The 56,449-nt window shown below is 72.3% G+C and carries 51 protein-coding genes (1 of these 51 cut by a window edge); 28 read left to right on the top strand and 23 right to left on the bottom strand.

Annotated elements, in window-relative coordinates:
• The 7 genes in view from trpA to ACWCXX_RS21175 are tightly spaced (at most 11 nt apart) and all read right to left on the bottom strand, a layout consistent with a single transcriptional unit that may run on beyond the window.
• Positions 1 to 645, bottom strand: partial view of a tryptophan synthase subunit alpha gene (gene trpA, locus ACWCXX_RS21205; RefSeq protein ID WP_451129407.1) — the 5' portion only. Its footprint begins 192 nt before the window's first position; 645 of the gene's 837 nt are visible here — the first part of the coding sequence; it begins with the start codon at positions 643 to 645; the stop codon falls past the left edge of the window.
• On the bottom strand, positions 638 to 1,711 hold the full coding sequence (locus ACWCXX_RS21200; protein ID WP_451129405.1) for an anthranilate phosphoribosyltransferase: 1,074 nt from the start codon (positions 1,709 to 1,711) through the stop codon (positions 638 to 640). Before ACWCXX_RS21200 ends, trpA begins: the two co-directional genes overlap by 8 nt.
• A gap of 2 nt (positions 1,712 to 1,713) precedes the next feature.
• Complete coding sequence (locus ACWCXX_RS21195) at positions 1,714 to 1,971, bottom strand: phosphopantetheine-binding protein (RefSeq protein ID WP_451129404.1); 258 nt, start codon at positions 1,969 to 1,971, stop codon at positions 1,714 to 1,716.
• Entirely contained in the window at positions 1,968 to 3,485 is a 1,518-nt protein-coding gene (locus ACWCXX_RS21190; protein ID WP_451129402.1) for an AMP-binding protein, read from the bottom strand. The genes ACWCXX_RS21195 and ACWCXX_RS21190 overlap by 4 nt, the downstream gene beginning before the upstream one ends.
• Entirely contained in the window at positions 3,478 to 4,377 is a 900-nt protein-coding gene (locus tag ACWCXX_RS21185) for a MaoC family dehydratase (RefSeq protein ID WP_451129400.1), read from the bottom strand. The genes ACWCXX_RS21190 and ACWCXX_RS21185 overlap by 8 nt, the downstream gene beginning before the upstream one ends.
• Positions 4,374 to 5,609: a beta-ketoacyl-[acyl-carrier-protein] synthase family protein gene (locus ACWCXX_RS21180; RefSeq protein WP_451129398.1), complete on the bottom strand. Its 1,236-nt coding sequence runs from the start codon at positions 5,607 to 5,609 to the stop codon at positions 4,374 to 4,376. The genes ACWCXX_RS21185 and ACWCXX_RS21180 overlap by 4 nt, the downstream gene beginning before the upstream one ends.
• An 11-nt stretch (positions 5,610 to 5,620) precedes the next feature.
• Positions 5,621 to 6,841 carry an aminotransferase class I/II-fold pyridoxal phosphate-dependent enzyme gene (locus ACWCXX_RS21175; RefSeq protein WP_451129396.1) on the bottom strand — a complete coding sequence of 407 codons (1,221 nt, stop codon included), beginning with the start codon at positions 6,839 to 6,841 and terminating at the stop codon, positions 5,621 to 5,623.
• Positions 6,842 to 7,202: 361 nt separating this feature from the next.
• On the opposite strand from ACWCXX_RS21175, the gene ACWCXX_RS21170 reads away from it, so the two are divergent.
• Positions 7,203 to 8,054: an AfsR/SARP family transcriptional regulator gene (locus tag ACWCXX_RS21170; protein ID WP_451129394.1), complete on the top strand. Its 852-nt coding sequence runs from the start codon at positions 7,203 to 7,205 to the stop codon at positions 8,052 to 8,054.
• Between the two features lie 359 nt (positions 8,055 to 8,413).
• Positions 8,414 to 8,698 carry a hypothetical protein gene (locus ACWCXX_RS21165; RefSeq protein ID WP_451129392.1) on the top strand — a complete coding sequence of 95 codons (285 nt, stop codon included), beginning with the start codon at positions 8,414 to 8,416 and terminating at the stop codon, positions 8,696 to 8,698.
• Between the two features lie 7 nt (positions 8,699 to 8,705).
• On the opposite strand, the gene ACWCXX_RS21160 is transcribed toward ACWCXX_RS21165, so the two are convergent.
• Positions 8,706 to 8,846, bottom strand: coding sequence for a hypothetical protein (locus ACWCXX_RS21160; protein ID WP_451129390.1), 141 nt, complete (start codon positions 8,844 to 8,846; stop codon positions 8,706 to 8,708).
• Positions 8,847 to 8,867: 21 nt separating this feature from the next.
• Positions 8,868 to 12,224, bottom strand: a complete 3,357-nt coding sequence (locus ACWCXX_RS21155) for a molybdopterin-dependent oxidoreductase (RefSeq protein WP_451129388.1) — start codon at positions 12,222 to 12,224, stop codon at positions 8,868 to 8,870.
• A 496-nt stretch (positions 12,225 to 12,720) separates the two neighbouring features.
• Here ACWCXX_RS21155 and ACWCXX_RS21150 point away from each other — a divergent pair, with 496 nt between their 5' ends.
• A complete protein-coding gene (locus ACWCXX_RS21150; RefSeq protein ID WP_451129386.1) occupies positions 12,721 to 13,146 on the top strand; it encodes a CBS domain-containing protein in 426 nt (141 codons plus the stop codon).
• 158 nt (positions 13,147 to 13,304) lie between these two features.
• On the opposite strand, the gene ACWCXX_RS21145 is transcribed toward ACWCXX_RS21150, so the two are convergent.
• From ACWCXX_RS21145 to ACWCXX_RS21135, 3 genes are read right to left on the bottom strand one after another with little or no spacing between them, the layout of a single operon-like run.
• Positions 13,305 to 14,057 carry an SDR family NAD(P)-dependent oxidoreductase gene (locus tag ACWCXX_RS21145; RefSeq protein ID WP_451129384.1) on the bottom strand — a complete coding sequence of 251 codons (753 nt, stop codon included), beginning with the start codon at positions 14,055 to 14,057 and terminating at the stop codon, positions 13,305 to 13,307.
• Complete coding sequence (locus ACWCXX_RS21140) at positions 14,054 to 15,040, bottom strand: 3-oxoacyl-ACP synthase III family protein (RefSeq protein ID WP_451129382.1); 987 nt, start codon at positions 15,038 to 15,040, stop codon at positions 14,054 to 14,056. Before ACWCXX_RS21140 ends, ACWCXX_RS21145 begins: the two co-directional genes overlap by 4 nt.
• A 12-nt stretch (positions 15,041 to 15,052) precedes the next feature.
• A complete protein-coding gene (locus tag ACWCXX_RS21135; protein WP_389003765.1) occupies positions 15,053 to 15,301 on the bottom strand; it encodes a hypothetical protein in 249 nt (82 codons plus the stop codon).
• A gap of 173 nt (positions 15,302 to 15,474) precedes the next feature.
• Between ACWCXX_RS21135 and ACWCXX_RS21130 the strand changes: the two genes are divergently transcribed.
• The 6 genes from ACWCXX_RS21130 to ACWCXX_RS21105 all read left to right on the top strand — a co-directional run bounded on the left by ACWCXX_RS21130 (position 15,475) and on the right by ACWCXX_RS21105 (position 21,517).
• A complete protein-coding gene (locus ACWCXX_RS21130) occupies positions 15,475 to 16,353 on the top strand; it encodes a class I SAM-dependent methyltransferase (protein WP_451129380.1) in 879 nt (292 codons plus the stop codon).
• Between the two features lie 10 nt (positions 16,354 to 16,363).
• The gene (locus ACWCXX_RS21125) at positions 16,364 to 17,932 is read left to right on the top strand and encodes a flavin-containing monooxygenase (protein WP_451129378.1); all 1,569 of its coding nucleotides are present in this window, start codon (positions 16,364 to 16,366) and stop codon (positions 17,930 to 17,932) included.
• Between the two features lie 19 nt (positions 17,933 to 17,951).
• Positions 17,952 to 19,451, top strand: coding sequence for an FAD-binding protein (locus ACWCXX_RS21120; protein WP_451129376.1), 1,500 nt, complete (start codon positions 17,952 to 17,954; stop codon positions 19,449 to 19,451).
• Complete coding sequence (locus ACWCXX_RS21115) at positions 19,451 to 19,927, top strand: SRPBCC family protein (protein WP_451129374.1); 477 nt, start codon at positions 19,451 to 19,453, stop codon at positions 19,925 to 19,927. The genes ACWCXX_RS21120 and ACWCXX_RS21115 overlap by 1 nt, the downstream gene beginning before the upstream one ends.
• Positions 19,924 to 20,748: an alpha/beta fold hydrolase gene (locus tag ACWCXX_RS21110; RefSeq protein WP_451129372.1), complete on the top strand. Its 825-nt coding sequence runs from the start codon at positions 19,924 to 19,926 to the stop codon at positions 20,746 to 20,748. The genes ACWCXX_RS21115 and ACWCXX_RS21110 overlap by 4 nt, the downstream gene beginning before the upstream one ends.
• Before the next feature lie 142 nt (positions 20,749 to 20,890).
• Positions 20,891 to 21,517: a DUF6518 family protein gene (locus ACWCXX_RS21105; RefSeq protein ID WP_451129370.1), complete on the top strand. Its 627-nt coding sequence runs from the start codon at positions 20,891 to 20,893 to the stop codon at positions 21,515 to 21,517.
• Here the strand turns inward: ACWCXX_RS21105 and ACWCXX_RS21100 are convergent.
• Entirely contained in the window at positions 21,508 to 21,876 is a 369-nt protein-coding gene (locus ACWCXX_RS21100; protein ID WP_451129368.1) for a TetR/AcrR family transcriptional regulator, read from the bottom strand. The genes ACWCXX_RS21105 and ACWCXX_RS21100 overlap by 10 nt on opposite strands.
• A 180-nt stretch (positions 21,877 to 22,056) precedes the next feature.
• Between ACWCXX_RS21100 and ACWCXX_RS21095 the strand changes: the two genes are divergently transcribed.
• Positions 22,057 to 22,269 carry a DUF4287 domain-containing protein gene (locus tag ACWCXX_RS21095; protein ID WP_451129366.1) on the top strand — a complete coding sequence of 71 codons (213 nt, stop codon included), beginning with the start codon at positions 22,057 to 22,059 and terminating at the stop codon, positions 22,267 to 22,269.
• Between the two features lie 51 nt (positions 22,270 to 22,320).
• On the opposite strand, the gene ACWCXX_RS21090 is transcribed toward ACWCXX_RS21095, so the two are convergent.
• The 4 genes from ACWCXX_RS21090 to ACWCXX_RS21075 all read right to left on the bottom strand — a co-directional run bounded on the left by ACWCXX_RS21090 (position 22,321) and on the right by ACWCXX_RS21075 (position 25,539).
• The gene (locus ACWCXX_RS21090) at positions 22,321 to 23,313 is read right to left on the bottom strand and encodes an AraC family transcriptional regulator (protein WP_451129364.1); all 993 of its coding nucleotides are present in this window, start codon (positions 23,311 to 23,313) and stop codon (positions 22,321 to 22,323) included.
• Between the two features lie 100 nt (positions 23,314 to 23,413).
• Positions 23,414 to 23,899, bottom strand: coding sequence for an anthrone oxygenase family protein (locus ACWCXX_RS21085; RefSeq protein ID WP_451129362.1), 486 nt, complete (start codon positions 23,897 to 23,899; stop codon positions 23,414 to 23,416).
• Positions 23,900 to 23,915: 16 nt separating this feature from the next.
• Positions 23,916 to 24,578 carry a hemerythrin domain-containing protein gene (locus ACWCXX_RS21080; RefSeq protein WP_451129360.1) on the bottom strand — a complete coding sequence of 221 codons (663 nt, stop codon included), beginning with the start codon at positions 24,576 to 24,578 and terminating at the stop codon, positions 23,916 to 23,918.
• Between the two features lie 121 nt (positions 24,579 to 24,699).
• Positions 24,700 to 25,539 carry an NmrA family NAD(P)-binding protein gene (locus ACWCXX_RS21075; protein WP_451129358.1) on the bottom strand — a complete coding sequence of 280 codons (840 nt, stop codon included), beginning with the start codon at positions 25,537 to 25,539 and terminating at the stop codon, positions 24,700 to 24,702.
• Between the two features lie 320 nt (positions 25,540 to 25,859).
• Between ACWCXX_RS21075 and ACWCXX_RS21070 the strand changes: the two genes are divergently transcribed.
• The 17 genes from ACWCXX_RS21070 (at position 25,860) to ACWCXX_RS20990 (ending at position 48,062) form a co-directional block, all read left to right on the top strand.
• Positions 25,860 to 27,128: a tryptophan 2,3-dioxygenase gene (locus tag ACWCXX_RS21070; protein WP_451129356.1), complete on the top strand. Its 1,269-nt coding sequence runs from the start codon at positions 25,860 to 25,862 to the stop codon at positions 27,126 to 27,128.
• Between the two features lie 33 nt (positions 27,129 to 27,161).
• Positions 27,162 to 28,022 carry a hypothetical protein gene (locus ACWCXX_RS21065; RefSeq protein ID WP_451129354.1) on the top strand — a complete coding sequence of 287 codons (861 nt, stop codon included), beginning with the start codon at positions 27,162 to 27,164 and terminating at the stop codon, positions 28,020 to 28,022.
• Positions 28,023 to 28,040: 18 nt separating this feature from the next.
• Positions 28,041 to 28,337: an acyl carrier protein gene (locus tag ACWCXX_RS21060; protein WP_451129352.1), complete on the top strand. Its 297-nt coding sequence runs from the start codon at positions 28,041 to 28,043 to the stop codon at positions 28,335 to 28,337.
• Complete coding sequence (locus ACWCXX_RS21055) at positions 28,334 to 32,734, top strand: amino acid adenylation domain-containing protein (RefSeq protein WP_451129350.1); 4,401 nt, start codon at positions 28,334 to 28,336, stop codon at positions 32,732 to 32,734. The genes ACWCXX_RS21060 and ACWCXX_RS21055 overlap by 4 nt, the downstream gene beginning before the upstream one ends.
• A complete protein-coding gene (locus ACWCXX_RS21050) occupies positions 32,731 to 34,047 on the top strand; it encodes a CurL C-terminal domain-containing protein (RefSeq protein ID WP_451129348.1) in 1,317 nt (438 codons plus the stop codon). Before ACWCXX_RS21055 ends, ACWCXX_RS21050 begins: the two co-directional genes overlap by 4 nt.
• Positions 34,048 to 34,100: 53 nt before the next feature.
• Entirely contained in the window at positions 34,101 to 35,171 is a 1,071-nt protein-coding gene (locus ACWCXX_RS21045; protein WP_451129346.1) for an SAM-dependent methyltransferase, read from the top strand.
• A complete protein-coding gene (locus tag ACWCXX_RS21040; protein ID WP_451129344.1) occupies positions 35,171 to 36,529 on the top strand; it encodes an MFS transporter in 1,359 nt (452 codons plus the stop codon). The genes ACWCXX_RS21045 and ACWCXX_RS21040 overlap by 1 nt, the downstream gene beginning before the upstream one ends.
• A gap of 98 nt (positions 36,530 to 36,627) precedes the next feature.
• Positions 36,628 to 37,368: a GNAT family N-acetyltransferase gene (locus ACWCXX_RS21035; protein ID WP_451129342.1), complete on the top strand. Its 741-nt coding sequence runs from the start codon at positions 36,628 to 36,630 to the stop codon at positions 37,366 to 37,368.
• Positions 37,369 to 37,472: 104 nt separating this feature from the next.
• A complete protein-coding gene (locus ACWCXX_RS21030) occupies positions 37,473 to 38,885 on the top strand; it encodes an ATP-grasp domain-containing protein (protein ID WP_451129340.1) in 1,413 nt (470 codons plus the stop codon).
• Positions 38,886 to 39,119: 234 nt separating this feature from the next.
• Entirely contained in the window at positions 39,120 to 39,491 is a 372-nt protein-coding gene (locus ACWCXX_RS21025) for a cupin domain-containing protein (protein WP_451129338.1), read from the top strand.
• Complete coding sequence (locus ACWCXX_RS21020) at positions 39,488 to 40,516, top strand: pyridoxal phosphate-dependent aminotransferase (protein WP_451129336.1); 1,029 nt, start codon at positions 39,488 to 39,490, stop codon at positions 40,514 to 40,516. Before ACWCXX_RS21025 ends, ACWCXX_RS21020 begins: the two co-directional genes overlap by 4 nt.
• A gap of 30 nt (positions 40,517 to 40,546) precedes the next feature.
• The gene (locus ACWCXX_RS21015) at positions 40,547 to 41,236 is read left to right on the top strand and encodes a GNAT family N-acetyltransferase (protein ID WP_451129334.1); all 690 of its coding nucleotides are present in this window, start codon (positions 40,547 to 40,549) and stop codon (positions 41,234 to 41,236) included.
• Between the two features lie 42 nt (positions 41,237 to 41,278).
• Complete coding sequence (locus ACWCXX_RS21010; protein WP_451129332.1) at positions 41,279 to 42,688, top strand: KamA family radical SAM protein; 1,410 nt, start codon at positions 41,279 to 41,281, stop codon at positions 42,686 to 42,688.
• The gene (kdd, locus tag ACWCXX_RS21005; RefSeq protein WP_451129330.1) at positions 42,685 to 43,869 is read left to right on the top strand and encodes an L-erythro-3,5-diaminohexanoate dehydrogenase; all 1,185 of its coding nucleotides are present in this window, start codon (positions 42,685 to 42,687) and stop codon (positions 43,867 to 43,869) included. Before ACWCXX_RS21010 ends, kdd begins: the two co-directional genes overlap by 4 nt.
• Positions 43,866 to 45,449, top strand: a complete 1,584-nt coding sequence (kamD, locus tag ACWCXX_RS21000; RefSeq protein ID WP_451129328.1) for a lysine 5,6-aminomutase subunit alpha — start codon at positions 43,866 to 43,868, stop codon at positions 45,447 to 45,449. Before kdd ends, kamD begins: the two co-directional genes overlap by 4 nt.
• On the top strand, positions 45,446 to 46,399 hold the full coding sequence (kamE, locus tag ACWCXX_RS20995) for a lysine 5,6-aminomutase subunit beta (RefSeq protein ID WP_451129326.1): 954 nt from the start codon (positions 45,446 to 45,448) through the stop codon (positions 46,397 to 46,399). Before kamD ends, kamE begins: the two co-directional genes overlap by 4 nt.
• 43 nt (positions 46,400 to 46,442) lie before the next feature.
• Positions 46,443 to 48,062: an amino acid adenylation domain-containing protein gene (locus tag ACWCXX_RS20990; protein ID WP_451129324.1), complete on the top strand. Its 1,620-nt coding sequence runs from the start codon at positions 46,443 to 46,445 to the stop codon at positions 48,060 to 48,062.
• 137 nt (positions 48,063 to 48,199) lie between these two features.
• On the opposite strand, the gene ACWCXX_RS20985 is transcribed toward ACWCXX_RS20990, so the two are convergent.
• From ACWCXX_RS20985 to ACWCXX_RS20975, 3 genes are all read right to left on the bottom strand, one after another.
• Positions 48,200 to 48,973, bottom strand: coding sequence for a hypothetical protein (locus tag ACWCXX_RS20985; RefSeq protein WP_451129322.1), 774 nt, complete (start codon positions 48,971 to 48,973; stop codon positions 48,200 to 48,202).
• A complete protein-coding gene (locus tag ACWCXX_RS20980) occupies positions 48,970 to 49,407 on the bottom strand; it encodes a hypothetical protein (RefSeq protein WP_451129320.1) in 438 nt (145 codons plus the stop codon). Before ACWCXX_RS20980 ends, ACWCXX_RS20985 begins: the two co-directional genes overlap by 4 nt.
• 185 nt (positions 49,408 to 49,592) lie before the next feature.
• Complete coding sequence (locus ACWCXX_RS20975) at positions 49,593 to 50,543, bottom strand: hypothetical protein (RefSeq protein WP_451129319.1); 951 nt, start codon at positions 50,541 to 50,543, stop codon at positions 49,593 to 49,595.
• A 533-nt stretch (positions 50,544 to 51,076) separates the two neighbouring features.
• Between ACWCXX_RS20975 and ACWCXX_RS20970 the strand changes: the two genes are divergently transcribed.
• The gene (locus tag ACWCXX_RS20970) at positions 51,077 to 52,360 is read left to right on the top strand and encodes a peptidoglycan DD-metalloendopeptidase family protein (RefSeq protein ID WP_451129317.1); all 1,284 of its coding nucleotides are present in this window, start codon (positions 51,077 to 51,079) and stop codon (positions 52,358 to 52,360) included.
• A 76-nt stretch (positions 52,361 to 52,436) separates the two neighbouring features.
• Here ACWCXX_RS20970 and ACWCXX_RS20965 read toward each other — a convergent pair whose 3' ends face one another.
• The 3 genes from ACWCXX_RS20965 to ACWCXX_RS20955 all read right to left on the bottom strand — a co-directional run.
• Positions 52,437 to 54,584 (bottom strand): hypothetical protein, encoded by a 2,148-nt coding sequence (locus tag ACWCXX_RS20965; protein ID WP_451129315.1) that lies wholly within the window; start codon positions 54,582 to 54,584, stop codon positions 52,437 to 52,439.
• Positions 54,585 to 54,715: 131 nt separating this feature from the next.
• Positions 54,716 to 55,882: a hypothetical protein gene (locus ACWCXX_RS20960; RefSeq protein WP_451129313.1), complete on the bottom strand. Its 1,167-nt coding sequence runs from the start codon at positions 55,880 to 55,882 to the stop codon at positions 54,716 to 54,718.
• Between the two features lie 491 nt (positions 55,883 to 56,373).
• A partial coding sequence (locus ACWCXX_RS20955; protein WP_351584125.1) for an adenosylhomocysteinase occupies positions 56,374 to 56,449 on the bottom strand: 76 nt, incomplete at its 5' end.

Below are 56,449 nucleotides of genomic sequence, written 5' to 3'. Positions count from 1 at the left end.
GGTCCTGACCCCGAAGCCGACGGCTATCGGGGACGTCGTACGGGCCCGGAGCGCTGCGACGGTGCCGGCCAGCGCGGTGTGTCCCGCAGCGGGGGCGGTGCCGCTGCGTCCGTAGTGGGCCACGAGATAGAGGTAGGCGGAGGCCTGGGCCGCGGCCCGGTCCATGGTCGCCGCGGAGCTGTTCTGATAGCAGGTGGTCACGACGGGCAGTCCGGCGTCGCGGGCCGCCGCGTGGTACGTGGTGCTCAGCCGGGGCGGCAGTGCGTGGACGAGGAGTCCGTCCGCGCCGCTCGCGGCGATGTCGCGGGTGGCGTCCGCCAGGTCCCGGTGTCGGAGGGAGTGGCTCCAGTCGGTGAGCAGGGCGATGCGCAGCCGGTGCAGCCGGGGGCGTGCGCGGGCGATGAACGCCAGTACGTCCTCCAGGTCCGTGCCCCGGTCCAGGGCGCGGCGTGCGGAGCGCCGGACGACCGGCCCGTCGGTGACGGAGTCGGGGAAGGGGACGGCCAGTTCGAGGCAGTCGACGCCCTCCTCGTCGAGCATGAGGACGAGGTCCTCCAGGACGTCGAGGGGCGGGTCGCCCGCGTTGAGGAACAGGGCGAGGCCGGGGCCGGTGCGGTGGGCGTCGCGTACGAAGAAGTCAGCCACGGCTCGCTCCTGCCCCTGCCCCTGTTTTTGCTCCTGTTTTTGCTCCTGCCGGGGTGGTCCGGGCCCGCATCCGTTCCGCCAGTTCGCGGGCCGCACCGCCGGTGACGGCGCGTTCGGCGGCCGCGAGTGCGGGGCGCCAGCCGGTGCTGTGGCCGCTCGCCACCGCGAGCGCGGCGGCGTTGAGGCAGAGGGTCCGGGTGGTGGTGGCGGTGGTGTCACCGGAGAGCACGTCCAGGAAGTGGCCGGCCGCGGCGGTGGGGGCGACGGGGCGCAGGTCGTCGAGGGAGCCGTCCGGGGCGGTCAGTTCGCCCGCCTTCAGCAGGATCTCCCGGTCGGCGGGGTCGTTGGTGTGGATGGTGTTGTCGGTGAAGGGCAGGAGTTCGTCGGCTCCCTCGGGGTTCGCGGTCAGCCAGATCCGCCGGTCCGTCACTCGGTCCGCCAGGGCCCGCAGCGCGGTGTGGGGCATCGTGTGCGAGACGCCGGTGACCTGGGCCGTGGTGGGCAGGTCCGCGAGGAAGGGGCCGAGCGCGTTGAGGAAACGGCCGAAGGGTTTCATGCCGATCGGTGCGAGGGTGCGGGCCAGCCGGGTCAGTTCGGCCGGGTAGACGAAGGGTCCGGCGAAGGCGATCCCGTACTGTTCCAGGGCCCGTTCGGTCTGTCCGTACGAGGCGGTCGGCCGCACCCCGAGGCGTTCGAGCAGGTCGACCGAGCCGAGGCCGGAAGTGTAGGCGCGCGAGCCGGACTTGACGACCCGTACGCCCATGGCCGCCGCGACGAACGCGGACGCCGTGGAGATGTTGAAGGTCGCGGGGCCGCCGCCGGTGCCGACGACGTTGACGGTGCCGTGCCAGTGGCCGGGGGGTGCGGCGGGCCGGCGTTCGAGGAGGGATTCCCGCAGGGCGTGCAGGGTTTCGGGGCCGGGGAGCCGGGTGGTCAGTGAGGCCAGCAGGGCGACGGCCTGCTCCTTGTCCAGCGAGCCGTCGCCGAGCCGGTCCCACAGTGACCGCCAGGTCTCGCGCTCGGCCACCGGGCGCCGCGCGAGCAGCCCGGTGAGCGCGTCGTGCATGACTAACTTCCCACCTCCTGGCGGGAGTCCGCGATGAACGCGTCGATCGCCGCCACGCTGCGGAAGTTGTTGGGGTCGAGGTCGGTGTCGCCGACGGCGAGTTCGAAGTGGTCCTCGACCCAGGCGATCAGTTTCAGTACGCCGAGGCTGTCGATGACGCCGTCCGAGAGGAGGTCGTGGTCGTCGGCGAGCTCGTGGGCACCGAGATCGGGCAGGAATTCGTCGATGACGAACCTCTTGATGGTGGCGGTGTGACTCATGACGTCCTTCCTTCGTTCGGGACTGCTGGGCGCCGCTCGGCGGGACGGTCGAGCGCGTTGCGGTCGACCTTTCCCGTGGAGGTCTTGGGGAGGGGGTCGTCGGTGATCCGCAGGAGGGTGGGGACGGCCGCCCTGGGCAGGCCGCGGGCGCAGTGCTCCTTGAGCTGGAGGCTGTTGAGCCCGGTGCCGGGGGCGCGGCGGACCCCGGCGACGAGGGTGCGGCCGGTGAGGGGGTCGGGCCGGGCGACGACGCCCGCTTCGAGCACGGCGGGGTGGCGCAGCAGCACCTGTTCGATCTCGGCCGTGTTGACGGCGACACCGCGCACCTTGACCTGGAAGTCGGCGCGGCCGGTGAGGTGGAGCAGGCCGTCGGCGTCGCGGCGCACCAGGTCGCCGGTGCGGAACCAGGGGCGGTCGTCGAGGCCGAGCGGATGGCCGGTGAACTTGCCGCGGTGGCGGGTGGGGTCGAGGTAGCCGGGCGCCTGGAAGGGGGTGGAGACGTACAGTTCGCCGGAGCCGGGGCCCTCGACGGGTGTGCCGTGGTCGTCGAGGACGAGGGCCCGGACGCCGGGCAGCGGGAGGCCGAGGGGGACGGGCGGGAACGCGGTGGTGCCGGTGTCGACCTCGTGGATGAAGCTGTCGTTGGTCTCGGTGCACCCGTAGACGTTGTACAGCCGCGCGTTCGGGAAGAGCCGGGGCAGTTCGGCGAGGGTTCGGTCGGGCACGGCGTCGCCGGTGAACACGACGTGCCGTACGGAGGGCAGGGCGGTCCCGGTCCGGCGGGCGGCGTCGGCGAGCAGTCCGTACAGCATCGGCACGGCCTGGACGATGTCCACTTCGTGCCGGGCCACCAGGTCCAGGACGCGTCGGCCGTCGGCGGCGTTGGCCGGGTCGACGAGGACGACCCGGCCGCCGTGCGCGAGTGTCGTCCAGACGTCGAACAGGCACAGGTCGAAGTTGAGCGGTGCGTGGTTGAGGACGGTGGTGCCGGGTCCGATGCCGAAGGCCGGGCCGGCCCAGGCGGTGAACCGGTCCACGGCGTCACGGCCCAGCGGGACGATCTTGGGGAGTCCGGTGGAGCCGGAGGTGGTGAGCATGAAGGTGGTGGCGGCGGGCAGCGGGAACGGTTCGGCGGTGCCCGGCGGCAGGATGCGTTCCGGTTCGCCGCGGGGGGCGAGGACGTGCCGGCAGCCGGCCTGGGCGAACAGTTCGGCGAGCTGGGCGTCGGCGAGTGCCGGGGACGGCAGCAGGAAGGGCCGTTCGGCGAGCAGGCAGGCCAGGACGAGGGCGACGGTGGCTGGGGACTTGGGGGCGAGGATGCCGACGGGCTCGTCGGGGGCGAGGCGGAGGAGGGCGAGGCGTTCGCGTTCGCGGCCGGCCGTCTCGTACAGCGTGCGGTACGTCGTCTCCTCGCCGTGCTGGAGGAGTGCGGGGGCGTCGGGGCGCTCGCGGACGTGGGTGAGGAAGCCGGTGAGGAGTCCGGTGGCCGGGGGCCGCGGGGGTGTGTCAGTCATGGGGGCCGTCTCCTTCCGGTGCGGGGGCGACCTCGGCCCGGCCCGCCTTGACGGCGATTCCTCCGGAGGTGCGGCAGGTGAACCGCACGGCGGTGCGGTCGGCATCGGGCTGGAGGGTGATGTCGAGCGGTTCGCCCGGGAGGACGGGGGCGGAGAACCGGCCGCTGACGGCGCGGATCCGGGCGATGTCGCCGTGCGCGTACCGGTCGGCGATCTCCTCGCAGACCAGGGCGACGACGCTCATGCCGTGGGCGATGACGTTCTCGAATCCGGCGGCGCGGGCGGTGGCGGTGTCGAGGTGGAGGGGGTTGAGGTCGCCGGAGGCGTGGGCGTAGGCGCGGATGTCGTCCGGGGCCAGTTCGTGGGCGGCCGTGACCGGTTCGCCGGGCGGGCCGGAGGGTGCCGGGGCGTTCCCCCGGGGGATCTCGCCGAACGGCTCGATGCCGTGCGCGCCCACGAGGAGGGCGCCGGTGACCAGTTCGGCGAATTCGGTGCCGTCGGGGCCGGTGAGCCGGGTGCGTACGGCGACCCGGGTGCCGCGCGGCTCGCTCCGGGCGCCGATCACGTCGAGTGCGATGCCGACGCTCTCGCCGGGCCGTACCGGCCGCCGCAGCCGGATGTCCTGCCCGAGGTGGACGACCGATGCCTCCTGTCCCGCGATCAGTGACCGCACGGTGCGGTCGGCCACCGCGTGGGCGAGTACGAAGGCGTGCACGGGCGACGCCTGGTCGTTCGCGGCCGGGGGAAGTCCGACGCGGGCGGCGGCCCGGTAGGCGGCGACCTCCTCGGCGGTGACGGTGCATTCGGCAGTGGCGGTGGCAGTGTGTTCGGCGGGGCGCGGGGGCTCTGCGGCGGTGGTGGCGGGGCGCGGGGGCCGGGCCGTCGTCGTCATGCGGGCACCACCACCAGCGAGGCGTTGTGGCCGCCGAAGCCGAAGGAGTTCGACAGGGCGGGGCCCGAGACGATGGGGCGGGGGTGTTCGTGGACCACGTCGATGTCCATTCCTGGTTCGAGGCGTTCGTGGTTGGCGGTGGGCGGCACCTCGCGGGCCCGCATCGCCAGCACGGCCGCGATCGTTTCGACGGCGCCCGCGGCGCCGATCAGATGGCCGATGACGCCCTTGGGGGCGGTGACCGGGGGGCCCGCGGTGCCGAACACCTTCGTCAGGGCGGCGGCTTCGGCCCGGTCGTTGTGCGGGGTCGACGTGCCGTGGGCGTTGATGTGGGCGATGTCGGACGGGACGAGGCCCGCTTCGGCGAGGGCGGCGGCCATCGCCCCGGCCGCGCCCGCACCGTCCGGCAGCGGCATCGACAGATGGTGGGCGTCGGAGGTGGCGCCGTACCCGGCGACCTCGGCGTACGCTCGCGCGCCGCGCGCACGGGCGTCGTCGGCCCGTTCCAGGACGACGAAGCCGGCCCCCTCCCCCATCACGAACCCGTCACGGTCGGCGTCGAACGGCCGCGACGCCCGGTCCGGCTCGTCGTTGCGCAGCGAGACGGCGTTCAGATTGCCGAAGCCGGCCAGGGTGACCGGGGTCAGGGTGGACTCGCAGCCGCCCGCGACGACCATGTCGGCCCGGTGGGTCCGCAGCAGCAGCACCGCCTGGCCGATGGCGTCGGCGCCACTGGCGCAGGTGGTGGCGATGGTGGTGGCGGGCCCCGTCCAGCCCAGTCGCATCGCGATCTGCGCGGCGGCCGCGTTGGGCATGGTCATCAGCGGCATCAGCGGGTTGACCCGGTGGGGGCCGTCCGCGGTGAACAGTGCGGACTCCCGGTCGCTGGTGGCCCGTCCGCCGACCGCGTTGCCGACGACGACCGCGGTACGGCCCGGCTCCGGGGCCGGGGAACCGGCGTCCCGGTGGGCCGCCAGTGCGGCGCTCGTCCCGTACAGCGCGAACGGGTCCATCCGGCGGGCGTCCTTCGCGGGCACCAGGTTCATGGCGTCGAGCCCGCGGACCCGGCAACCGATGCGCACCCGGTGGCGGGTCAGGTCGAGGTGGGTGAGCCCGGCCGCTGTGGACCGGCCGGCGCGCAGTGCGGCCCACAGCTCGTCGGGGGTGCAGCCGGCGGGGGTGACCACGCCGATGCCGGTGATCACGACCGCTGGTCCGGTGGAGGTCGCCATGGGGGTACGTCCTATCGGGCGGGGAGGATGCCGCACTCTCGGGCGGACTTGAGGAAGACCTCGGCGGCGAAGTCGATGTCGGCCTCCGTGTGGCGGGCCGTGACGGCGATGCGGAGCCGGGCGAGGTCGTTGGGGACGGCCGGGGTGACCACGGGCAGTCCGATGACGCCGTTGCGGCGGCAGGCGGTGGCGAGGTCGTACGCCGCTTCGTCCGAGCCCGCGATCAGCGGCAGGACCGCGGTCTCGCTGTCCTGGGTGCGCAGCCCCTCGGCGTTGATGATGCCGCGCAGCCGCTCGGACTGGTGCTGGATGTGCGCGACCCGTTCCGGTTCGCGCTGCAGGATGCGCAGCGATTCCAGGGCGGCGGCGGTCTGGGCGGGGCCGAGGGCGGCGGAGAACAGGAACGGCCGTGCCGCGTACCGCAGATGGCCGATCAGCCGCTCGGGTCCGGCGACCCAGCCGCCCATGGAGGGGATGGCCTTGGAGAGCGTACCGAGCTTGATGTCGACCTCGACGCCGCGGTCGAAGTGTTCCTCGATGCCGCGTCCGGTGGCGCCGATGACGCCGAGCGCGTGTGCCTCGTCGACCATCAGGAGGGCGTTGTGTTCGTCGCACACCTTGCGCAGTTCGGGCAGCGGGGCGATGTCGCCGTCCATGGAGTAGACGCTGTCGACGACGACGAGGCGTACGCCGTCGGGTCCGGCGGCACGCAGCCTCCGGTCGAGGTGGTCGACGTCGTTGTGGCGGAAGCGGGTGACGGTGGCGCCGGAGAGGCGGCAGCCGTCGACGATCGAGGCGTGGTCGTACTTGTCGATGAAGACGGTGTCGCCCGCGCCGACGAGGCCGCCGACGGTGCCGACGTTGGCCGCGTAGCCGGAGCCGAAGACCATGGCCGTCTCGCGCTCGGCGAACCTGGCGACCTCGGCCTCCAGTTCCTCGTGCAGCGGGATGGAACCGGCCAGTGCGCGCACGCCGTGGTTGCCGGTCCCGTAGAGGTCGACGGCGGCCTTGGCGGCGGCGACGACGCGTTCGTCGCCGGCGAGTCCGAGGTAGCTGTATCCGGACATCATCAGCAGTCGGCGTCCGTCGAGGTCGGCGTAGGCGCTGTCGCGTTCGACGGTGTAGGCGACGAAGCTGTTGCGGCGTTCGGGCTTCGATTCGAGCGCCTGCACCCGCCGCCGGGTGGCCGCCAGCTTCGGTTCGAGGCGATCCCATGCTCCGGGTGCGTTCACGTGCGTCTCCTCTTCCACGACTTCGTGCGGCTTCTTTTCCTTGTGCCAACGCGACGTCATTTCTAGGGGGTGACCGCAAGACGCGCGCAATACGGGCACGGGGCCCTCGAATTTCTTTTGCGGAGAGCTCGAATGACGAATCGTCAAATACCGGAAGGGACGGTTCCGACTATTCGCACCGGTATGTTTACAGCCACGGTTGAACAGGTTGACTAACCGCCGGTACGGTCGAATGCACGGGAAAGAGAATGTAAAAGGGGTGACGATCATGTGATCGTTCCCGAAATGGTCCACGATCCATTCCGTGCCGCACCCACGCGCTTTCGGCCAGGGGAGCCGCCGATGTCTTGGGGAGCCAGATTTGCTGATCAGACTCGTAGGACTCGTCACCATCGAGCACGACGGAACTCCGCCCCAGCACCTGTCCAGCGCCCAGGCCCAGGTGGCCTTCGCCCGGCTCGTCCTGGAACGCTCCTCGGGGACCGGTCGCGACCAGCTCGCCGACACCGTGTGGCCGGACGGGCTGCCCGACACCTGGGCATCGGCCCTGCGCAGCGTCGTCAGCCGGGTCCGCGCCTATGTCAGCGATCCGCACCAGAGGCCGGGCGGGACACCACTGGTCGCCCACAGCGGCCGCTATCTGTTGCGCCTGCCCGACGACACGGCCGTGGACCTGGAGGCGGCCGACACGGCGGTCACCGAGGCGCAGGACGCGTTCGCGGAGCGCGCCTACGCCGTGGCGCAGCAGCTCGCTTCCGGGGCGGTGTCCAATCTGCGCGGCTCGTTCCTGCCGGCGCACGACGGCGAGTGGGTGAGCACCATCCGAGAACGAGTGGATGAACTGCGCCTGAATGCACTGGAGTTGGCGAGCCTCTCTGCTTCGGCCCTGGGCGACGAGCACCACGGGGTGCGGTACGCGGACGAGGCGGTGCGCCGCGCCCCGTTCCGGGAGAGCGCCTATCGCTGCCAAATGGCGGCGTACGCATCGGCCGGCAACCGGGCGGACGCGCTGCGCGCGTACCAGCAGCTGCGCGAGGTGCTCGCCGAGGAGCTCGGCATCGACCCGGCGGCCGAGACCCAGGCGGCGTACCTGAACCTGTTACGGGCCGTCGGCCCCACCCTCCAAACCCGCCGCCCCCGCCCGGCCCGTCGCTCCAGCACTCTGGACCCGGTCCTGATGGGCGCGTTCGAGGCCCTGCCCCCGCCGAGGTAGGCGCGAGTGCCCCGGCGGGGAGGGCCCCGCCGGGGGCGTACGGTGAACCCTGTCGGGGAGGGCGCGACAGGCCCCGCCGAAAGCGCGCGACGACCCCATCGGTCCCCGACTCCCGTTCCCCCGCGGCCAGACCCGCCGTCCGCCGGCTGCCACGAGGCCTGCTTCGTCCGAACCGGGCTGGGCCGGGCTCCGGGCCGGCCCGGACAACCGCGTAATCGGGCTGCGCGGCCGGCCGGGCGGCCCGAGGATCTGCCCATGACCACGACGACTGCGTCCCTGCTGCCGATGCCCTCCGCCGCCGTTGCGGGGCCGGGCCGACAGCAGCCCGGCCGTCCGGGGAGGCCGACTCCGCGCCGCACGTGAGCGCGGCCCTGGTCGCCGGGCTCCTGGCCGGTTATGGCATCGCCATGCCGGTGGGAGCGGTCGCGACCTGTCTCGTGGCCCTCACCGCGCGGACGTCGTTGCGGGTCGGTGCCTGTGCCGCTCTGGGCGTCGCGACCGCCGACGGCCTGTACGCGCTGATCTCGATGGCCGGAGGCTCGGCGCTCGCACCCCTCGTCGAGTCGATCGCGCCGCCCCTGCGCCAGGTCTCGGCCGTGGTGCTTCTCGCGCCGGCGGCGGAGCCCTGCTCGGCCGTGTGCTGACGGGTCCTCACGGCCGGTTGTCCACCGCCCTGGTGTCCAGTGCGGTGATCGTCGGGCTCGCCGTCCATCTGCTGGTCTCCCAGCCGTGATCGACGAGCCGACGCGCCCCGCCCGGCTCCACCGTGCGCCGGAAGGGGCGTTCGGTCACGCCACCCGGAGCGGAAGGGCCTCAGACGTCGAGCACGACGTCCGTGACCGGCACCGCCCGGCATGTCAGCACCCGGTCGTCGGGCAGGTCCTCGGCCGGGGCCACCAGGTGGGCGACCTGTCCGCTCAGGACGGTGACGGCGCAGCTCTCGCACTGTCCCAGGCGGCAGCCGTTCGGCAGCTTCAGCCCTGCCTTCTCGCCGAGTTCGAGCAGTGTGCCGTCCGCCCGGGTCCAGGTCAGTTCGCGTTCCGAGCGGGCGAAGCGCACGGTCGCGGTGGCGTCCGCCGGGAGCTCGACGCTCCGCGTGGCGACCTGGAACCTCTCGGCGAAGACGTCGAAGCCCGGCACTCCACGCGCCTTCAGTCCGGCGGTGACGTCATCGATCATCTCCTGGGGCCCGCACAGGTAGAAGCGGGCGCGGCGGCGGATCAGTTCCTCGTCGATCCCGTCGGCGGTGATCCGGCCGCGGACCGAGTAGTGCACGCCCTCCACGTCCTCGGCCTCCGGGCGGCTGTAGTGGTCGATCACCGTCAACTGCGGTATCGCTCCGGCAAGTTCCCGCAGCCGGTCCGCGAACGCGTGGGTCCTGTGGTTGCGGTTGCCGTAGTGCAGGACCACCTCGGGTACCGAACCGCCGGTGGCCGCGAGCGTTTCGAGGTGGCCGAGGAAGGGTGTGATGCCGACGCCGGCCGCGAGCAGCACCACCGGCTGGTCGTGGTCGACCGGGATGGCGAACAGGCCGGAAGGAGCGGTCACCCGTACCCGGGTCCCGGCGGTGAGGCCGCGGTGCACGAGCGGGGAGAACGCGCCGCCCTCGATCCGTCGGACGGCCAGCCGGTACGTCGTGAGGTCGTCGCCCCGGGCCACGCCGGTCAGTGAGTACGCCCGGGTGATGTCGGGGGCATCGGTGTCGGCGACGGTGATGTGCTGACCGGGGCGGAACTCCGGCAGCGGGCCGCCGTCGGCCGGACGGAGCAGCAACTCCCGTACGTCCTCGGTCGCTTCGTCGGTCGATTCGACGACGAACTCGCGCGGGCCGGACCATGTTCCGGTCGGTACGGGGCGGATGTCGCAGGCCGTCGAGCGCAGTGGCACCGAACCGCTGATCGGGTCGTGCGCGGTGTCGCCGACGAGCAGGTTGTAGTTCTGTCCGCCGTCGGCCAGCGGGTCCGATCCGGGCAGTGCCAGGTCGGGGGTGCTCTGCCACCACCCGTACTCGGCGACCACCGTGTCGGGGTGCAGGCCGGGATCCACCCGGGCGCGCATCCGCACGGTGGCGTCGCGTGTCGTGATCTCCACCAGGTCACCGTCGGTGATGCCCCGGTCCGCGGCGATCTGTTCGCCGATCTCGACGAGGGGTTCGGGTGAGCGCCTGCGCAGTGACGACAGTCCGCGGTGCTGGCTGTGGCAGAAGTACCCGTTCTTGGCGCAGCTCAGGGTCAGCGGGAAGTCGGGGTCGGTGGGCGCGCCGTCGGATTCGGGCACCGGGGAGTAGCCGTGGTCGAGCAGCCGTTGCGAGTACAGCTCCACCCGCCCGGTCGGGGTGGCGAATCCGGTGACCCGCCCGTCGGGCATGGTCTCGGCGTACTTCCGGTACCGCATCGGCAGCGGCAGGTCCAGGCCGCCGGGAACCGCGCGCAGGTCGTCCACGGTGAGGCCGAGGGGTTCGAGCTGATGGTTCCAGGCCGCCTGTATGTCCCCGTCGAAGAACTCGTCCCCGAGGCCGAGGCGGCAGGCGAGGTCGAAGACGATGTCGAGGTCGGAGCGGGATTCGCCGAGCGGGTCGAGCATGCGGGGGCGCAGTTGCACGCGTTGCTGGGCGCGCCGGGAGATCTCGAAGCCCGCGCGCAGTCCTTCCCGTTCCCAGGGGGTGTTGGCGGGCAGCAGGATGTCGGCGAACCGGGAGGTGGGGTTCTCGAACAGGTCGATGTGCACGCCGAATTCGAGCTGTCGCAGGGCCTCGGCGGTGCGTATCGGGTCGGGCTGCGACAGCAGCAGGTTGCCGCCGAAGGAGACCAGGGCGCGTACGCGGTACGGGTCCCCTTCGGTGATCGCCCTGCACAGGGTCCGTGCGGAGATCCAGCCGGACGCCGGGGGGCCGAGGGGGTGTTCGGCGAGGCCCAGCGCCTTCGCCGCCTGTTCGGGCGCGGGCGGCAGGGACACCTTGGCGGTCGGTTGCTGCGGCAGGACGACGTTCCCGCCGGGGGCGTCGTGGCAGCCGGTGAGCGCGTACAGGGTGGCGATGGCACGTTCGGTCTGCGTCGCGTCGACGTGCTGGCCGACTCCGGTCCATGTTCCGTAGCTGACGGCGCGCGAGGTGGCCAGGTCGTCGGCGAACGCGATGAGCGTGTCGGTGTCCACCCCGGTCACCGACGACGTGCGTTCCAGCGGCCAGGCCGCCGCGGCGTCGAGGTAGTGCTGGAACGCCGGTCGGCAGGTGACCGTTCCGGAGCGGGTGCGGACCCGGTGGGTGCCGCGCAGGGCGAATCGCTGCGGGGCGGGGGCGGCCCGGGTGGTGTCGTAGGGCTCGGGCCGGCCGCCGTGCTCGTCCCACACCACGTGGCCGACGCCGTCGGGGGTCAGTTCGTCGGCCCTCAGGAAGCGGCCGTCGTCGTCGCGCACCAGCAGCGGCCCGTTGGTCCAGGCCCGCAGGAACTCCTGGTCGCCGCCGTGGCGGCGCAGCACGAGGTCGGCCAGTCCGAGGGCGAGGGCGCCGTCGGTGCCCGGTCGTACCCGCAGCCAGTGGTCGGCCTGCATCGCGGCGGCCGTCCGGCGCGGGTCGACGACGGCGAGGCGGGCTCCCCGTGCGCGTGCCTCGGCCAGGGCCGCCGACCGGGAGAGCCAGGTCTTGGCGGGATTGTGCCCCCACATCACGGTCAGGTCGGTGTGCGGGAAGTCGGGTGCCGGCTGGGCGCTGCCGAAGGTGAAGGCGTGGGCGAAGTCCTTGTGCCAGTTGCAGATCTCGGTCGAGTAGCAGATGTTCGGGCTGCCGTAGAGGTGGACGAACCGCTCCACCCATTCGAGGGCGTCGCTCATCGGCGTGCCGCTGGGCGAGGTCACCGAGAAGGCGACGGACTCCGGCCCCGTGGTGTCGCGGAATTCCGCGAGCCGGGCGCCGATCTCCGTCATCGCCTCCTCCCAGCCGATCTCCCGCCACTTGGGATCGGGGTCGGTCCGCGGTGTGGTGCGGCGCAGCGGCCGGGTGAGACGGGCCGGGCTGTGCACGAGTTCGGGTGCCGCCCGCCCCTTGGGGCACAGCGCCGCGCCCGTGGGGTGGTCCGGGTCCGGGCGCACGCCGACCATGGCTCCCGATTCAATGGTGTAGATCGCGCCGCAGCGTGACTTGCAGAGGGTGCAGTAGCCACGTGCCTCGGTCATCGTCCGCTGTCTCCCCTTGTTGTGGTCGGGCATCGGGATCCGTGTGCCGGAATGGTACGGAGGGGTCGGTTCGGGTCGTCCGGGGCCGGGAACGGAAACGGGCCCGGTCGGCTCCCCCATACTTCTGGATACCCTGATGGGGTATTCAGAAGTACACCCCCTGGGGGTAACACCGCAAGCCTCTGATCACGGCTCGACCGATGAGGAAGGGGCGGAGGGGGATGTTTCAGCCAACCCTGGATACCACCCAGGGGTATGTAGACTGAATCGGGGAACATAACCCCCCGTCCGTATAAGCAGGGAGCTCGCCGCATGTCCGAAGTCACGGAACGAACGCAAGCACCGAAACTCCGCTCGGCCATTGCCGCCGCGGTCACGTCCCGGGCCGGGCGGGCCGTTCTCCAATGCCTTGCCGCCTGTGCGCTGCAGGCCCTCCAGAACCGGGGGACGGCGTGCGGCTGCACCCGGCCGAAGTAGAGCGACGGAAGGCGCCCCGATGAGCACCGGGACGGACACCGCCGTCGCGGACTCGATGCACACCTTTCCCAAGACCTCCCCTCCGTCGACGACGGTCGGGCAGGCGCGGGAGCTCTTCGAAAACGACAAGGTGCACGCCCTGCTGGTGGTCGACGACGGCGTGCTGATCGCGGTCGTCGAGCGGCCCGACCTGGTGGGCCGGGGCGACCACGAGCCGGTCGCCCCGGCGGGACGGCTCGGCGACCGGGTGGTCGCGCCGTCCGCCGGGCTGCACGAGACATGGGACGCGATGGTCGCCGCGGGGCGCCGGAGGCTCGCCGTCGCCACCGAGGGCGACCGGCTGGTCGGCCTGCTCTGTCTGAAGAGCTCGGGGCTCGGCTTCTGCTCCGACGCCGGTGTACGGGCGCGGGCCGAGGAACGCGCGGCCGGGGCACGGGGCCGATGAGGCCGATGGCGTCCACCGGGGCCGCCCACGCGCAGGCGCCCGGCCGGGAGAGTCCGGCCGGGCGCCTGCGTGAACCACTCGGGGCCGGCAGAGCCGGCCGTGTGCCGCGACGGTCCCCGGACGCCACCGGGGCCCGGCCCCCTTCCCCGCGTACGGGGTCAGGTGATGGAGACCCCGCTGTCGATGCTGACGACCTGCCCCGTCATGCAGTCCTGGTCGAGGAACAGGCCGACGCTGCGGGCCACTTCCTCCACCGTCACGAAGCGCGGTACGGGGGCCTTCTCCTCCATGCTCTCCTTCACCCGGTCGGGCAGGCTCTCCGTCATGCCCGTGATCATGAACCCCGGGGACAGGGCGTTGACGGTGACTCCGCGCCGGCCGCACTCGGCGGCCAGGGTGCGGGTGAAGCCGATCAGGCCCGCCTTCGACGCGGAGTACGCCGTCTGGCCCGCGGTCGCGATCAGACCGGACGGCGACACCACGTTGACGACCCTCCCCCACCGCTGCCGCAGCATGTGCGGGACGGCCGCCCGCGCGGTGTGGAACGAACCGATCAGGTTCGTTCGGATCACCTGGGTCCAGTCCGCCGGCGACTGCATCGCCATCAGCGCGTCCTTGCGGATCGCACCGTTGTTGACGAGTACGTCCACGGGGCCGAGCCGCTCCTCGATCTCCCGGTACATCGCGGTGACGGCCTCGTACGAGCCGACGTCGCCGGTGACCACGACCGAGTCGTTCGTCAGCTTGTCCCGTACGGCCCGTGCCCGCTCCTCGGAGCTGTTGTAGTGGACCGCGACCCGGCAGCCGAGGGCGTCCAGCTCGATCGCCAGGGCCTGGCCGAGCCCGCCGGACGCGCCCGTGACCAGGGCGACCGGCTGCTTCGGCCGGGTTCCCGCCGGCTTTGCGCTCACCTGTCTCCTCCGCCCCACTCCAGGAGGACCGATCCCCAGGTCATGCCCGCGCCGAAGCCGGCCAGCAGCACCAGGTCGCCGTCCTCGATCCGGCCCTCGTCCAGGGCTTCGGCCAGCGCGATGGGAATCGACGCGGACGCCGTGTTCCCGTACTTGTGCAGATTGGTGACCAGGGCCTCCGTGCGCAGACCGGTGTGGCCGAGGATGGAGTTGATGATCCTGATGTTGGCCTGGTGCGGGATGACGTGGGCCACGTCGGCCGCCTCGACCTTCGCCTCCTTCAGGGTCTCCCGCACCGTGCGCACCGTGTAGCGCACGGCGTTGAGGTAGATCTCGTTGCCGTTGATCTGCGCGTAGTGCAGGCCCTGGCGGACGGTCTCCTCGGTGGTGGGCATCCGGCTGCCGCCCGCCAGTACCTTGAGGCTGCCGGTGCAGCTGCCGTCGGCGCCCAGGTTCCAGGCCAGGACCCGGTCCCGGTCCGCCGGCTGGAGCACCACGGCGCCCGCGCCGTCGCCGACGAGGATCGACAGGTCCCGGTCGGCCGGGTTGGCGGTCAGGGTGTGCGTGTCGGAGCCGATCAGCAGGATGGGCCGGGGGTCGATCTTGATCAGCGCCATGGCCTGGACCAGTCCGTACACGAACCCCGCGCACTCGGAGTTGACGTCGTGCGCGCTGCCGGCGATGCCGAGTTCGTGGTGGACGAACGCGGAGGTGGCCGGGGAGGGCTGCTCGGGGGTGGCGGTGGCGACGATCAGATGCGCGATGTCGCCGCCGCTCAGCCCGGCCTTCTCCAGGGCTCGCCGGCCGGCCTCGACAGCCAGGGAGGCGGTCGTCTGCCCCGGCCCGACGGCCCGGCGCTCACGGATGCCGCACCGGCTGACGATCCAGTGCTCGTCGACGCCGAAGCGCTGCGCCAACTCCTTGCTGGAGACGACGCGTTCGGGTACGGACATGCCCCACCCGGTGATGTCGAAGCCGTTCACGGGCGGCCCCGCTCAGGCCCGCGCCGGCACGAGCGCGAGAATGCGCTCGTGGACGACGCGCAGGGTGGTCGTGTCGTCGATGTCGGCGAACAGCGACTCGTCGGCGGGGATGTCCGGGTACCTGTTCTGGAACCCGTACAGCCACTCCATCAGGTCCAGCGAGTCCACGTCCGCGATGTGCTGGAGCGGGTGGTCCGGGTCGACCTTCTCGGCGCCCGAAACGGCTTCGAGCTGGCTCGCCAGTTCTTCAATGGTGGGCATGGACATGGTGTGCGGTCCTTTCTCGCAGGGCTCGGTCGTTCGGAAGGAATCGAATCCCGGCCCACGCAACGCGTGCGCAACACGGGATTCCGGCGACCGTCTTGCACATCTGTTGCGAGCGACCCGCTTTTCTCGTCTGCGACATCCGCACGCCGGACAGGAGTTGACGAAGAATGACGACGGTCGCAGACAGGTCGGTCCCCGAGGTCGACGCGATCAGGCACCACTACGAGGTGAGCAACGACTTCTACCGCCTCCTGCTGGGCCCGACCATGATGTATTCCGGTGGGTACTGGGAGGAGGGCGAGGGCCTGACCGAGGCCCTCGACGAGGCCCAGGAGCGCAAGCTCGACACGTTCGTCGAACTCGCGGGGGCCGCGGGCGCCCGCCGGGTGCTGGACGTGGGCTGCGGCTGGGGCACCATGCTCAACCGGCTGACCACCGTGCACGGCGTGGAGCAGGCCGTCGGCCTCACCCTCAGCCGCACCCAGGAACAGTTCGTCGCCGGCCTGGACAACCCCAGGATCACCACCCGGGTCGAGTCGTGGGAGGACCACGTCACCGACGACCCGTACGACGCGGCGTTCTGCATCAACGCGCTGGAGCACTTCGTCTCCTCCACGCTGCCGCCGCGCGAACGCACCAGGAAGTACCGGGTGTTCTTCAACAAGGTGGGCGCGGCGCTGAAGCCGGGGGCCCGGTTCGTGCTGCACACCATGACCGCCGAGGCCCTGCCGATGAACCGGCAGCTGCTCGACGACCTGAAGTTCCTCCAGCGCTCCGAGTTCGAGAACTGCCACATCCCGCACCTGCACGAGCTGACGCAGGCCGCCGAGGGGCTCTTCGACGTCGTCGAGATCGTCAACGAGCGCGAGTCGTTCGCCGTCGCCTGCCGTGCCTGGCTGGAGCTGCTGGCCGCCCGCCGGGACGAGGCCGTCGCCCTGGAGGGCGAGGAGGTCGTGGCCCGCTTCGAGCGCTACCTGGACATCTTCGCCTACACGCTGGAAGACAAGTTCTTCAACAACTTCCGCGTCACCATCGCGCGACGCTGAGGAGGCCGACGTGACGAGCATTCTCGAACCCGCGCGCGACGACGGCGCCGCCGCACCCGCCACCCCCCGGACGGGCGGCGGCGGTCCCACCCGGCATCTGCGGGTCGCCGTGATCGGCAGCGGCTTCTCCGGACTGGGCATGGCGATCCGCCTGCTGCGCGAGGGGACCGACGACTTCCTGGTCTTCGAACGCGCCGACGAGGTGGGCGGGACCTGGCGGGACAACACCTACCCGGGCGCCGCCTGCGACGTGATGTCCCATCTGTACTCCTTCTCGTTCGCGCAGAACCCGGGGTGGAAGTCCACCTTCGGCAAGCAGGAGGAACTGTTCGCCTATCTGCGGGACGTGGCCGACCGGTTCGGGGTCCGCCCCCACATCCGCTTCGGCCACGAGCTGCTCTCCGCCCGCTGGGACGAACCGACCCGCCGCTGGTACATCGAGACCTCGCAGGGCGACTACACCGCCCAGGTGCTGGTCTCGGGCACCGGCTACCTCTCCGAGGCGGCGTACCCGGACATCCCCGGGCTCGACGACTTCGAGGGCACGGTGTTCCACTCCTCGCGCTGGAACCACGACCACGACCTGAGGGGCCGCGACGTCGCCGTCATCGGCACGGGTGCCTCCGCCATCCAGTTCGTCCCGAAGATCCAGCCCGAGGTGGGGCGGCTCGACCTCTACCAGCGCACCCCGCCGTGGATCGGCCCGAAGGACGACAAACCGACCAGTGCGTTGCAGTCGAAGCTGCTGCACAAGGTGCCCGGCTACCAGAACTTCCGGCGCAACTTCAACATGTGGGGCCGCGAGGTCCTGGCCTTCGTCATGAAGCGGCCCAAGGTCGCCGGGAAGATGCAGAAGATGGCCAGTGACCACCTGGTCAAGTCCGTCCCGGACGAGGCGCTGCGCGCCCGGCTCACGCCCGACTACGTCATGGCGTGCAAGCGGCTGCTGTTCTCCAACACCTGGTACCCGGCGATCCAGCAGCCCAACGTCGAGCTGGTCACCGACGCGATCACCGAGGTGCGCGCCAAGTCGGTCGTCACGGCCGACGGCACCGAACGCGTCGTCGACACGATCGTCCTCGGTACCGGCTTCAAGGCCACCGACCGCCCGGTCGCCGGGCGCATCACGGGCCGCGACGGCCGACTGCTGCGCGACGTGTGGCGCGAGCACGGCATGACGGCGCACCGCGGCACGACGGTCGCCGGTTTCCCCAATCTGTTCCTGCTGCTCGGACCCAACACCACCCTGGGGCACTCCTCCCAGGTCGTGATGATCGAGGCGCAGATCGGTTACGTCCTGGACGCCCTGAGGCACATGGAGCGGCGCGACCTGGCCAGTGTCGAGGTCCGCGAGGAGGCCCAGCGGGCCTGGAACGACGAGGTGCAGGGGCGCCTCGACGGGACCGTGTGGAACGCCGGGAACTGCCGGAGCTGGTACCTCGACGAGCACGGGCGCAACCCGTCGATCTGGCCCACGTACACCTGGCGGTTCCGCCGCCGCACCCGCCGCTTCGACCTGGCCGAGTACCGGCTCGCCACCTCCGTCGGGGCCGGCAGACCGAGCCTTGACCACGCATAGCCGAAGGAGAGGAACGCAGATGAACACCACGCTCTCGCGGCGCCAGGTGCTGGGCGGCATCACGGCCGCGGTCGTCGGATGGAGCGCCGCGAGCCAGTCGTGGGCCACCGCGGCCGAGGTGTCCGGCGGCGCGTCCGTGGCGCCGGTCCCCGCCCTGGACGGCACGCTGACCACCTCGGCGGCGGACCTGGAGCGCTTCCGCCAGGACTTCGGACGGCTGAAGGGCTCGGCCCCCTGGGCGGTGCTGCGCCCCGGCTCCGACCGGGACGTCGCCAGAATGGTCTGCTACGCCCGGACGAACAACCTGAAGCTCGCGGTGAACGGGCAGGGCGGCACCGGGACCGACCAGGAGTCGCACTCGGTCTACGGCCAGGCGTCCGTACCCGCGGGCGGCATCTCCGTCGACGCCCGCTCCAGGTCGAGGATCATCAGCATCGACTCGACCGGTGCGGTGGTGGAGGCGGGCGTCACCTGGGGCCAACTGACGGACGCCGCACTGAAGTCGGGCCTGACCCCGCCCGCCCTGCCCGACTACATGCACCTGTCGATCGGCGGGACGCTGTCGATCGGCGGCATCGGCGGCACCGTGCAGAAGTACGGCCTGCTGTGCGACACGGTCCAGTCACTGGACGTCGTGACCGGCAACGGCGACCTGCTCACCGTGTCCCCGTCGTCCTGCGCCGACCTGTTCGACTCGGTGCTGTCGGGCGGCGGGCAGACCGCGATCATCCTGCGCGCCCGGCTGCGGCTGGTGCCCGCCCCCGAACGGTCGGTGGTCTTCAGCCTCTTCTACGACGACCTGGCGACGTATCTCGCGGACAGCGAGAAGGTGATGGCGGAGAACCGCTTCCACGTCCAGGCGGGCGAGACGCTGCGCAGGCCCGACGACTCGGGCTGGCGCTACAAGATGGAGGTCGCCGCCAACTACTCGGGCAGCGCCGTCCCGGACCGGGCGAAGCTGCTGTCGGGGCTGCGCGACAGCCGCGCCGAGGCGGTGGTCGAGGACCTCGGCTACCGGGACTACATGTTCCGGCTCGACGGCTACGAGGCGTACCTCAAGGAGAGCGGCCACTGGTACCAGCCCAAGCCCTGGCTGAGCCTGTTCCTGCCCGCCTCGAAGACCAGGGCGTTCATGGAGATCGTGGAGAAGGAGCTGACCGCGGCCGACCTCGGCGGCGGGTTCCTGCTCTTCTACCCGTACTACACGCGCAAGGTGACCCGGCCGCTCGCGGTGCAGCCGGACGAGCCGGTCGGCTACCTCTTCGACCTGCTGCGGTTCCCCGACCCGGGCGAGACCGGCATCCGGGCGATGCTGGACCAGAACCGCCGGCTGTACGACAAGGCGGTGGCGATGGGCGGCAAGCGGTACCTGGTCGGTGCGGTGCCGGGGATGACGACGGCCGACTGGAAGGCGCACTTCGGGGCCCGCTGGGACGGTTTCTGCCGGGCGAAGCGGCGCTACGACCCGTCGAACGTCCTCACCCCGGGTCAGGGTTTCTTCGGCGGAGAGGCAGGCTGATGACGAGCTACGACCTGATCGACGAGGCGGTCGTCGACGCACCCGGGGAGGCCGTCTGGGACGCGCTGCTCGCCGAGTTCCGCGGCGGGGGACGCTGGTGGGTGCCGGCCAACACCTTCGCGGTCTCGTCCGGCGCGCCGGACGTGGTGGGCGGCGAGGTCGCGGTCACGGTGCACACCAAGGGCGTCGACAAGGGCGGGCCCAAGCTGCGGTTCACCGCGCGCACGACCGCGGTGGAGCCGGGGCGGCGGCTGTCGGTGGAGTACGTCGACGGGGTCTTCCGGGGAGTGGGCGACTTCGTGCTCGACCCGGTGGACGACGGCGCCCGGACCCGGATCGGCATGCACTTCCGGGGCCGCCCGCACGGCTGGCTGAGGGTGCTCGCCAAGGTCGCCGACATCGGGGCGGAGCATTCGAGGGCGACGAGCGCGGCGTTCGTGTCGCTGAACCGGGTCCTGGCGAAGGAGCGGGGGTGAGCGCGGTCGCGACCGTGCCGGTCGCGGAGACGGCGGTGTACACGAGCGACGGGGCCCTGCTCGCGCTCACCGTCCTGGCGCCCCTGGGTCCCCCGTCGGGCGCCACCGTGATCCTGTCCCACGGCTGGGCGGCGTCCCGGCGGGTGTGGGGCACGGTGGCGGACCGGCTGATCCGGGAGGGCCACCGGGTCGTGCTGTACGACCAGCGCGGGCACGGTGCTTCGGTGCCGGGCCGCGAGCCGTTCGGCATCGCCCGGCTCGGCGAGGACCTGGGCGCCGTCGTCGACCGGGTGGAAGCCCCCGACGCGGTGGTCGTGGGCCACTCCGGCGGCGGCTTCGCGGCCCTGTCGTACGTCTCGTCGGGGGCGCGTGCGCTGAAGGGCCTGGTGCTGCTGGGCACGGCGGCGCACGACCAGGACACCCCGGACGGCGAGGTGCGGATGATGGGCAGCGCGCTGTTCTCCCGGGCGCTGTCCCGGCCGGCGCTGGGCCGCAGGCTGCTGGGGCATACGATGGGCAAGCGGGCCGATCCGCGGGCCATGGAGGTCAACCGGCAGATGTTCGTGGCCACTTCGCCCCGGGTGCGGGCGGACGCGTTCCGCTCCTCGCGCGGCATGGACCTGCGCGAGGCGCTCGGGAGCGTACGGGTGCCGGCGGTCGTGCTGGCGGGCGCGGCCGACCGGGTGATCGCCCCGGCGCTGGGCCGCGCGGTGGCGGACGCCCTGCCGGAGGCCCGGTTCGAGGAGCTGGGTTCCGTGGGGCACATGCTGCCCCTGGAGGCTCCGGAGGCGGTCGTGCGGGCGGTGCGGGAACTGCTGTGAGCGGGCCCGCACCGCGGGCGCCGGATCGTGGCCCCTCCCACGCCCCGGCGCCCGCGCGTCCGTTCCCCGTCCGGAAGCCGTCGGCCGTGATCCGCCGGACACGCCCCGAGGAGCGTCACGGCGCACTGGCTACCCTCCCGGTATGAAGATCATGTCGGGAAGTCTCGCCGCCGGGGCGGCCTTCGGGGCCGTCACCTCGCTCGTCAACGCACTCTCGTCGCCGTACACCGATATCGGGGCGCCGCTCAAGGGCACACCCGGGGGCAGGGTTGCCAAGGTGCTCAGTCTGCTGCTGGACGCGGGCTGGGCCTGGGCAGCGCTGGCGGTGGCGGCGGGCTGGCTGGCCGGGACACTGGTCCGGGGCGCGCTGGCCGGGGCCCTGGCACTGGTCGCCGCCACGGTGGCGTACTACGTGACGGACGTCGTCGTCGCGGACGCCGAGACCGCCATGGTCTTCTGGTCGGTGGCGGGGCTGTTGTTCGGACCGGTCCTCGGTGTGCTGGGAGCGACCGCCAGGCGGCCCGGAGCGGTCGGTCTGCTCGCGGCGTTGACGGTTCCGGTGGGCGCCGCCGTGCAGATGGTCGTGCTGCCGCCCCGGCCGCACCTCACCCTGACCCCGGCGATCGTTCTCGCCGAGGTCGTCGTCTGGACGGGCGCCGTGCTCGGCGTCGGCCTGGCCGTCCGCCGCTTCCTGGCCGAGCGGCGAACGACGCTCCCCGCGGCCGACGTTCACCGGCCGGACGGCGGGGTTCCGTCCGGTCAGCGGTAGGCGGCGAGGAAGGCGCGGACGCCTGCCGCGGCGCAGCGGTCGAGTTCGGCGTCGGTGTACCGGGGACCGCCGTGGAGCACGGCCTTGTTCACCGGGATCCCCAGCAGCAGGCCGGAGAAGTGGTCGGCCACCGGGTCGATCATGCCGTCGATGCGGTCGGTGGTGGCCAGGACGATCTCGGCGAACGGCTTCTCCTTGTCGGCGAAGCGCTTGTAGACGGTCTGCTTGGACATCGCGGCCCGCCTCGCGATGTCGTCCATGCTGGTGCCGGAGTAGCCCTTCTCCATGAAGGCCCCGGTCGCGGCCTCCATGATCGCCTGGTGCTTGCGTGCCGACCGGCCCTGTCCGTTCACTTCCACGCCGCCCCCATTCTTGAGTACTGGACAGTCCAGTTCTCAAGGAAGTACCGTACTGCTCAGTTCCGGGCAGTACCGCGCCGTTCGGTTCTCGCGCCGGAGTAGCCCGACCGGGAAAAGCCGGGGGGAAACCGCATACGGCCCGTACGGTCACCGCACACGAAACAGGGGAGAAACGACGACATGACCGCACCGGTGAAGGGCCCCGCCAGCTACTTCCCCTCGATCGAGAAGAAGTACGGCCGCCCGGTCGCGGAGTGGAAGGACCTCATCCGCTCCTCGCCCCTGACCAAGCACATGGAGCTCGTCGGCTGGCTCAAGACCGAGCACGGCCTGGGCCACGGCCACGCCAACGCCCTGGTCGCGCACACCCTGGCCGAGGACAGCGGCAAGTGAACAACCACTGCGCGCCGTGAGCGGGGGCCCTCGAGTCCCGCTCGCGTGGCGTCAGTCGCCCAGCACGACCGTCCGGGACGGGACCGTCGACGGCTGCACGCCCCGCGAGGCGCCGTTCGTGCGGTACTCCTGCGGACTGATCCCCCGTACCCGTTTGAAGGCCGAACTCAGCGCGAACGCGCTGCTGTAGCCGACCTTGTGGGCCACCACGGCCACCGTGGCGTCCGGTTCGCGCAGCAGGTCGGCAGCCAGGGCGAGCCGCCAGCCGGCCAGATACGTCATCGGCGGCTCCCCCACGACCTCGGCGAAGCGGCGGGCGAGGCCCGCCCGGGAGACGCCGACCTTGCGGGCCAGTGACTCCACCGTCCAGGCGCGGGCCGGGTTCTCGTGCAGGAGCCGCAGCGCGGGACCCACGACGGGGTCGGACTGGGCGCGGTACCAGGCGGGGGCCCCGGCGTCCGGCTCGGCGAGCCAGGTGCGCAGCACATTGACGAAGAGCAGGTCGAGCAGGCGGTCGAGGACCAGTTCCTGGCCCGGCGCGTCGCGGCCGATCTCCTCGGCCAGCAGGGGCACGAGCGGGGTGTCGTCGAGGGCGGCGGGGCGGACCAGGAGGGCGGGCAGGGCGTTGAGCAGACGGCGGCCGATCTCGCTGGGCGCCTGGTACGTGCCGCTGAGCATGACCGCCGAGCCCTGGCCGATCGGGTCGCCCCAGGTGCGGACCCCCAGGGCCATGGTGTCGGTGATGTCCTCGCCGTCGGTGGTGCTGCACCGCTGTTCGGGGCCGACGGTGACCTGGACGGGGGTGTCCGGGGCGTCGGCGATGGTGTACGGGTCGGGGCCGCGCAGCACGGCGACGTCGCCGGGGCCGATGCGGGCCGGGGCGCCGCTGTCGGGGACCACCCAGGCGGCGCCGTGGACCATGGTGACCAGGGAGATCGGGGCGCGGTCCTCGACGCGCAGCGACCAGGGCGGGTTGAAGACGGACTTGAGCAGGAAGGCGCCGCGCGCCTTGGGCCCCTCCAGGAGACCGGTGAGCACGTCCATGGGGTGATCCGTCCGTTCCGGGAGGATGGCGCCCGCCCTCCGTACGGGGGATGGCCGGAGGGCGGGCGCGGTTCGAGGGCCTGTCCTGTCGAGGCGGGGATCAGTGCCGGGACGAGGCCAGGGCGCGGCCGAGGCAGACGAGGGCCGCGGTGCAGGCGAGTGTACGGGCCGCGTTGGACCGTACCCAGGTGGAGGTGAACGACCTTCGCAGCTCGGCGAGTTCACCGGCGGTCCGGCCCGATGCGGCGAGGCGGCGGTTGAGGGGGACGTTGACCGCGGCCGTCAGCGCGAGTGCGGCGGTGTAGAGCCCGAGCGCCGCCCAGGTCCACCGGGCCGCGGTGCGACGTCCGATGCGCCGGAGCTGCCCGCCGGCGACGGCCGTGGCGAGGAAGGCGCCGATGAAGACGAGGCCGAACAGGCCGTTCTCGATGGCCTCGTTGATGTGGTTCATCGCGGTGAGGTACGTCCGGTCGTCGCCCCGGTCCAGCCCCGGCATCACGGAGACGTCGAAGGCGAAGTACAGACCGGCGCTGAGCCCCATGGCGATGGTGGCGGCGGTGAGCGCGGGCTGGGCTGCCGTGGGCATTGCGGGGTTCCTTCCGTCAGTTCCGGGGGCCGGGGGCGACGATCGCGGCGAGTCCGCGCTCGTAGCGGCGTCTGAGCACCGTACGGCCGAGGAGCCGTACCGGTGGCGGCATCGTCGCCGCGACCAGGGACACGGACCGCTGTTCCGCGCCGTCGAACATCCACGGCGGGAGGTAGGTGAGGACGCCCCGCGGCGCGGTGCGCACCAGGCGTTGTTCCAGTGCCAGGTAGTCCCGGGCGTCGAGGCGGGCGAAGAGCGGGAAGACGGCCTTCTCCTCCTCCGCGAGGTGTTCGTGCAGGACCTCGTCGAACCGGGCGGCCGCCGGTGTCACCGCCGCCGGGTCGGCGCCCGGCCGCAGGGCGGCACTCACCCCGTCCATCGCCGCGTCCAGCTCGGCGTGGTCCCCGTCCAGGGTCCGTGCGACGTCCTCGGCGCCGGGCAGCCGGCGCAGCAGTTCGGGCCAGAGCAGTTCGTCCTCGCTGCGGTGGTGCCAGTCGATGACGTCGCGCAGCCGGTGCCACCACTCGGCGACGGCGGGGGCCGGTCCGGTGGCGGCGAGCCGGGGCGCGGCGGCCGTCAGCCGTCGCGCGTCGCGGCGCATCGCCACATGCATGAGTGCGAAGCCGTGGAAGTGTCCGGGCAGGGTGCCCAGGTGCTCGCTGGACATGGTGCTGCTCATGGCCGCCTCCTGGCCGTGCACGTGGATGGGTGGGGGTGGGGTCCGATGCCGCGGCCGGAGCCTGTCGGGTGGCCGCCCGACAGGTTCCGGGACCGTGGCACTGGGGGGTCGGGCCGGGTCCTCAGACGTTCCAGACGCCGCTCGCGGCGGCGTCCCTCGCGAAGTCGGAGAAGTCCCGCGCCTTGCGGCCGAGGGCCTCCTCCACGCCGTGGACGACGCTGGCGTTGCGTCCGTCGAGGATCAGGCCGAACAGGTCGGCGAACTCGACCGGCAGCCCGTTTTCCCGCAGGACCGCCCGGTAGTCGTCGAGCTCGACCGGGATGTACGTGATCTCCCGGCCGGTGGCCTTCGACAGCTCGGCGGCCACGTCGTGGAAGCTGAGCAGCCGGGGGCCGGACAGTTCGTAGGTCCTGCCGATGTGCCGGTCGTCGGTGAGGGCCGCGGTGACGGCGTCGGCGATGTCGTCGGCGTCGACGAACGGCTCCACGGCGTCGGCGGTCGGCAGCGCGAGCTCGCCGGAGAGGACGGGCTCCAGGAAGAAGCTCTCGTTGAAGTTCTGGTTGAACCAGTTGGCCCGTACGACGGTCCAGTCGGCGCCGGACTCCTTGAGCTTGTTCTCGCTGACGACCGCGCCCTCCTCGCCGCGTCCGGAGAGCAGCACCAGACGGCGCGCGCCCTTCTTCACGGCGAGTTCGGAGAAGGCTCCGACGGCTTCGGCGGCCCCCGGGAAGGCGAGGTCGGGGTAGTAGGTGACGTAGACGGCCCCGACGCCGTCCAGTGCCGCCTCCCAGGTGCCGGGGTTCTCCCAGTCGAAGGGCGGTTCGCCGTTGCGCGAGCCCACACGCACCGGCAGTCCCCGGGCGGTGAGCCGCTCCGCGACCCGGCGTCCGGTCTTTCCGGTGCCGCCGATCACCAGGGTCGTCTTCGTCTCGGTCGTCTGTCCGTTCCGCGTGTTCGTCATGCCGTTCAGTCAACTCCAGTGCGATGAGACGGGCCATAGCCACAACGCTCAACTCCATACGCGGGCGTCCAGCTTCCGGGCCCTGCGGAGGAACGGAGTACCACGGCGCCCACCGTAGGCGGCGGGAGGCGCGGCGGCCATCGGGCCGGATGCGTTCTCGACCGTTCCCCCACCAGGACTGTGGGCGAAACCGCCGGACCGGGGGCCGGGCGGGGCGGGCTCCACCTGGTCCGGGTCGGTTGTGGAGCGAGACTTGAGCGTTCTTCCAGGGGCTCCGGTGAATCTCGGACCATCCACTGCCGGGCCCAAGGAGAAACGAGATGGCAGAAACCGACACAGCGCTCCGGCACGAACTCTCCGACTGGTGCGGTTCCGGAGGGGCGGAGGAATTTCCGTACGACGGCGTCATCGGCCGTCTGCGTGCCGTGGGAAAGCACTTCCTCGACGAGGAGCTCCTCTCGCTCCTCGCCGAGTGCCGCGCCCTGCTCTCCGAGACGGACGCCGACGGCGCCGAAGGCCTCCGGGACGCCCATGCCGGGCCCTTCCTCGACGTTCTCCTGGACAAGTTCGACGGCCGCTACGACTACCCCAGCTACACGGCGCTGGCGCTGCTGCGCCGGGGGGCGCCCGGGAACCGGGCGGGCTGGGAGGAGCTGCGCCGGCACCGCGACCGCACGGTGCTCCTGCTGCTCGCCGACCTGATCGGCTTCGAGCGCCTCGTCCTGGACGGCACGCCGCGCGATCCGCAGGGGATGCTCCCCGGCGCCCTGCTCCTGAACAAGCGGCTGCGGCTCGCGGTCCGGGTCATGGAACCGGCCGCACTGCGGGTGCTGGACGGGTCCGTCGATCCCGTCTCCGTCGCCGGGACGCCGGGCCGCACACCCGCCGGTGAGCTCGCGGACGCCGTGCTGCGCACCACCACCGCCGAGGAGCGGCTGCTGCTGCGCACCAGCGTCCAGCCGGTGTACGTCCTGCACGACGAGTACCTCTTCCTGCGGGTGCTCCAGTCGTTCGAGGCCACGTTCGCCTTCATGTCGGCGACGCTGGACGAGGCGGTGCGCACGCTGCGCGGCGAACAGCCGGGCGAGGCCGCCGCGTTGATCGCCGCGGTCGCCGACGTGCTGCGCGAGTCGCTGCCGCTGTTCTCGTTGCTCGCCACCATGCAGCCCGAGTCGTTCCGGCTGTTCCGGCAGTTCACGGAGGGTGCGAGCGCCATCCAGTCCGAGGGTTACAAGACCTTCGAGTCGTACTGCTCCACCCCGGCTCGAGCAAGGCTGGACTCGTCCGCGTTCCTCTCTGTTCCTGACGTACGCGGCGAGGTGCTGGCCGGCCGGGAGACCGTGCAGGGCACCTGGGAGGACGTGATCTCCAGTGGCTGGCTCACCGAGCCGGACGCCGCAGCCGTGCGGGCCGCGGCCCTGCAACTGGAGGCGGTGCACCAGCGATGGAAGCAGACCCACTACCGGCTGGCCGTGCGGATGATCGGCACCAGGACCGGCACCGGGGCCACGGAGGGCGTGCCCTACCTGGCGTCGGTGATCTCCCAGCGGCTGTTCCCGGCCATGGAACAGCAGCCGGCCGTCGGCTGACCACGATCCGCGAACCGGAGGACACCGAAGCTCATGGGCAAGAGAGCCACGACCGGACGACCGGGCGCCGCCCGCCGCGCACTGAACCCGGATGCCGCGGACCCGCAGCTCGTCTACGAGTACGACCGGGGCAGCAACTACGAGCAGGACACCCGGCTCACCACCGCACTGTCCGCCCTGCTTCCCGAGGACCAGCTCGTCCACCCCGACCAGCGGCTCTTCCAGTCCGTGCACCTGATCACGGAGTACGCGTGGGCCGCGATGCACTTCGAGATGGGCCGTGCGGTGGCGCTGCTGGACGACGACGATCCGCTGCTGGCCACCCAGGTGCTGGAGCGTGCCGCCTCGCTGGGCCGGATACCGGTGCAGGCGCTGAACACACTGGTGGAGTACCTGCCGCAGACCGGCCTGCTCACCATGCGTGACACCTTCCCGGAGAACACCACGGGCCTGGACTCCCCCGGGGCCCGCAATCTGCGCCGTGCGGCGCAGCCGCTGTGGCGGGCCTTCACCCGGGCGCTGGAGCGCGCGGGGCTCACCGTAGAAGAGCTGATCGCGGCGCAGGGCCGGCTCGTCCCGCCCGCCGGCCACGCGCGGGACGCGGTCGATCTCGCACTGGTGCGGCAGGGCCTGATGCGGCTGGACGGGGCGATCGGGGACTGGAAGCAGCTTCATCTGCGCATGGTGTGGGGCCAGTTGGGCGGGCATCCCGAGGCCGAGCCGCACACCGTGGGCGGCCGGACCTGCCCCGCCATGCCCACGAGCCTGCGCGGGGAGTCCACCGTCGGCCTCGTGCGGATGTCCGAGCGCACCCTCTTCCCGCAGCTGTGGGACTCCGTGGATGCCACCTACCGACGATTCGTCCCCGCCGTTCCCGCTGACGCGGCGTCCTGACCCCGAAGGAGACCTCCCATGACATCGGCGCTTTCCCCCGAGGACGTGACGAGCGAACTGGCGTCGCTGGTGCGTACCGCCTGGGCCGCCAACCTCGGCCACGACGAGTTCCACGACGACGAGAACTTCTTCCTGGTCGGCGGCCACTCGATGTGCGCGCTGCGGATCGTGCGCGCCCTCAAGCAGGAGCTGGGCGTGCCATTGACGGCACGTCAGTTCTTCACCAACCCGACCGTGGCCGAGCTGGCGCTCTTCCTCACCGGGATCGTCCCGGCCCGCGGCGACGGTACGAGGCGTGCGGAGGCCGGGGCGTGACCGCGGCCTCCTCCGCCCAGCTGGAGATCTGGCTCGCCGACCGCTGCGAACCCGATTCCGGCCGGTACAACATCCCGTTCTGCCTGGAGTTCCGCGGCGGGCTGGACGACCTGGCGCTGCGCGCGGCCCTGGCCGACGTGCTGGCGCGCCATCCCGCGCCGGCGGGGCGGTTCGAGACGGTGGACGGCACTCTCCGGCACACCGCCGAGCCCGCCGCGACGGTGCCGCTGCACATCGCGGTGCGTCCCGGCCGCTACGACCGCGACGCGGCGCTCGCCGACGCCTCCCTGGCCGCGGCGCGCCCGCTCGACCCGGGCACCGCGCCGCTGCTGCGGGCCGAGGCGCTGCGGTACGACGACGGGGCCCTGGTGACCGTGACGGTGCATCACATCGTGGCGGACGGCCGTTCCGTCGAGGTGCTCGCCGAGGACCTGGTCACCGCCTACCGGGCCCGCGGTTCGGGCCGCGACCCGCGGTTCGTGCCGGTGCCGGTGCCCGCCCCGCAGCCCGTGGCGGCGGCCCCCGACCCGTACTGGACGAGGCTCCTGGACGGCGAGCCCGCGCGGCTCGCCCCGCTGCCGGACCGGCTGCGCCCCGAGGACGGGCTGCGCGGCCGGGCGGGCTGGACCGAGCGGGAGCTGGACGGGCGGCGGCTCGCCGAGGTCCGCGCGCTCGCCGCCCGCGAGGGCACCAGCCCCGCGATGGTGCTGCTCGCCGCGTGGAGCCTGCTGCTGCACGCCTGGTCCGGGGAGGACGACGGGGTGCTCGGCATGCCGTTCGCCGGGCGGCACGAGCCGGACGCGGAGGACGCCGTCGGCCTGTTCACCCGGGTCCTGCCGGTCCGTACGGTGCACGAGGCGGCCCGCCCGTTCGCCGACCACGCGGTCGCTCTCGGCGAGCAGGTCCTGGAGTCCATGGAGGCGCACGCGGAGTCGGGCGACCTGCCGCCGGGCACGGCCCCCTCGTACGGGGCGGTCTTCCTGCACCAGCCGCAGTCCGCGTCGGCCTGGCAGGTGCCGGGCGCCGATGTGCGGCTGCTGCACCCGCAGAGCGCGGTGGCCAAGTACGATCTGGCGTTCGCGGCCGTCGAGGCCCCCGACCGGCTCGTGCTGCGCATCGACTACGACCAGGCCCTGTACGCGCCCGCCACGGCCGAACTGATGGCTCAGCAGCTCGACCGGCTGCTGGCCGCGGCGTCCCGGCCCGGTGTCACCTGCCGTGAGCTGCTGACCTCCCTCGCGCCCCCGTCCGGCACGGGCCGGGCGCGGCCCGGCGCACCGGTGACCGCGGCCACCGTGCCGCAGCTCGTGCTGGAGCAGGCGCGCCGCACCCCCGACGCCCCCGCCGTCGTGCACAACGGGACGCGGCTGAGCTACGGCGAACTGGTGCGGGACGCCGCGCGGGCGGCGCACTGGCTGCGCGTCCAGGGGGTGCGTACGGACGACGTCGTCGCGCTCCTGCTGCGCCCCGGCCCGGACACCGTCACCGCCATGCTGGCGGTGGGGCTGGCCGGGGCCGCGTACCTGCCGCTCGACCCCGCCTACCCCGACGCCCAGCTGGACCTGGTGGTCCGGGACGCCCGGCCCCGGCTCCTGATCGCCGAGCCGGGCGAGGAGCACCGGATCACCGGGCTGCCGGTGCACACCCCGCGGGCGGTCCGGGAGGCCGCCGCGCCGATGCCGGTGTCGGCGCCGACGACGTCGGCCGGACCGGACACGGCCTTCAACGTGCTCTACACCTCCGGTTCCACGGGCCGGCCCAAGGGGGTCGTGCTGCCCCACGGCGGTGTGCTGCGGATGATGCACCGCCCCGATTTCGTGCCGCTGGGCCCCGACGACGCGGTTTCGCACCTGTCGCCCCTCAACTTCGACGGGGCGACGTACGAGATCTGGGGCGCGCTGACCCACGGCGCGAAGCTGGTCGTGCTCGACAAGGAGCTCGTCCTCAGCCCCCGCGAGCTGCGCACCGCGCTGCGGGAGCACGGCGTGACGACGCTGCTGGTCACCACGCCGCTGCTGAACCGGCTGATCGAGGACACGCCCGATCTGCTCCAGTCGCTGCGCCGCGTCTACTTCGGCGGCGAGATCATCTCCGTGCCGCACGTCCGCAAGGCGCTGCGCTGGGCGCGCCCCGGCACCCTGCTGCACAGCTACGGGCCGACGGAGAACTCCTTCACCTCCTCCTGGTACCCCATCGAGGACGTGCCGCAGGAGGCGCGCACCGTGCCGATCGGCCGGGCGGTGCCGGGCACCCGGCTCCACGTGGTCCTGGAGGGCACCCTCGATCCGGCGCCCCTGTACGTGCCCGGCGAGCTGGTCCTCGGGGGCTCGGGCGTGGCCCGCGGCTATCTGGGCGACCCGCGCCGTACCGCCGAGCGATTCGTGCCCGACCCGTTCGGCGACGAGCCGGGGGCGCGGCTGTACCGCACCGGGGACCGGGTGCGGTGGGCCGCCGACGGGCAGCTGGAGTTCATCGGCCGCGCCGACAACCAGGTCAAGATCCGCAGTCAGCGGGTGGAGCTGGGCGAGGTCGAGGCGGCGCTGCGGGCGCATCCGTCGGTGCGGGGCGCGTTCGTCACCACCCGGATCAACGGGGCCGGTGAGAAGGAGATCGTCGGTTACGCGGTCCTGGACCGTCCGGCGGACCCGGAGACGGTGCGGGCCCATCTGCGTTCCGTGCTGCCGCAGTTCGCCGTTCCCTCGCACCTGCTGGCCCTCGACGAGCTGCCGCTGACCGCGAACGGCAAGATCGACCGCAAGCGGCTGCCCGCGCCGCCGGACGCCGTGACGGACACGGCGGCGGACGAGCCGACGGGCGTGCCGGTGCCGCAGGCCGTGGCGCCAGGTGCCGCCGCTTCCCGGGAGGAGCCGGCCGAGGGGGTGACCGCCGCGGTCCTGCGGGCCTGGCGCAAGGTGGTGCCGGGCCGGGGCTTCGGCCGGGACACCAACTTCTTCGACGCGGGCGGCCATTCGCTGCTGCTGGTCAAGCTCCAGGACGCGTTGCGCGAGACCACCGGCACCGGTCCGTCCGTCGCCGACCTGATGCGGTACACGACCGTGCGTTCCCAGGCCCGGCTGATCGGTGGTGCGGCCGCCGACGAGGAGCCGGTGGAGCCGGTGCGGGCGCCCCGTGCGACGGTCCGCGAGGACGACGACGCGATCGCCGTGATCGGGATGGGCGCACGGTTCGCGGGCGCCCCCGACCTGGACACTTTCTGGGACAACCTCGTCGAGGGCCGCGACTGCTTCACCGAGGGCCCGGGGCCGCTGATCACCGAACGGGGCGACGGCACCCGCCGGGTGGCCCGCTGGGGCATGCTCGCCGACGGCACGGGCTACGACGCCGGTCTGCTCGGCCTCACCGCCGACGACGTCGAGTCGGGCGACCCCCAGCACGGTGTGCTGCACGAGGTGTTGTGGGCGGCCGTCGAGGACGCGTCGCTGCGGCTGTCCGACATCGCGCACCGCACCAGCCTGTACGCGGGCTGCCCCCGCCTGGTGCACACCGACGGCGAGGCCCGCGTGGACGACGTGGTCAGTGTCGACCCGACGTTCGTGGCGTCGCGCTTCGCGTACCTGCACGACCTGTGGGGCGAGGCGCTGCTGCTCGACACCGCCTGCTCCACCGGCCTGTACGCGGTGCACCTGGCCTGCCGGGCGCTGCTGCGCCACGAGAGCGACTACGCGCTGGCCGGTTCGGTCTCGCTGGACGGCGAGTCCGACGGTTCGTACGTCCACCGGCCCGGTCTGCTGTACGCCGACGACGGGATGTGCCGTCCCTTCGACCGGCGGGCCTCGGGCACCGTCGGCGGGTTCGGCGCGGGGGCGCTGCTGCTGCGCCGCCTCCGTGACGCCGAGCGGGACGGCGACCCGGTGCACGCCGTGATCCGGGGCAGCGCCGTCAACAACGACGGGCGGGAGCGCGTCGGTTACTCGGCCCCCGGGATCGAGGGCCAGGCCCGGGTGATCCGCCGGGCCGTCGCCGCCGCCGGGGTCACCGGGGCCGACATCGGTTACGTGGAGGCGCACGGGACCGGCACCCGGCTCGGCGACGCGATCGAGGCGACCGCGCTCGGCGCGGCGCTGGGCACGACGGGCCCGCAGGTGGCCGTCGGCTCCGTGAAGGCGTCCATCGGGCACTGCAACACGGCCGCGGGGATCGCCGGGCTCATCAAGACGGTGCTCGCGGTGCGGCACGGGGTGCTGCCCGCGACGCCGAACGTGAGCGAACCGATCGACGAACTCACCGCCCAGGGCGGGCGGTTCACCCTGCTGACGGAGGGCCGGGCGTGGGATACCCCGGTCGGCCGGCCGCGCACGGCGGGAGTGAGCTCGTTCGGGGTCGGCGGCACGAACGCCCATGTGGTCGTGCAGGAACACGTACGGGAGAGGATATGAGCTCCGCGATGGAGACGACGTTTCTGGCAGGGCCCGGCGCACCGCGCGTCCTGGCCGTGTCCGCCCGGGACGAGCGGGCCGCGGCGGACGCGGCCGTGCGGCTGGCGGACCGGCTGGCGGGGGACCCCTCCCTGGACCCGGACGACGTGGCGCTCACCCTCGTGCACGGCCGGGAGCGGTTCGCCGTCCGGCACGCGGTGACCGGCACGACCGGCGCCGAACTGGCCGACGCCCTGCGGGAGGCGGCGGAGCGCCCGCACCGGGAGGCCCCGGTGCCCGTGCTGGTGCTCGACCTCGGTGACGGGTCGGCGCTGCCCGGTACCCCCGCGCTGCCGCAGGTCGCCGAGGCGTCGGCCGCCGCCGGGGAATCGGACCCGGCGGCCGGTGCGGCCGTGCGCACGGCGGCGGAGCTGTACGGCACGGCGTCCTGGCTGACCGCCCACGGGGTGCGCCCGGACGCGGTCGTCGGACGGGGCCCGGCCGCCGCCGCGGCTGCCGCCGTGCGCGGCGCCCTGTCCCTGCCGGACGCCCTGCGGGCGGCGGCGACGGGCGCGGACGTCCCGTCGGCGGCGGTTGCGGCGGACCCGGAGGCGGAGGTGCTGGTGGTCCGGGTGGGCGACGGTGCCGGGGTGCTGGGTCTCGACCCGCTCGACCCCGCCTCGTACGCCCGGCTCTTCGCCGCGCTGTGGGAGCGCGGTTTCGACGTGGACTGCACGCTCGGCCGGGGCGGTCGGCGGGTGCGGCTGCCCGGGTACCCCTTCCGGCGCTCGGGTTCCGTCACCGCCGTGACGCCCGCGCCCGGACTGCGCCCGCTCACCCCGTACGAGCAGCGCTGGCTCTTCCACGACCTGGTGCGTTCGGGGAGCGCGGCCGAGCACGCGCTGTGCGCCACGGCCGTCCTGCCCGGCCCCGTGCCCGGTTCCTCGACCGCCGACGCCGCGCTGGCCGCGCTCCTGGACCGTCGCCCGAACCTGCGCACCGTCTTCACCCGGGACGGCGGCCGATGGTTCGCCCGCGACTCCCAACGGCCGGTCGCGGCACACGTCCTCGACCCGGCACCGGGCACCGGACCGGAGGCGCTGGTGCGGGCCGCCGCCGTGGAGGAGACGTTCGCCGCGGCGGACGTCCCGCTGGTCCGCTGCGTCCTCGCCCCGGCGGGCGGGAACTGGGCGGTGGCGCTCTCCGTGTACGCCCCGGTCGCGGGCGACTCGTCCGCGGACGAACTGCTCGCCGAATGGGCCGCGCTCGCCGGGACACCGCTCCGGCCGGCCACCACCGGTGCCGTCGCCGCAGCCGCGGCCACGCCCGCCTGATACTCGCGCACCCCCACCCGCAACCCCATCCGCACACCCGAAAGGACCCCGCCATGACCGTCGTTCAGGACCTCACCGCCGCGGCGCCCACCCCAGCCGACTGGGCCGGTGCCGCCCCCGCCCCGATGGGTGTGGACCAGGCGTTCAACGGCTATGTGGCCGGTACCGTCATCAACGCGCTCGACCGGCTCGGCGTGTGGGACCGGCTGGCCGCCGATCCGCTGCTCGACCTGCGCGTCCTCGCCGCCGAGACCGGTCCCGCCGTCCGCGAGCGGGTTCTGCGCGAGGTCGTCCGGGCCGCCGCCACCTGCGGCTGGGTCCGGCTCCAGGACGACGGCGACACCGCGCTGCTGACCACCGCGGGCCAGGAGATCATCCGCATGCGCGGGTACTTCACCTGGGGCGTGGGCGGCTACAACGAGGTGTTCGCGCAGGCCCACCGCATCGTCTCCGGCGAGGCCGCGTTCGGCACGGACGTGCTGCGCGACGAGGCCATGGTGGCGCTCGGCTCCGGCCAGAACGACCGCTCCTTCATGGCCGGGACGCTCGACTCGGTCCTGGCCGACGTGGACTTCTCCGTCCTCGCCGACCTGGGCAGCGGCATCTCGGCCCGGGTCTCCCGGGTGGTCGGCGAGCGTCCCGGCACCCGGGGGCTCGGTCTGGACATCAGCGGTCCGGCCACCGAGCTCGGCCACCGCACGATCGCCGAGGCGGGCCTGGCCGACCGGGTCCGGGCGATCCGGACGGACGTGCTCGACGTGTGCCACCGGGCCGCGCACCGCGAGACCCTCGCCGAGGTCGACACGGTGATGAGCTTCTTCCTGCTGCACGACCTGCTGGCGGACCCCGAGACCCGCCCGCACACCTTCACCCGGCTGCGCGAGGCGTTCCCGGCGGCCCGGACCTTCGTCCTGGCGGACACGATGCTGCGCCCCGGCTCGGCGGACTCCCAGACGCTGCCCGTCTTCTCGCTCGGCTACGAACTGGCCCACGCGCTCATGGGTGTTCCGCTGCACACCAAGGAGACGTACGAGGAGCTGTTCGCCGGTGCCGGTCTGGTCCCGCGCCGCGTCGTGCCCTTCGGCACCCCGCACTCCTGGCTGTACGTGCTGGAGGCCCGGTGATGGCCAACCCCCTGGCGGTGCTGCGGGAGTTCTCCCCGCGCACCCGTGTCGTGCTCGCCGTCAACGCGGTCAACTCCTTCGGTGGCGGCCTGGTGCTGCCGTTCCTGTGGATCTACCTCAGCGACGTGCGCGGGCTGCCCTCCTGGGTGCCCGCCGTGACGCTGGCCGTGCAGGCGGCCACGGCCGTGGTCGGCGGGCTGCTGTGGGGCTCGCTGCTGGACCGCTTCCCGCCGCGCACCACGGTGCCCGTGGTGATGGCGGTCGCCGGTGTCGGCACGGCGCTGTACGCGCAGGCGACCGGTGTGTACACCGCGCTGGCCGCGGCGCTGGTGTACGGCTTCGGGATCAGCGGCGTGGGCACGGTCCTCCGCTTCCTGTACGCGGGGGCCTCCTCCGCCCGGGAGCGGGGGCTCGCCTACTCCGCCGACTACGCGGTGTTCAACGCGATGACCGGGCTCGGCGTGCTGGTCGGTGGTCTGGTGGCGTCCCTGGACGCGGGGTCGCGCGCGGTCCGGTTCGCCCTGCTGTACCTGGCGGACGGGGCGACGTTCCTGCTGGCCGGCGCGGTGCTGTTCTGGCTGCTCCCCAGGGTGGTCCAGGCCGGCGGCGAAGCCGGGGAGGACTCCGGGGAGAAGCGCCGGGCGAGCTATCGGGATGTACTGACGCAACGTCACATCGGTGTGTTGTTAGCAGCTCTGACGGTCTGTTCGCTGGTCTCTTACGGGCAGTTCCGCTCGGGCCTGCCGGGCTATCTGACGCAGGGCGGGGCGTTGGGGCCCGAGGGCATCTCCGGTGCCTTCGCGGTCAACATCCTGGTCGCGGTGGGCGCTCAGGTGCTGCTGGCCGAGCGCATCCAGCGCATCCGCCGCAGCACGGTGCTGGCCGTCTCGGGCGCGGTGTGGGCCGCCGCCTGGGCGCTGGTCCTCGCCGCGGGCCTGCAACGGGGCGGCAGTGCGCTGGGGCTCGCCCTGGCCGGAGTGGTGCTGCTCTCGGTGGGCGAGGCACTGGTCTTCCCGGTGGTGACGTCGCTGCTGAACGACCTGGCGACCGAGCACGTACGGGGCCGGGTCAACGCCCTGCTCTCGGTGGCCGTCTCGACCGGTTCGGTGGCCGGGCCCGCGCTCGCCGGTGCCCTGCTGCCGTGGGCGGACGGCCTGGGTCTGATGGTGACGCTGCTCGCCGGCTGCCTGGCGGTCGTCGCCGTGGCGGTACGGCTGCGCGCCTCGCTGGGCCTCGGGGCGGACCTGCCGAAGCCGGAGGAGACCGGAGCACCGGAGGACACCGGGTCCCTGGAGGACGCCGGGGCCGCGGGCCCGTCGGAGAAGGCCGCCGCCGAACCGGTCACGGCCGCCGCGTAGCGCACCGATCGGGCCGGGGCCCCGGCCCGCCCGCCCGTCCCGCTCCTCTTCCTCCTCTCTTCCCTCCTCCCCTACGACGTACCGAGGTGCTGTACATCATGGACAACTGGCCGCTCGCCCGCATCGGCGTGCGCACACCGCGCATCGAGCTGCGCTGGCCCACGCCCGAGGATCTCGACGCGCTCGCGACCCGGGCCACCGAGGGCGTCCACGCCCCCGGCTTCATGCCGTTCTTCTCCCAGTGGACGGACGGCACCCCCGAGGAGGTCGCCCGCCGCGTCCTCCAGCGCCACTGGCACGCCATGGCCACCTGGACCCCCGAGGACTGGACGCTTTACCTGGTCGTCGTGGCCGACGGCGAGGTGATCGGTTCGCAGAGCCTGGGCGCGCGGGACTTCGGCGTCACCCGGGAGGTGCTGCTGACCTCGTGGCTGGCGCTGAGCCGGCAGGGCGAGGGGCTCGGCGGGCACGCCCGTGCGGCCGCCCTGGAGCTGGCCTTCACCGGGCTGGGGGCCGAGCAGGCGTTCTCCGTCGTCCGCCGCGGCAACGACGCCTCGCAGGGCGTGTGCGCCAAGTTCGGCTTCGAGCGCGACGGCAGCCAGATCAACGCGGTCCGCGGCGAGCAGGTGGTCAGCGACCGGTTCCGGCTCTCCCGGGAGCGCTGGGCGGCCCACCGCGTCATCGGGGCCGAGGTGACCGGGACAGCCGCCGCGCTGCCCCTGTTCGGTGCGACGGCCCCGGCCGCCGCCGGGAACGCGACCGCCGTCCCCGGTGTTCCGGTGGCGAGTGTGCTCTCCGGAGTGCGTTACGCCGAGGAGTCCGACCAGCACGCCGCCTGACCGGCCCACCACCTGCCCGGCTCGCCCACTGCCCGATCCGCACCCTGCCCGATCCGTCTGCCGCCCGATCCACTCGCCCAGCACCCTGCCCGGAGGACTGATCCATGTCTGAGCGTCCCGTCATCGCCGTCGTCCTGGACCGGGGGTCCGCCTCCCTCATCGAAATCGTCGACGGCCTGTCCCCGCTGGGCGAGCCGCTGCTGGCCCTGTGGCCCGGCGAACACACCGAAGAACTGGCCCCGCTGGCCGAGGAACTGGCCACCGTCGTGCAGCTGGACGCCACGGACCACGACGTGTCGGCGCGACGGCTCGCCGCGTACTCCCCCGACGCGATCCTGACCTTCAGCGAGTCCCGGCTGTCGGTCACCGCCGAGATCGCCGAACGGCTCGGGCTGCCCTACCACTCACCGGCCACGGTGGAGCTGCTGCGGGACAAGTACGCGCAGCGCCGCCGGCTGCGGGAACGGGACGCCGACTCGGTGCGCTCGTTCGCGGTGCGCCGGGCGGGCGACTGGGCCGGGGCGCTCGCGGCCGTCGGGCTGCCGGCCGTGCTCAAGCCGCTGTGCGGCGAGGGCAGCCGCAGCACCCATCTGATCGAGGACGCGGAGCAGGGTGCCGCCCTGGTGGAGCGGCTCCTGTCCGGTTCGGGCGGGGAGAACTCCCTGGTGCTGGAGGAGTACCTGCGCGGGCGGGACTGCGGCCCGTACGGCGACCACATCTCCGTGGAGTCGGCGGTGACCGGCGGCCGGGTCTCGCACTGGGCGGTGACCGGGAAGTTCCCGCTGGAGCCGCCGTTCCGGGAGGTCGGCCATCTGCGCCCGGCGCCACTGGCGGAGGCGGAGCGCACGGCGGCCCTAAACGTGGTGACCGCCGCCCTGCACGCGCTGGACATCACCACCGGCATCACCCACACCGAGCTGAAGCTGACCGCCGACGGCCCGAGGATCATCGAGGTGAACGGTCGGCTCGGCGGTTTCCAGTCCCAACTGGCGCGGCTGTCGGGCGACTTCGACGCGGTCACCCTGGCCGGGCGGGTGGCGCTCGGCGAGGACGTGTCGGACGTGCGGGCCGGTGACCGACGGGTGGTGTTCGCACGCGCGGTGCCCGCACCGCCCGGCGGCGGCACCTACATCGGTGTGCGGGGGCTGCGCGAGGCGCTCGTCGTGGAGGGGGTCGAGAACGTCGTCATCCCCCACTCGCCCGGCTCCCGGCTGGCCGCCGGTGTGCACACCGGGGAACTCGCCTGGGTGGAGGGTTCGGTGACGGACCACGAGACCATGCGACGGGTGGTCGAGCGGGCGCTGTCGGTGCTGTCGTTCACGGTGGCGGACCCGGACGGGACCCACCGCGTCGTGACCGGATACACCGGGGCGAACCCCAACGGTCCCACAACCCCTGCGGCCCCTACGGCTCCCACGGCCGCCACGGCTCACCCGGCCCCTACGGCTCCCGTGGCCGCCACGGTCCCGGCCGGACGGCGGCACGAGGTGACGTCCCGGCCCGCGCCCGTGGGGTGAGGGACCCCGAGCCGTCCGGACACGGGCGCCGGCTCCCTTCCGTCACCGTCACCGTCACCGTCACCGTCACCGTCACCGTCACCGTCACCGTCACCGTCACCGTCACCGAAGTGAACACCCCCGTGGCGCGGGGTGTTCCAGGCCGCCGGGACGGGCTCCACCGTCGCTCTAGCCGGGTCGGCCACGCTGGTCCCCCTCCACAGGACCGTAGTAGCCGGAAGGGGAGTGCCCTCCGTGGCAACCGCTGAGATCCGTACCGACGTACCGCAGTTCCTGCCGGTGGCCGGCCACCACGCCCCCGCCCCCTTCTACCTCACCGCGGACATGTTCGGCGGAGTGCCGATCCAGCTCGCGGGCGGGCCGATCGACCACCTGGTGGGCCGACCCGTCGCCGACCCGCACCGGCACGAGGTCGCCGAGATCTACTTCCTCGTCTCGCCCAACCCGGGCGGGGCCCGCATCGAGGTGACCGTCGACGGCGAGACGCAGCAGTTGTCGTCCCCGGCCCTGCTGCACGTCCCGGCCGGCGCGGAGCACCGCTTCCTCACCCTGGAGGCGGAGCCCGGCAGTTACTGCTTCGGCATCCTGCTGGGAGACTCCGCATGACGATCGCCGCTCCGCGTACGGGTCCGGCCCGGCTGCACCTGAGCGAGAACGCCCACGGTGCCAGCCCGCTGGCGCTGCTGGCCGCGCGGGAGGCCCTCGACCCGGCGGCCGTCTACCCCGACCCGGCCCGTTCCGTGCCCGCGAGGGCCATCGCCGAGCGGCTCGGCGTCGGGGAGCACCAGGTCGCCGTCGCCAACGGCAGCGACGAGTTGGTGCTGCTGTCCGCGCTCGTGCTCGGCGACCACGACCGCCCCGGCATCACCACGGCCGGCACCTTCCCCGGCTACCGCGTCTGCCTGACCGCCGTGGGGCGCGACTGCGAGGAGATCCCGCTGGACGGCGTCCACGTGGACGTGGACGCCGTCGCCGCCGCGATGGAGTGGGCGGGCATCGTCTACATCTGTCACCCGCACAACCCGTCCGGGGCCGTCCTGGACCGCGACCGCATGGATCTGCTGGTCGAGCGGGCGGCCGTCACCGGCACTCCTCTGGTGGTCGACGAGGCGTACCTGGAGTTCGCCCCGGCCGGCACCCCGCAGCTGCGCGACTACCTGGGCAGCGGTGCCCCGCTGCTGTCGCTGCGGACGTTCTCCAAGGCGTACGGGCTGGCCGCGCTGCGGATCGGCTACGCCGTGGGCAGCGCGGAACTCGTCGCCCGGCTGCACAAGGTGCAGGGCACCATGCCGTTCAGTACCAACGCCGTCGCCCAGGCCGCCGCCGTCGCCGCGCTCGCGGACCGCGACCACCTGGACGAGGTGCGTCGCCAGAACGCGCTGCAACGTGCCTGGTTCCGCAGCGAGTTGGCGAACCGAGGGCGGCAGTCACTGTCCTCTGCGACGAACTTCGTGGCCGTTCCCGTCTCCGATTCGGCAGCCGCCGAGCGGTTGTTGGCGCAGGATCATGACATCCTCGTCCGCGATGCCGGACGTTTCGGTTTCGCCGGACATCTGCGGGTGTCCCTCGGCCCCGCCAAGGACCTGGTGCGGCTGATGGACGCCCTCGATCTGATCGACCCCGTCCGCTGACGGGCCGTACACCCCCCTTCAGGAGAACTTGTGACCCACGCAGTCATCGTCAACGACCGGCAGCAGTACGCCCTGTGGCCGAACGGCACCGGTCTGCCCGAAGGCTGGCAGGCCACCGGCTGGACCGGCGGCGAGCAGGCCTGTCTGGACCGGATCGCCGAGCTGTGGAAGGACGGCCGGCCCGCCCCGGTGCGCCGGGCCGTCGCCGAGGACGCCGCCCGGCCCGCCGTGCAGCTGCTGGTCGCCCCGCGGCTGTGGCTGCGCGAGGTGCTGCCCGAGGAGGCCGGACAGATCACCGAGGGCGGCACCGCCGGGCTCGAATGGCTGGGCGGCGCGCCCAGTGCGGAGACCCGGATCGCGGCGAAGATGCTCACCCGTGCCGCCGATGCCGGGGTGCACGTGCCCGGCTGGGGCATGTACCTGCTGCTGCGCGCGCAGGACGCCCGGGTGGTCGGCGCGATGGGCTTCCACGGCCCGCCGTCCGACGGCTCCGCGGAGATCGGCTTCGATCTCAACGAGGAGGCCAGGGGCCTGGGTTACGCCACCGAGGCACTGGGCGAACTCGCCGCCTGGTCGTTGCGGCAGGACGGGGTCGACACGGTCGTCGCCACGACCACCGAGGACAACGTCGCGTCGCAGCGCGTCATGGAACGCGCGGGCTTCGAGCTGCTGCCCGAGCGCGATCCGGAAGGTCTGTTCGTCTACCGGCTCACCCGCTGACCGGCTGTCCGCCGGTCCGCCAGAGGAATTCCGAGGAACAAGGTGTCCCGTTCACTCCGTGCCGAGGCGGCCCCCGCGGACATTGCCGCCGAATCTCTCCCGCAGCCCTACGCGTACCGCCGCCACGAGGCGGTGGAACCGGACTGGCGTCGCTTTCCCGGGTGGCGTGATGTCACCGAGCGGGAGTGGTGCGACCCCCAGTGGCAGCGCGCGCACTGCGTCAAGGGGGTCCGGGAGCTGCGCGCGGTGGCGGGCCCCGGCCTCGACGACGCGTTCTACGACGACGTCGAGGCCGACCAGCGCACCCACGCGACGATGCCGGTCCTGCTGCCGCCGCACGTCCTGAACACGATCGCGCCACACACCGGGGTGGAGACGGCCGCCTGGTACGAGGACCCGGTGCGCCGCTACATGCTGCCGGTCGCATCCGACCGGCACCCGTTGTGGCCGAGCCACCCGCTCGCCTCCCGCGACTCGCTGCACGAGGCGGAGATGTGGGCGGTGGAGGGGCTGACCCACCGGTATCCGACCAAGGTGCTCGCCGAGTTGGTGAGCACCTGCCCGCAGTACTGCGGGCACTGCACCCGGATGGACCTCGTCGGGACGTCCACGCCGCAGGTCACCAAGTACCGTTTCGTGCTGCGCCCCGCCGACCGGCTGGACCGCATGATCGAGTACCTGCGGGCCACCCCGACGGTGCGCGACGTCGTCGTCTCGGGCGGCGACGTGGCCAATGTGCCCTGGCCCCGGCTCGCCTCGTTCGTCGGCCGGCTCCTGGAGATCGACTCGGTACGGGACATCCGGCTCGCCAGCAAGGGCCTGGTCGGGCTGCCGCAGCACTGGCTCGCCCCGCCGGTGCTCGACGGGGTCGCGAAGCTGTCCGCGACCGCCCGTGCCCGGGGGGTGTCACTGGCGCTGCACACCCACGCCAACGCCGCCCAGCAGGTCACCCCGCTGGTCGCCCGTGCGTCCCGGGCCCTGCTCGACGCGGGCCTGCGCGACATCCGCAACCAGGGGGTGCTGCTCGACGGGGTCAACGCCACGACCGGTTCGCTGCTCGATCTGTGCTTCGCCCTGCTGGACACCGCCGGGGTCATGCCCTACTACTTCTACCTCTGCGACATGATCCCCGGTGCCGAGCACTGGCGGCTGCCGCTCGCCCGCGCCCAGGAGCTCCAGCGTTCGCTCATGGGGTACCTGCCCGGGTTCGCGACCCCGCGACTGGTCTGCGACGTGCCGTACGTCGGCAAGCGCTGGGTGGACCAGGCGGACGGCTACGACCGGGAGCGCGGCATATCGTCCTGGACGAAGAACTACCGCACGACCGTCGACCACGACGACCCGGCGGCGCTCGACCGGGTGCACCACTACTACGACCCGGTGCACACCCTGCCCCAGCAGGGGCGGGCGTGGTGGACGAGCGCGCAGGCCCTGATCGGCGGGGCGTCGTGAGCACCGCGCCGGTGGACACGTCCCGGGCACTGGGGCTGCACCGGGTGCGCGAGCCGCTGGGGGTGCTGCCGCAGGCCGCCGTCCGGCTCGACACCGATCCGCGCCCGGCCCCCGACGAGGTGCGCATCGACGTCACCTGTCTGAACCTGGACGCGGCGTCCTTCCGGCAGTTGCGCGAGGCGCACGGCGGGGACGGGGACGCGGTGCGGGCGGCGGTGTGCGCGCTCGTGCGCGACCGGGGCAAGATGCACAACCCGGTGACCGGTTCGGGCGGCATGCTGATCGGCACCGTCGCCGAGGTGGGGCCCGCCTCCCCGCTGGGCCTGCGGCCCGGCGACCGGGTGGCGACCCTGGTGTCGCTGACCCTGACCCCGTTGGAGATCACGGACGGTCTGCGCGACTGGGACGGCCGGAGCGAACGGGTCCCGGCGCGCGGCCACGCCATCCTGTTCGGCCGCTCCGTCGCCGCGATACTGCCGGACGACCTGCCGGACGAACTGGCCCTGTCCGTCCTGGACGTGTGCGGCGCCCCGGCACTGACGGGGCGGCTGGTCTCCTCGTACGCACGGGGCGGCGCCGCTCCCTCGGTGCTGGTGCTCGGGGCCAGCGGCAAGTCGGGTTCCCTGTCGCTCGCCGCCGCCCGCCGCGCCGGGGCCGGCCGGATCGTCGGGGTGGTGCCGGACGCCGCCGAGGAGGCGGCCCTGACCGCGGCCGGTCTCGCGGACGAGGTGGTGCGGGCGGACGCGAGGGACGCCGTCGCCCTGCACGCGCTGCTCGACGGCCGCGGCGGCCCGGCCGATGTGACGGTGGTGTGCACGGACGTGGCGGGGTGCGAGCACGCGGCGATCCTGGCCACCCGCGACGGCGGCACGGTGGCGTTCTTCTCGATGGCGACGTCGTTCAGCACGGCCGCGCTCGGCGCCGAGGGGCTGGGCCGCGACGTCACGATGCTGATCGGCAACGGGTACCAGCCCGGCCACAGCGCCCTGGCCCTCGACCTGGTGCGCGGGGAGCCGGGGGTGCGCGCCCTGTTCGACCGCGTACCGGGAACGACGGGCCGCACGGCCACGAACCGTACGACTGCGGCCGACACCGCCACGAGCCGTACGCCCACGGCCGATGCCGTCACGGGCGACGCCGTCTCGGGCGTCGGCGCCGCCGGGAAGGGAGTGGTCCGATGACCGCCCCCGCACCGCCCGCCCACGGCAAGCTCCACCTCGACCCGGGCGTCGTCGCACGGGCCCGCGCCCTGGCCGCCCGTGCCGGCCGTCCCGTCGTCGACCTCGCCCGTTCCCACACCACCGTGTCCGTCGAGCGGGCCACGCTGCGGCTGGCCGGGCTCGACGGCGCCGACGCCGAGGGCATCCCCTGGGTGAACCGCCTCGTCGACACCGTGGCCGACTCCGTCGGTCTGGAGCACGGCGTCTGCCTGCCGGTCTGGGACGCGCTGCGCACCGGGCCGTACCGCGACCTCACCGAACTGGCGGCGCACGCCGCGGCCCGCACCGTGCCGTTCCGTGTCCCCGAGGGCGCTGACGCCGGGGCCGCCGCCGCGGCGGCCCACCGCGCGGTCGCCCGCGGGCTGGCCGCCATCGACGCCCGGCGCGCCGAACGGGACCGTATGGTTGGCGAGTTGGGTAATCCGCCCGCGCCCTGGATCTACCTGATCGTGGCGACCGGCGACATCTACGAGGACATCCGGCAGGCCCGCGCGGCGGCGCGCGGCGGCGCGGACGTGATCGCGGTGATCCGCTCCACGGGCCAGTCGCTGCTGGACTACGTACCGCAGGGCGCGACCCGGGAGGGTTACGCCGGCACCTACGCCACCCGGGAGAACTTCCGGCTGATGCGGGCCGCGCTCGACGAGGTGTCCGCCGAACTCGGCCGCTACGTACGGCTCACCAACTACGCGTCCGGGCTGTGCATGCCGGAGATCGCGGCGCTGGCCGGGCTCGAACGCCTCGACATGATGCTCAACGACTCGATGTACGGAATCCTCTTCCGCGACATCAACCCGGTGCGCACCTTCGTCGACCAGCGCTTCTCCCGGCAGTTGCACGCCCGCGCGGGCATCCTCATCAACACCGGCGAGGACAACTACCTGACGACCGCCGACGCGGTGGACGCCGCCCACACGGTGACGGCCAGTCAGCTGCTGAACGAGTACTTCGCGAAGGAGGCGGGCCTGCCGGACGGACAGCTCGGGCTCGGGCACGCCTTCGAGATCGACCCGGACCGGCCGGATTCGTTCCGGCTGGAGCTGGCGCACGCGATGCTGGCCCGTGAGCTGTTCCCCGACGCGCCGCTGAAGTGGATGCCGCCGACCCGGCACATGACCGGTGACGTCTTCCGCGGCTACCTCCTCAACGGCTTCTTCAACCTGGCGGGGGCGCTGACCGGGCAGAACATCCTGCTGGTCGGGATGATGACCGAGGCCGTCGTCACCCCGTTCCTGTCCGACCGCGACCTGGCACTGCAGAACGTCCGTTACGTCCTGGGCTCGGCGGGTTCGCTGGCCGAGGACTTCCATCCCGCCCCCGGCGGTTTCATCGCCCGGCGTGCCCACCAGGTGCTCGACGAGGCGGTCGGCCTGCTGGAGCAGCTCTGCGACCGGGGGCTGCTGGACGCCATCGGGCGCGGCACGTTCGGCGGGATGCGGCGCCCGGCGGACGGCGGGCGGGGCGCGGACGGCGTCGTGCCCCGCGCACCCGGCTACCGCAATCCGGCCACCGACCTCCTGGAAGGAACCGAGGCCCGATGAACACCGACCCGTGGACCACCGCGCCCCGGCCCGAGGGCGGGGCAGGCCCGCACAGAGCCCCGCACAGAGCCCCGCACGAGGACCTGTACGACGGCCCGCGCGAAGACCCGTACAAAGGCCCCCACGACAGCCCGCACGACGGCCCGAAGGGCGGCGACACCGTCCGCCCCTACGGCGACACCACCGACGACGGCATGGTGCAGCTGTCCTTCACCCTGCCCCTGCCGCACGGCCCGCGCGCCGAGGGCGCCGCGCTCCAACTGGCCCGCCGCATGGGCATGGAGCGTCCCCTGGTCGTGCACAGCAAGGCGGTCGGCGGCACCGACTTCAGCTTCTTCGTGGTGTACGGGGCCGTGACGCACGCCGTGGATCTCGACCAGGTCGTGGTGGCCGAGCGCGACTATCCGCTGCTGTCCGCCAAGGAGGCCGACGCGGCGGTACGGGACCGGCTCGGCCGCAGGCTCGTGGTGCTGGGCGCCTGCATCGGCACGGACGCGCACACCGTGGGGATCGACGCGATCCTCAACATCAAGGGCTTCGCAGGCGAGAAGGGCCTGGAGTACTACAAGCAGATGCGGGTCCTGAACCTGGGCGCGCAGGTCCCGGTCGGGGAGCTGGTGCGCCGGGCCCGGTCCGAGGGCGCCGACGCCGTCCTGGTCTCGCAGGCCGTCACCCAGCGGGACGCCCACCTCACCAACGTGCGGGAGCTGAGCGCGGAACTGCGGGCCGCGTTCGCCGAGCACGAACGCCCCCTGCTCGTGGTGGGCGGCCCCCGCTTCGACCCGGCCGCCGCGGCGACGCTGGGCGCGGACCGGATCTTCGGCCGCGGCACCACGCCGGGCGACGTCGCCAGTTATCTGGTGCACGCCCTGGTGCCCGCCGCCTCCGCCGTACCGGCCGTACCGACCGTGTCCGCCGTGTCCGCAGCCGTGCTGGAGGACGTCGGATGACCGGCGCCCCGCCACCCGTGTCCCCGACCACCTGGGAGGTCCCGTGAACACCCGCCCCGAGGACGGTCCGGGCGGGCTGCCCGGACTGGACCGACTCGCCGACGACGTCGGCGCCCTGCTGGACGCCATCGGCCGGCCCCCGGGCCGCCCGGCGGAGACCGTCGACCGTCTCGACACCCGGTTCGCCGCGGTGGCCGCCCGCAATGCCGCCCGCACCGCCGTGTCCGACGCCGGGGGCGAGCTGAGCTACCTCGAACTGGACTGGCTCGCCGATGCCGTCGCGCAGCGCCTGGAGGGCCGCACCGGGCCCGGTCGGCTGGTCGCGCTGCGCGTCGCCCGCACCCGGTACGCCCCCGGGGCGGTCCTCGGCATCCTGCGTTCCGGCGCCGCGTACCTGCCCGTCGACCCCGGCTATCCAGTGGCCCGGCAGGAGTACCTGATGGAGGACGGCGGGGTCGAGCTGGTCCTGTCCGACAGCGGTCTGCTGGCGGACGAGACGCCGATCGCCAAGGCGGGCCCGTTCGTCCTGGCGACCCGTGCCGCGTCCGGTGCGGGCCCGGCCCCGGTCGGGCCGAGGGTGCCCGAGGACACCGCGTACGTCATCCACACCTCCGGCTCCACCGGCGCCCCCAAGGGCTGTGTGGTCGGGCACGGCCAGGTGCTGGCCCTGCTGGACGCGGCCGTGCCGCTGCTGGGCACGGGTCCGGACGACGTGTGGACGCTGTTCCACTCGCTGAGCTTCGACTTCAGCGTCTGGGAGCTGTGGGGTCCGCTGCTGTACGGCGGGCACGCCGTCGTCGTCGACCGCGAGACCGCCACGGAGCCCGCCGAGTTCGCCCGGCTGCTCGCGGACCGGGGCGTCACCGTCCTCAACCAGGTGCCCTCCGCCTTCGGCAATCTGATCGTCGAGGCCGCCGCCGAGAAGGTGCGACTGCCCGCGCTGCGCCGGGTCGTCCTCGGCGGGGAGGCGCTGGTGCCCGCCGACGCGAGGCGCTGGTGGGACTCCGGGATCGCCCCGGGGGCCGAGCTGGTCAACATGTACGGGATCACCGAGACCACGGTCCATGTCACGTACTGCCCGCTCACCCCGGCCGTCCTGGAGGGCGCGGTGCCCGGCCGCACCCCGATCGGGCGCCCGCTGCCGCATCTGTCGGTCTCGTTGCGCGATGCCGACGGCCGGCCCGTGCCACCGGGCGAGCGCGGCGAGATGTGGGTCACCGGGAGCGGGGTCGCCCACGGGTACCTGGGGCGCCCGGAACTGACGGAGCGGCGTTTCGTCGACGCGGGCGACTGCTCCGGCCGCCACTACCGCAGCGGGGACTGGGCCGTGGCCGACGAGGACGGGCTGCTGTACTACGCGGGCCGTCAGGACGGCCAGGTCAAGCTGCGCGGTTTCCGCATCGAGCTGGGCGAGATCGAGTCGGCGCTGCGGGCGCTGCCGGGTGTGTCGGGGGCGGCCTGTCTGGTGACGGAGACCCCGCACGGGGACCAGTCGCTCACCGCGTACGTCGTGGCGGACCGGGAGGCCGTTCCGGCGAGCACGGTGCGGTCCGCACTCGCCGCGCGCCTGCCGGCCCACATGGTGCCCCAGGGGGTGCGCCATCTGGACCGGCTGCCGGTGACGCACAACGGCAAACTGGACCGGGCGGCACTGGCCGCGTGACGGGGAGCCCCGTGGCGGATACGCGCCCGGTACGGGGAGCCCGTGCCCGGTGCTGACCCCGTGGCAGGCGCGCACACTGCGCCCGGACCGGTTTCCGGTCCCGCCCGCGCGCATGGGTACGCGCCCGCACCACAGCGTCAACCGGCCAGTGCGACAAGGGCGTTGCCGGACCAGTGCTTGGCGTCGCTGTCGACCCCGTCGTAGCTGTCGGAGTCGGCGGTGGCCGCCACCGCGTAGTCACTCGCGGCCGGGGCCAGGGAGTGCACATCGCACTGCCTGTCCTGGCCCGGGGCGAGTGACAGTTCGCAGCTGTGTCTGCCCCCGACGACCGGCTTGTCGATCCTCGGGTCCGCGCCCTTGTCGAAACGGTACAGCCAGTAGTAGACGGTGATTGTTTGGGCGCGGTTCACCTGGACTCTGACGGTGTACTGAAGGGTGCCGTCGACGGCACGGAAACAGGGCAGCAGCCCGTAGCCGTAGTGGGTCGGATACTTGAAACCGGACCCCTTGCACACCCACTCGCCGACCGGTGAGGTCCTGGGCTTCTGCTTCTCGGGAACGACCGGTCTGGACGGCGGGTCGGCAGAGGGCGAATCGGACGGTGTGGCCGACTTGGTGGAAGACGGCGACGCGGACTTCGAGGCCGACACGGACGCCGATGGCGTGGGAGCGTACGAGCCCGAAGGCGCGCCGGCGGACGGGGTCCGGTGCTCGTTGCCGCGCCCGATGAAATCCCGCAGGAGCACACCGCCTGCCACGGCCACCATCGCGGTGGCCGCGACCGCGCCCAGGACGACACCGCGAGACCGGCGAGGAGGCGAGGCATTGATGATGTTCCCGAACTGCGTGACGTTCGAGACACCTCCGTTGCCTGCGACGTTGCGCTGGGACGGTGGTTCTTCCGCGGTCACGGCTGTGCCGCCCCGCCGTCGCCGACATGGATGTCACCGTGCTGGCTGATGTACTGGACCCCGCCGTTCTGCGCGATGTTGGTCTGCCCCGACGACCGGGAGGCGTCGGGCAGTTGCGCCTGTACCTGCCGGATCAGGGCCGCGAACTCCCGCGCCGCTTCGGGATTGGCCGCGAGCAGAACGCCCAACCGGCTGGCCCAGAGACCTTCGAGCTGCCGCCGCACCTCGTCACGGTCGGCCGGCGGAAGGCTCTCGATCTCCGCCGCGGTGTCGTCGAGCCGGTTCCGGAGTTGCAGACCGCGCTCCTCGCCGTCTCCACCCCTGCCGAACAACCGCATGAAGCCGGTCCGCACCGTCTGCCACACGTCGGTCGATGCGGCGTTGACCAATGCCGCGGCGCCTAACGCCGCCAGCTCCCCCGCTTCTCCCAGCACTGTTCTTCCCTTCTTCCCAGACTGCTGCCCGAGCAATGTCTGCAAGAAAAATAGCGCTCTTGAGGCGTATCCCGCCCCTGCTCAAGGGACTTGGCCCCGAATCCGGCCACAGTACCCCCACCTCGAACGGGGCAGGGAACGCCGAGCCGGACCGTGCCGGGCGGCCTCCGGGGAGGCGGTCCGGCTCAGTGTCCGCCGTCCGGGGTGGCGGGGCGGGACTCGTAGTGCCAGGTGTGGAAGCGGCCGGCCTGTTCGCGCCGCGAGGGGTCGTGGCCCGCCGCCCGTACCCTTGCGACGGCGTACTGCTGTTCGCGGGTGTCGGCGAAGCGCCGTTGGGTGTAGGTGCGGGAGGGGTCGAGGGTGGTGTGCAGACCGTGTGCGGCCAGGGCCTGCTCGATCGGGGCGTAGGAGACGGTCCGCAGCACGAACGCGCTGACCCGGACGGGGCGTTGGGTCTTCTCCAGCAGAGCGGAGAAGGTCCGGGCGGTGATGTAGCTTCCGCCGCCGGTCAGGGTGATGAGGCCGACCTCCGCGAGCGCGCGGCTCAGGCCGGGGCCCGGTGGGTGCTGCTCCAGGTTGTCGGTGAACGCCGAGTCCAGCAGTCCCACCGCCTGCGCGTACGCCGCCGCGGGCGCCGAGACGTCCAGGCCGATGACGGGGACGGCGTCGGGGCGGCGGCGTTCGGCGTAGAACTCCTTGTCCCAGGAGGCGAGTTCCGCCGTCGTCATGGCTCGGGCAGTGGGTGAGGTGTACCGCTCGTACATCTCCGCCAGGGTCACGTCGCAGTTGAGCAGCGCGGCGTTGATGCCGTACGAGCAGCACAGGTCCAGCACGGCCGACGGGCGGGGGCGGCCGTCGTCGAGGGAGGCCCGTTCGGCGGCGGCCTGCCGGAAGACGGGCTGGGCGTGGTGCGGGATCTCGTACTCCAGCGGGGCCAGCCGGGTGAAGTACGCGCGTGGGTCCGGCCGGTCGTAGATGTCGTCGAACCTCGCCTTGCCGCCCCCCGCCGAGCCGGTGAAACCCGCCGAGCCCGCGGAGCCCGCTGAATCCGTGGAACCCGCTGAGCCCGCGAAACCCACTGAATCCGCGGAGCCCGCTAAATCTGCGGAACCGTCGGAGCCTGATGCCGTCGTCATGCCCTACCCCTTCTCACGTTTCTCTCCCGTACCTCTTGCTCTCCATCCTGTGAGGCCCGTTGCGTACGGGGATGTGCGCATGAGGGGCGCACGGGCGCACCCTCCTCCCGGAAATCTGCGGAGACCTTCCGTCGCCGCGTACGAGGCCGACCTGGCCCCGTCACGCCTCCGCCGACCCGGAGCCGATGCCCCGCCGAGTACCGCTCTGCACAAGCACGTTGAGCAACGATCCAGCGACGGGCGACCTACGGCGCCTGCACCGCGGAGGCGGTGGGCGACAACGTCGCACTGTGCCGCGTACGTGTTCCGGTCGCGGCAGGGACGACCCTCCGAACACGCGCCGTGTCCTCTAAATGCCACCCACGGAACTTGACAATTACGCATTACACATTGCCGGTTCGAAATAGAAATCCGGCGCGGATCAATACCGGCGGCACCGTTTCGACACCCCTCTCGACAAGCACAATTCCCGCTGCTACGGTCGCTCGCCAATCAGGCGACCATTCCTTGCCCCCCACCTCAAGGAGGCGCTCATGCGCCGCGGCATTGCCGTTGCTTTGACCATGTTCCTCACCTGTCTGGGGATCACGGTTCCGCTCGGATCCGCACACGCGGCCCCAGGCGCCCCGTTCAAGCTGCCCTATCCCGCAGGATCGGCGTACACGATCACGCAGACGCCCGGCAGCGGCTATTCGCACAACGACGACTACAACCGCCATGCCGTCGACTTCGCCATGCCCACCGGCACTCCGATCGTCGCTTCAGCGGCCGGCACCGTCTACTTCGAGGGGTGGTCGACCGGCGGGGGCATCATGGCGCTGATCGACCACGGCAACAATCGGTGCAGCCAGTACGCCCACCTCAGCTCCACGGTCATCAACACCGGGCAGAGGGTGGCGCAGGGCCAGCTGATCGGCAGGTCCGGAGCCACCGGCAACGCGACCGGCCCGCACCTGCACTGGAACATCGTCCAATGCAGCAGCCAGCTCAGCCGCGAGATACCCAACTCGGTGGAGACCGGCACCAATTACCCCACCGGCTACGCACCGGTGAGCCAGAACCGCCTGCAGACGCTGCGGCCCGACGGTGAGCGGGTGTCCGACTTCAGCGGCGACGGCTACGCCGATGTCCTGGGCGTCAGCTCCGCGGGAGACCTGCTGTACTACCCGCACAACGGTGCCGGCCTGAGCAGCCCCGTGAAGATCGGGCAGGGCTGGGGGACGTTCAAGCACGTCATGGCCGCCGACTGGAGCGGCGACGGCGCTGCGGACGTGCTCGGTGTCAGCTCGGCGGGGAACCTCCTCTACTACCCGAACAACGGCTACAAGCTGACGGCCCCCGCCCAGATCGGGCAGGGCTGGGGCACGTTCAAGCACGTCATGGCCGCCGACTGGAGCGGCGACGGCGCTGCGGACGTCCTGGGCGTCAGCTCCGCGGGAGACCTGCTGTACTACGCGCACAGCGGTACCGGTCTGAGCAGCCCCGTGAAGATCGGGCAGGGCTGGGGGACGTTCAAGCAGGTCATGGCCGCCGATTTCAGTGGTGACGGCAAGGCCGACGTGCTGGGCGTCGACTCCTCGGGGAACCTCCTGTACTACCCGCACAGCGGTACCGGCCTGGGCACCCCCACGAAGATCGGAAACGGCTGGGGCACGTTCAAGCACGTATTCGCCTCCGATTTCAGTGGCGACGGCAAGGCCGACGTGCTGGGCGTCAGCTCCGCGGGAGACCTGCTGTACTACCCGCACAACGGTACCGGCCTGAGCAGCCCCGCGAAGATCGGAAACGGCTGGGGCACGTTCAAGTTCGTCTTCTGATCCCTCTTCCGACTCGCTTCCGACTCGCCTTCTCCCGCCTTCCCGGGGCGGCCTCCGCCCCGGGGAACGGCCGGTTTCACGCGAGGGGACGACTGCGGCGTCGCACGCGAGTCAGGAAGCCGAACAGGACAGCCCCCAGAGCGAGCAGGGCCACTGCCAGGGCCAGGCCGTTTCCGCCCTTCAGTCTGTCGGCCTCGTTCTTGAGGTCGCCCCAGAAGCCCTCCTCTTGGGGCCGGGTCGCGCCGCCGAGCCAGATGGAGCCGTCGGCCGCCGTCACCGCGCGGCCGGCGGAGGCCTGCGCGGACCGGGCGAGCTGCGGATACCGCTCGCTCATCTGCGCCGCGGTGACGGCGGTCAGGCTCACGTTCGTGAGGTCCGCGCCGCCGTACACGTACCGAGAGATCCGGGTGACCCGTCCGTCGCGGGTCTTCCGCGTAATGTCGAATTCCTTGTGGCGATACGAGTGGACGTAGTCGTCGAAGACGTCCTTGGGGCGCCAGTTTCCGTCCAGTTCGGCCGGGCCCAATTCCTTGGAGCCGATCAATTCGTCGAACGAGGTGCGGTGCCCCTGCCGGTGCCGCTCGTGCACCCACTGCGCGACGATCCGCGCCATGTACGCGCGGCGCAGGGGTGCGTACTCCGGTGCGGTGTTGACCGCCTTCACGATTTCGGGCAGAACGAGGGTACGTTCCAGTTTCTCGTTGTGGGCGTCCACGGCGGGATCGGCGCTGCACGACTCCGCGGAGGGGTCGTCGATGTGTTCCGCCTCCGTCTTCACGTCGAGCAGGGCCTTGAGAATGTAGAGCGATCCGCCGTCCTCGCGCACCTCGACCCGACCGGGCACGATCCACATGCGGGAGGAGAAACAGAGGGAGCCGTCCGCGGAAGAGCGAAGCTCCCGCCAGAACCGCTTGCCCGTCTCCGAGTCGGGGTGCAGGATCTTCGCCTCCGTCCGCTTCATCTGCAGGTCGGCTTCGAGCATGACGCGGCCGGCGTTGGTCCGCCCCAGGGCGGAATCGACGATGCGGTCCGGTTCCGTGGGGTTGAGATTGACCCAGAACTTCTGCGGATCGAGTACCAGCCAGGTCCGCAGGTCGGCGCTTGCGTTCTGCATCACCCTCATACCGAGCTCGGTGTCCTGCTGGTAGCCCTTGGGCAGGGATCGTGAGGAGTACGCGTACCGCATTCCGTCCGGGTCGTCGGAGAGGTAACGCATCTCCAACGTGGAGAAATCCACTCCTCCGTAGGCCTCGGGACCAGCAGGAGCGGTCAGGGTCCGGTCGAGACCGCCCGGCTTCGCACCCTTGCCCCCACTGCCACACCCCTCGGCGGCAAGGGGCACGGTCATCGCCATCACGGGACGTCCACCGTCACCGCTCGGCATGGCGGTGCAGGTGGGGTCCGAGGCGCCCTGGCCCGGCAGGGGCTGCTTCGCCTTGGCCTTCTGTTCCTTCCGCTCCCGCCTGAGCTGGGCGAGCGCCGCGCTCGTGATGCCTTTCACCCGGTTCGACGAAGCCGTTCTCTCCTGCTTGGTCTCGTACGGCGTCGCGGAAACAAAATTGTCTTTTTTGTTTTTCTTGCCGTATTCATCGATGTCGACGGTCAGTTTCAGGCAGGCCGCACAGCGCCCTCGGTCCGAGAAACCGCCGACCGCCCTCCCCAGCAACCTCCTGATCGCCTTGTCCCGCAGGCCGAGCCTCGAAAGGACCGCGGTCAGGCTCTTCTGGTAGATGATGGCCTCGGAATGGTGCCGTTTGGGGGCGTTGACCGCAGCGAACTCCAGCAGCGGGCCATTCCCCTGAATGCCCATCTGATCGAAGAGCGCCTCGTTCCCCTCGCGTTTCAACAGCCTGCCGTACCCGATGTAGGCGGCGTCCGTACGGAAGGTTTCCTCTCCGAACTCCCGTGTGATCGTCTCCACGTGCGTGGCCTGAAAACCCGTCAAGTCGAACCAGATGACGGCGAGATTGCGACTGCCGTCCTCCATCTTGAGACGCTCATGTGCCTCGAACCCGGCCCGGCCGATCGGATTTTTCAGGAGTTCGCGAGCGATCTCCGCGAACTCACCCCCGGCTTCGGGCTCCGCGGACTGGCCGATGGCGGGGGCGCCGGACGCCACCGCCGAAGGTGGCGCCAGGCCGGCGCCCAGAACACCGAGGGCCAGCAGGGTGGCGCCGTACCGGCCCATCCGTACGGCGGGGCTACAGCGACGTGTCCGCATCATGTCCGCTCACTCCGTGCTCGTCGGCTGACTGACCTTTCTGTGCCGCGGCAACGAGGCATCGCGCCGCCGGGCACCGAGACTCTGCCGGGCGCCGAGATTCCTGCCGAGCACCGAGCCCCCACCCCCACCGGTCAAGAGTGTTTGCCGGAGTTCCGTTGCTGCCGCTGCCGTGCGAGCAGCCGGTCCACCTCGACCTGGGCGATGGCCCGCGCGAACACCTCGGCGCGGGCGTGCGAGCGGACGCTGTAGGTGACCGTCCTACCGGTGGCCCTGGATTCCGCACGGGCCGCGGCACGTTTCTCGGCATCGACGGCCGCCCAGACCGGGCCTGCCTCCGGGGCCGAGCAGGACTGCTGACCGGACACGGTCTTCCCGGTGACCCGGAGACTCTGCGGCCGACTGGTGCATTCACCGGCTTTCCGACCCTCGATGTCCAGTGTGACCCTCATGCTGACAGTGATCCTGCCTGCGGTGATGCGGGTTGCGGCGTCGGTGGACAGTTCCCCGGTGAAAGCCTGCCTCAGATGGCAACCATTGGCTCTGCACTTCAGGGTTCCGCTTCCTTCCAGAGTGAAGTCGACTTCGGCGTCTTCCGCATTGGTCAGTTGCGCGGTGTCGGCCGCCAGGGTGTCGTACATCCGGTCGGCCTGGGCCTCGGAGACCGGAAAGAGGTTCAGGCCCTCGGAAGCGGGGGCCGCAGGCGGGGCTTCTTCTTTTCCGGTTGGCTGCGCCTGGTCCGGGGACGGCTTCTTGACGGCCGGCTCAAAGCGCAGTACCCGGTACGGCGGTTCCTTGGCCACCAGGAGAGCACCCATCGCCGTGTCGGCCCGTAACGCGGGCACCCCACCCACCGTGAGAGCCGGCAGGTCCGGGTCCTCGGGCGCGGGCAGCCTGGGGAGCGCGTCGAGGGCCTTTGACAGCTGGTCGGCCAGCTTGCCGGGAGCGGGGCGTCGGCCGGATATCGGGCCGAGCAGACTCGAATAGCCACCGGCCTCCCATTTGGCCCACGGCCCGTCTGAGGTCTCGTAACTGTAGGTCCGTCCGCCGACCCTGAGCATCTTCAGGTCTATGCCCAGGTCCGGAATGCTGACGGTGCCGTACTGCTCGCCGTGGGCGGTGACCGTGATGTCCTGCCGCGTCTTCTTGCCGGTGAGCCCGTTGTCCACCTCGGTAGTCGTGTAGCGCATCCCTTGGGCCGTCCCGAGTCTGGACACCGCCCGGTCGAAGGGCTCCCGGTTCCGCTCGGACGACGGCAGGTTCAGCCAGACGATCAGGCCCGCGATCAGCACCAGCGCCAAGCCTGCACAGCCGAACAGCAGAGTTCTCTTCCGAAGAGTTCTCTTCCGACAACCCGGCTGCGCCGACCCCACCACCGCGCTCGGCGGTCCGTCCCCCGGCTGTTGCAGCTCTTCCGTTGTCGGTTCGTCCATGCCGCCCGCCTTCTACGCTCCATGTTTGACACTCAGCGTAGCGTCGGAAGCGGGTTGAGTGATCAGCGGTTTCCAGCCAACAAGGCTGTTGGGGCCGTTGGTTGGCGGCGTGCCTCGCGGCGTCGCCTTCAGTGGGTTCTTCAATAGGTTCCACGGATGCGGCGATCAGCGGACATCGAAGACCTGTCGGGGCTCAACCTGTCGGGGCTCATGCGGGAGGCACTGGGAGCGGGAAGCCGCATTGCCGCGGTGGACCGGTTCCGCGGGTGCTCCTGACGGATGACAGTCGGCGCCGTTGCCCGGGGTGTGGAGGTCGCCGGTGAGTGGGTTCAGTGGTGGTGGGGTCAGTGGTGGTGGGGTCAGTAGCGGTAGTGGTCGGGCTTGTACGGGCCCTCGACCTCGACACCGATGTACGCGGCCTGCTCCGGGCGCAGG

This window comes from Streptomyces sp. NPDC001732 (assembly GCF_053596315.1).
This window is presented reverse-complemented; position numbering and strand designations above follow the sequence as displayed.

What these genes read in the sequence shown, in the direction of transcription:
- ACWCXX_RS21200 (WP_451129405.1), bottom strand. Translation starts at nt 1,711, where the DNA reads ATGCACGACGCGCTCACCGGGCTGCTCGCGCGGCGCCCGGTGGCCGAG.
- ACWCXX_RS21195 (WP_451129404.1), bottom strand. Translation starts at nt 1,971, where the DNA reads ATGAGTCACACCGCCACCATCAAGAGGTTCGTCATCGACGAATTCCTG.
- ACWCXX_RS21190 (WP_451129402.1), bottom strand. Translation starts at nt 3,485, where the DNA reads ATGACTGACACACCCCCGCGGCCCCCGGCCACCGGACTCCTCACCGGC.
- ACWCXX_RS21185 (WP_451129400.1), bottom strand. Translation starts at nt 4,377, where the DNA reads ATGACGACGACGGCCCGGCCCCCGCGCCCCGCCACCACCGCCGCAGAG.
- ACWCXX_RS21180 (WP_451129398.1), bottom strand. Translation starts at nt 5,609, where the DNA reads ATGGCGACCTCCACCGGACCAGCGGTCGTGATCACCGGCATCGGCGTG.
- ACWCXX_RS21155 (WP_451129388.1), bottom strand. Translation starts at nt 12,224, where the DNA reads ATGACCGAGGCACGTGGCTACTGCACCCTCTGCAAGTCACGCTGCGGC.
- ACWCXX_RS21150 (WP_451129386.1), top strand. Translation starts at nt 12,721, where the DNA reads ATGAGCACCGGGACGGACACCGCCGTCGCGGACTCGATGCACACCTTT.
- ACWCXX_RS21135 (WP_389003765.1), bottom strand. Translation starts at nt 15,301, where the DNA reads ATGCCCACCATTGAAGAACTGGCGAGCCAGCTCGAAGCCGTTTCGGGC.
- ACWCXX_RS21130 (WP_451129380.1), top strand. Translation starts at nt 15,475, where the DNA reads ATGACGACGGTCGCAGACAGGTCGGTCCCCGAGGTCGACGCGATCAGG.
- ACWCXX_RS21120 (WP_451129376.1), top strand. Translation starts at nt 17,952, where the DNA reads ATGAACACCACGCTCTCGCGGCGCCAGGTGCTGGGCGGCATCACGGCC.
- ACWCXX_RS21115 (WP_451129374.1), top strand. Translation starts at nt 19,451, where the DNA reads ATGACGAGCTACGACCTGATCGACGAGGCGGTCGTCGACGCACCCGGG.
- ACWCXX_RS21105 (WP_451129370.1), top strand. Translation starts at nt 20,891, where the DNA reads ATGAAGATCATGTCGGGAAGTCTCGCCGCCGGGGCGGCCTTCGGGGCC.
- ACWCXX_RS21095 (WP_451129366.1), top strand. Translation starts at nt 22,057, where the DNA reads ATGACCGCACCGGTGAAGGGCCCCGCCAGCTACTTCCCCTCGATCGAG.
- ACWCXX_RS21090 (WP_451129364.1), bottom strand. Translation starts at nt 23,313, where the DNA reads ATGGACGTGCTCACCGGTCTCCTGGAGGGGCCCAAGGCGCGCGGCGCC.
- ACWCXX_RS21085 (WP_451129362.1), bottom strand. Translation starts at nt 23,899, where the DNA reads ATGCCCACGGCAGCCCAGCCCGCGCTCACCGCCGCCACCATCGCCATG.
- ACWCXX_RS21080 (WP_451129360.1), bottom strand. Translation starts at nt 24,578, where the DNA reads ATGAGCAGCACCATGTCCAGCGAGCACCTGGGCACCCTGCCCGGACAC.
- ACWCXX_RS21075 (WP_451129358.1), bottom strand. Translation starts at nt 25,539, where the DNA reads ATGACGAACACGCGGAACGGACAGACGACCGAGACGAAGACGACCCTG.
- ACWCXX_RS21070 (WP_451129356.1), top strand. Translation starts at nt 25,860, where the DNA reads ATGGCAGAAACCGACACAGCGCTCCGGCACGAACTCTCCGACTGGTGC.
- ACWCXX_RS21065 (WP_451129354.1), top strand. Translation starts at nt 27,162, where the DNA reads ATGGGCAAGAGAGCCACGACCGGACGACCGGGCGCCGCCCGCCGCGCA.
- ACWCXX_RS21060 (WP_451129352.1), top strand. Translation starts at nt 28,041, where the DNA reads ATGACATCGGCGCTTTCCCCCGAGGACGTGACGAGCGAACTGGCGTCG.
- ACWCXX_RS21050 (WP_451129348.1), top strand. Translation starts at nt 32,731, where the DNA reads ATGAGCTCCGCGATGGAGACGACGTTTCTGGCAGGGCCCGGCGCACCG.
- ACWCXX_RS21045 (WP_451129346.1), top strand. Translation starts at nt 34,101, where the DNA reads ATGACCGTCGTTCAGGACCTCACCGCCGCGGCGCCCACCCCAGCCGAC.
- ACWCXX_RS21040 (WP_451129344.1), top strand. Translation starts at nt 35,171, where the DNA reads ATGGCCAACCCCCTGGCGGTGCTGCGGGAGTTCTCCCCGCGCACCCGT.
- ACWCXX_RS21035 (WP_451129342.1), top strand. Translation starts at nt 36,628, where the DNA reads ATGGACAACTGGCCGCTCGCCCGCATCGGCGTGCGCACACCGCGCATC.
- ACWCXX_RS21030 (WP_451129340.1), top strand. Translation starts at nt 37,473, where the DNA reads ATGTCTGAGCGTCCCGTCATCGCCGTCGTCCTGGACCGGGGGTCCGCC.
- ACWCXX_RS21020 (WP_451129336.1), top strand. Translation starts at nt 39,488, where the DNA reads ATGACGATCGCCGCTCCGCGTACGGGTCCGGCCCGGCTGCACCTGAGC.
- kamD (WP_451129328.1), top strand. Translation starts at nt 43,866, where the DNA reads ATGACCGCCCCCGCACCGCCCGCCCACGGCAAGCTCCACCTCGACCCG.
- kamE (WP_451129326.1), top strand. Translation starts at nt 45,446, where the DNA reads ATGAACACCGACCCGTGGACCACCGCGCCCCGGCCCGAGGGCGGGGCA.
- ACWCXX_RS20975 (WP_451129319.1), bottom strand. Translation starts at nt 50,543, where the DNA reads ATGACGACGGCATCAGGCTCCGACGGTTCCGCAGATTTAGCGGGCTCC.
- ACWCXX_RS20970 (WP_451129317.1), top strand. Translation starts at nt 51,077, where the DNA reads ATGCGCCGCGGCATTGCCGTTGCTTTGACCATGTTCCTCACCTGTCTG.
- ACWCXX_RS20965 (WP_451129315.1), bottom strand. Translation starts at nt 54,584, where the DNA reads ATGATGCGGACACGTCGCTGTAGCCCCGCCGTACGGATGGGCCGGTAC.